Here is a 57,671-nt window from a genome sequence, read left to right on the forward strand (position 1 = left end):
CTTCCGGCAAACCTGACCTGGCACTGGTGTTCAACGAAGGACCGGACTACGCGGCCGCCGCAGTGTTCACCAGCAACCAGGTCAAGGCCGCGCCGGTGCTGTGGAGCAGCCAGGTGCTCAAGGGCGGCCGCCTGCGGGCAGTGATCCTGAACTCCGGCGGCGCCAACGCGTGCACCGGCCCGGGCGGGTTTCAAGACGCCCACACCACCGCTGAGGCGGTCGCCGCGGCCTTGTCGGAGTGGGGCACCGAGACCGGGGCCGCTGAGGTGGCGGTCTGCTCCACCGGGCTGATCGGTGACCGCCTGCCGATGGACAAGCTGCTGGCCGGAGTCACCGAGGTGGTGCAGGCCATGGCCGGTGGTCTGGTCGGCGGAGACGAAGCCGCGCGCGCCATCATGACCACCGACACCGTCCCCAAACAGGTTGCGTTGCATCACAACGGGGATTGGACCGTAGGCGGCATGGCCAAGGGCGCGGGCATGCTGGCGCCGTCGCTGGCCACCATGCTGGTGGTGCTGACCACCGACGCCAAGGTCGATGCTGACGCCCTGGACACTGCCCTGCGGCGGGCCACCGCGGTGACGTTCGACCGGCTCGACATCGACGGCAGCTGTTCGACCAACGACACCGTGCTGCTGCTGGCGTCGGGTGCCAGTGAGATCGCCCCCAGCCAGGAAGACCTGGACGCCGCAGTGCGCGCCGTCTGCGACGACCTGTGCGCCCAACTGCAGGCCGACGCCGAGGGCGTCACCAAGCGGGTGAGCATCACCGTCAGCGGCGCCGACAGCGACGCCGACGCGCTGACCGCCGCCCGGATCGTGGCCCGCGACAGCCTGGTCAAGACCGCGCTGTTCGGCTCGGACCCCAACTGGGGACGGGTGCTGGCCGCCGTCGGAATGGTGCCGTTCACCATCGACCCGGACCGGATCACCGTGTCGTTCAACGGCTTCCCGGTGTTCAGCGAAGGCATGCCGATGCCGGGAGCGCGGGAGGTTGACCTGTCCGGTGCCGACATCAACGTGACGGTGGAACTCAACCTCGGCAGCGGGCAGGCCAGTGTGCGCACCACGGACCTGTCGCACGCCTACGTCGAAGAGAATTCCGCGTATTCGTCATGAGTGAACCGACCACCGCCGTCAAGGCCCAAGTCCTGGCCGAAGCCCTGCCGTGGCTCAAGCAGCTCTACGGCAAGATCGTCGTCGTCAAATACGGCGGCAACGCCATGACCGACGACACTCTCAAGCACGCCTTCGCCGCCGACATGGCGTTTCTGCGTAACTGCGGCATCCAGCCAGTGGTGGTACACGGCGGGGGCCCGCAGATCAGCGCCATGCTCAAGAAGCTCGGCATCGAAGGCGACTTCAAGGGCGGATTCCGGGTCACCACACCCGAAGTGCTCGACGTGGCGCGCATGGTGCTGTTCGGCCAGGTCGGCCGCGAACTCGTCGGGTTGATCAACGCGCACGGGCCCTACGCGGTCGGCATCACCGGAGAGGACGCCGCACTGTTCACCGCGATCCGGCGCAGTGTCAGCGTCGACGGTGTCGACACCGACATCGGCCTGGTGGGCGACGTCGACCAGGTGAACACCGCCGCGGTGCTGGACCTCATTGCCGCAGGACGGATTCCGGTGGTCTCCACCCTGGCACCCGACCCCGAAGGCGTGGTGCACAACATCAACGCCGACACCGCCGCCGCTGCCTTGGCCGAAGCGCTACAGGCGGAGAAGCTGCTGATGCTCACCGACGTCGACGGCCTCTACACCGACTGGCCCAACACCGATTCGCTGGTCAGCGAGATCGACACCGACACATTGGCGCAACTTCTGCCGAAACTGGAATCCGGCATGATCCCCAAGGTCGAAGCCTGCCTGCGCGCGGTCCGCGGTGGAGTGCCCAGCGCCCACATCATCGACGGTCGCGTCCAACACTGTGTGCTCGTCGAGCTGTTCACCAACGCCGGCACCGGAACCAAGGTGGTAAGCCCATGAAAAGCCTGCAGGACCGCTGGTCCGCGGTGATGATGAACAACTACGGCACCCCGCCACTGGCTCTGGTCAGCGGCGACGGCGCGGTGGTGATCGACGAGTCGGGCAAGAGCTACGTCGACCTGCTGGGCGGCATCGCGGTCAACGTGCTGGGGCATCGGCATCCGGCGGTGATCGAGGCCGTCACCACCCAGCTGAACACGTTGGGCCACACCTCCAACCTGTATGCCACCGAACCGGGCATCGCCCTGGCCGAGGGACTGGTCGATCACCTGGGCGTCCCGGCGCGGGTCTTCTTCTGCAACTCGGGAACCGAGGCCAACGAAGTCGCCTTCAAGATGACCCGCCTCACCGGTAAGACGAAGATCGTTGCCGCCCAAGGGGCATTCCATGGCCGGACCATGGGTTCGCTGGCACTGACCGGGCAACCCGACAAGCAGGCCCCGTTCGAGCCGCTGCCCGGCGAGGTCGTGCACGTGCCCTACGGCGACACCAAGGCACTGGCCGCCGAGGTCGATGCGACCACTGCGGCAGTGTTCCTGGAGCCCATCATGGGCGAGGGCGGCGTGGTCACCCCGCCGGCCGGCTACCTGGCCGAGGCCCGCGGCATCACCGCGGCCCACGGCGCGCTGCTGGTGCTCGACGAAGTCCAGACCGGGATCGGGCGCACCGGGGCGTTCTACGCCCACCAGCACGACGGCATCGTCCCCGACATCGTCACGCTGGCCAAGGGCCTGGGCGGGGGACTGCCGATCGGCGCCTGTGTGGCCGTCGGCGCGGCCGGAGACCTGTTGACCCCGGGCCTGCACGGCAGCACCTTCGGCGGCAACCCGGTGTGCACGGCAGCCGCACTGGCGGTGCTGCGGACACTGGCCGACGGCGACCTGATCACTCGGGCCGGCACGCTGGGCAAGACGCTCAGCCACGGCATCGAGGAGTTGGGACACCCACTGGTCGACCACGTCCGCGGCAAGGGCCTGCTGGCCGGCGTGGTGCTGACCGCGCCCAAGGCCAAGGCCGTCGAACTCGCCGCACGCGAGGCGGGCTTCCTGGTCAACGCCGCTGCAGCGGGTGTGGTGCGACTGGCACCGCCGCTGATCGTCAGCGATGAACAGATCGGCAGCTTCATCACCGCCCTGCCGGGCATCCTCGACACCGCCCAGGAGGCTGCACAGTGATCCGCCACTTCCTTCGCGACGACGACGTCACGCCGGCTGAGCAGGCTGAGATCCTCGCCCTGGCAGCCGAACTCAAAGCCGCGCCGTTCAGTCGGCGGCCACTGGAAGGCCCCCGCGGGGTGGCGGTGATCTTCGACAAGAACTCCACCCGCACCCGGTTCTCCTTCGAGATCGGCATCGCCCAACTCGGTGGACACGCCGTCGTGGTCGACGGCCGGTCCACCCAGCTGGGCCGCGACGAAACCTTGGAGGACACCGGACAGGTGCTCTCGCGCTATGTCGACGCGATCGTGTGGCGGACTTTTGCCCAGGACCGGTTGACCGCCATGGCCTCCACCGCCACGGTGCCGATCGTCAACGCGCTCTCCGATGAGTTCCACCCCTGCCAGGTGCTGGCCGACCTGCAGACCATCGCCGAACGCAAAGGTGCGCTGGCAGGCCTGAAGCTGGCGTACCTCGGCGACGGCGCCAACAACATGGCGCATTCGCTGATGCTCGGCGGCGTCACCGCCGGCGTGCACGTCACCGTGGCCGCACCCGAGGGCTTCACCCCCGACGCGGGCGTCGTCGCCGCCGCGCAGGCGCGTGCCGCCCAGACCGGGGCCTCGGTCACCCTCACCACCGACGCGGCCACGGCCGCCGCCGGTGCGGACGTCCTGGTGACCGACACTTGGACCTCGATGGGCCAGGAAGACGACGGCCTGGACCGGGTGGCACCGTTTCGGCCCTTCCAGATCAATGACGAACTCCTCGCACTGGCCGACTCCGATGTCACGGTGCTGCACTGCCTTCCGGCGCACCGAGGGGACGAAATCACCGACGCGGTGATCGACGGGCCACGCAGCGCGGTGTGGGACGAGGCCGAGAACCGCTTGCACGCACAGAAGGCGCTGCTGGTGTGGCTGTTGGAACGATCACGATGAGCCGAGCCGACAGCACCGTCACGCGGGTGGGCCGTCAGGCCCGCATCGTCGACGTGCTGTCCGCCGCCGCGGTGCGCAGCCAGACCGAACTGGCGGCGATCCTAGCCGCCGAGGGCATCGAGGTCACCCAGGCCACCCTGTCGCGGGACCTCGAAGAGCTGGGGGCCGTCAAACTGCGTGGTGTCGATGGCGGCGCCGGGGTGTACGTGGTACCCGAAGACGGCAGCCCGGTGCGCGCGGTGTCCGGCGGCACCGACCGGCTGTGCCGCCTGTTGGGGGAGCTGCTGGTGTCCACCGACGCCACCGGAAACCTGGCCGTGTTGCGCACCCCGCCCGGCGCCGCGGACTACCTGGCCAGTGCCATAGATCGGGCCGCGCTACCGTACGTCGTCGGCACCATCGCCGGGGATGACACCATCTTCGTGGCGGCCCGGGAGCCGATGACCGGCGCCGAGCTAGCCGCCACCCTCAACGACCTGCAATAAGACCAGTAGCACTCAGCAAGACACAGCAACACAGAGCAAGGAGAACTCGATGTCCGAACGCGTCATCCTGGCGTATTCCGGCGGCCTGGACACTTCGGTGGCGATCAGCTGGATCGGCAAGGAGACCGGCCGTGAAGTGGTCGCCGTCGCCATCGACCTCGGCCAGGGTGGCGAGGACATGGAGGTGGTACGCCAGCGGGCCCTGGACTGCGGAGCGGTGGAAGCCGTCGTGGTCGACGCCCGCAACGAGTTCGCCGACGAGTACTGCCTGCCGACCATCAAGGCCAACGCGCTCTACATGGACCGCTACCCGCTGGTCTCGGCCATCAGCCGCCCGCTGATCGTCAAGCACCTGGTGGACGCCGCGCGCAGCCATGGCGGCACCATCGTCGCCCACGGTTGCACCGGCAAGGGCAACGACCAGGTGCGGTTCGAGGTGGGCTTCGCCTCGCTGGCTCCCGAACTGAACGTCATCGCCCCGGTCCGCGACTACGCCTGGACCCGGGAGAAGGCCATCGCGTTCGCCGAGCAGAACGACATCCCGATCAACGTCACCAAGCGCTCGCCGTTCTCCGTCGACCAGAACGTCTGGGGCCGTGCGGTGGAGACCGGTTTCCTCGAAGACCTGTGGAACGCCCCGACCAAGGACGTCTACGACTACACCGAGGACCCGACGGTCAACTTCAACGCCCCCGACGAGCTGATCATCAGCTTCGACAAGGGCCGCCCGGTGGCGATCGACGGTCGCCCGCTGAGCGTGCTGGAGATCATCCAGGAGCTCAACACTCGTGCCGGCGCGCAGGGCGTGGGCCGCCTGGACGTGGTCGAGGACCGGCTGGTGGGTATCAAGAGCCGCGAGATCTACGAGGCGCCCGGCGCGATGGTGCTGATCACCGCGCACACCGAGCTGGAGCACGTCACCCTGGAGCGCGAACTTGGCCGCTACAAGCGCGGCGTCGACCGCAAGTGGGGCGAACTCACCTACGACGGCCTGTGGTTCAGCCCGCTCAAGCGGTCGCTGGAGGTGTTCGTCGAGGACACCCAGCAGCACGTGTCCGGTGACATTCGCCTGGTCCTGCACGGTGGCAGCATCATCATCAACGGCCGGCGCAGCGCGGAGTCGCTCTATGACTTCAACCTGGCCACCTACGACGAGGGCGACACCTTCGACCAGAGCGCGGCGCGGGGCTTTGTGCAGATCCACGGGCTCAGCTCGAAGATCTCCGCCCGCCGGGATCTGGGGTGAGCACCAACGAGGGATCACTGTGGGGCGGACGGTTCGCCGAAGGACCATCCGACGCGCTGGCGGCGCTGAGCAAGTCCACCCACTTCGACTGGGTGCTGGCCCCTTACGACGTCGCGGCATCCAAGGCCCACGCCAAGGTGCTCTATGGCGCGGGGCTGCTGACCGTCGAGCAACGTGATGGCCTCCTGGCCGGGCTGGACAGTCTGGGCGAGGATGTGGCCGACGGCAGCTTCGGACCGCTGGTCACCGATGAGGACGTGCACGGCGCGCTGGAACGCGGCCTGATCGACCGGGTGGGCGCGGAACTGGGTGGCCGGCTGCGTGCCGGTCGGTCGCGAAACGACCAGGTGGCCACGCTGTTTCGGCTGTGGCTGCGCGACGCGGTACGCCGTGTCGCCGCCGGGGCACTCGACGTGGTGGACGCGCTGGCCCACCAGGCCGCGGCCCACCCGAGCGCGATCATGCCGGGCAAGACGCACCTGCAGTCGGCCCAGCCGGTGCTGCTGGCTCACCATCTGCTGGCTCACGCCCACCCACTGCTGCGCGACGTGGACCGGATTGTCGACTTCGACAGGCGCGCCGCGATCTCGCCGTACGGCTCGGGGGCGCTGGCCGGCTCGTCGCTGGGCCTGAATCCGGACGCGATCGCGGCCGAACTCGGCTTCACTGCGGCCGCGGACAACTCGATCGACGCCACCGCCGCACGCGACTTTGCGGCCGAGGCTGCATTCGTGTTCGCGATGATCGCCGTCGACCTGTCCCGGCTTGCCGAGGACATCATCTTGTGGAGTTCAACGGAGTTCGGCTATGCCGTGCTGCACGACTCCTGGTCTACCGGCAGCTCGATCATGCCGCAGAAGAAGAACCCCGACATCGCCGAGTTGGCTCGCGGCAAGTCCGGTCGGCTGATCGGCAATCTGGCCGGTCTGCTGGCGACGCTGAAGGCGCAGCCGTTGGCCTACAACCGCGACCTGCAGGAGGACAAGGAGCCGGTCTTCGACTCCGCGACGCAGCTCGAGCTGCTGCTGCCGGCGATGGCCGGACTGGTGGGCACGCTGCGGTTCGACACCGAGCGGATGGCGGAACTGGCACCGGCAGGCTATACCCTGGCCACCGACATTGCCGAATGGCTTGTACGCCAAGGTGTTCCGTTCCGCGTGGCGCATGAGGCGGCCGGGGCCGCGGTGCGGACTGCCGAACAGCGCGGCGTGGGCCTCGACGAACTGGACGACGCCGAACTGGCCGCCATCAGCCCTGAGTTGACTCCGCAGGTTCGCGAAGTGCTGACCGTCGAAGGCTCGGTGGCCTCGCGTGATGCCCGGGGCGGAACCGCGCCGCAGCGCGTCGCCGATCAGCTGGCCGGCCTGCGCGAGCGTGCCGCCGATCAGCGCCGCTGGCTCAACGGCTGACGTATCAGCGCCGGTACGAGGCCAGATTCAGGGCCAGCTCGTCGAAGAGCTCCTGGTTGAGCCGGAAGGCGACCTTGACCTCGTCGACCACGTGCTCGACCTGGTCAGGGTCTAGGCCGAGTCCGTCCAGGCGGGCGCGGTAGGCGTCCTTGTACGGCTTGGGCCGCATCGGGAACTCGTAGAACGACAAGCCGCGGCCCTCAAGCTCGAAGGTGCGGTCAAGGACCCGCCCGATAGCCTGGCCGCCGGACAGATCCCCCAGGTAGCGGGTGTAATGGTGGGCCAGCAGGGCGCCGTCTGAGGCGATGGCGATCCGGTCGCAGTAGGCCTGCGCGGCGGGCGAATCGACGGCCCGGGAGGCCCCGTTGGTCCAGAAATCGAGGTCGCTGTCGAGGGCCGATACCCGCTCCAGCTCGGGGTCGTAGACCGACGCCACCAACTCACTGTCGCGGCGCTGTCGCATCGCTTCCTCCAGTGCGGCATAGACCATCCGCAGCCGTGCCAGGTAGTCGGCGTAGCCGTCTTCGTTGACGTTGCCGCCCATCAATTCCGACACAAAGGTGGAGCCCTCCGCGGCGTCGTGCGCGGCTTGCGAGCCGTCGCGCATGGCGGTGGACAACGATCGGGCGGTCTCGGGGTCAACCGGGGCCTTCAGCGACATTCTTAAATCCGTTCCCTGGAAAGTTCGGTCAGTGGACATTCGGTGGTCACGTGGTCTCGCGTTCGTCGTTGCGAGGGTTCTCTTCGGTCCAGCCTCCCGGCATCATCGGGGTGGCGGCGCCGTTGCCGAATGCATCAGCGGCCAGCGTGGCAAGGCCGGCCGGTTCAGTGAGTCCCGACCTTACCGTTGTACCGGCCGAACCGAGCGGTGCGCTACCGCTGCGCGAAACTCCCGCGTGTGCCGGCTGTTCCACGGCAGGCGCAGCGGCCGTGCCCTCGGAGGTCATGAATTCGTAGCGATAGCCGCGTGCTTTGATGTCGGCGCCGCGACGCCTGCGCGTCCTCGACTTTCGCGCAGCGGCCGCTACCGCAGCCGCTTCGGCCGTCTCGCTGATGCTGCGCGGGCGCCGCGCGGATTCCGGCGCACGCTGTTGCATGGGTGGACCGAAGCCCACGCCTGGGCCGCCTCCGGACACCGCGTAGTACAGCGGTGGGACGCCGGCGGCCGGTGGTGGACTCGGCACCGGCGGTGCGGGTGCTGCGGCCACGCTCGCCGGCGCCGGTGCCGGCGCGGGCGGCGTGGTGACCGCGCCGGCCGGGGGAGTCGGCACCATGACGGCGGACGGCAGAATCTGCGGTGTGGCCGGGGGTGATACTTCCACCGGTACCTGGGCCATGTAGGCGAGCCCCGACAGGCCCAACGCGATGGGGATGGCCGACGATGCGGCTGCCGGCCCCATGACCGCCGCGTAGAGGGGGGTGCCCAGCACCGCGAAGGTCGCCGCGTAGGCGAACAGGTAGAACAACGGCATCCAGGTGGTGACCGCCGCCGCCGGGTTGGCGGCAAAATCCATGATGACCTGGATCAGGGTGCCGAGCGGATTGGCCAGCACCTGCTTGAGCATGCGGTACATGCTGCTGAAGTGCTCGGACCACGACAGCCACTCTTCGATCGGATCGGTGAACTCCGCCGAACCTGCCACGGAGAGAATGCTCGGGGCCGGCGCGGTGTGCGGTGTCGTGGCCAGGGCCGTCGTAGAAACCGCCTGGTAGACGCTCATGGTCGTGGCCGCCTGCAGCCACATGCGTGCATAGTCCGCCTCGGTGACCGCGATCGGAATTGCGTTGATACCAAAGAAATTGGTCGCGACGAGCACGCTCAGCGTGGTGCGGTTGGCGGCCAGTTCGGCAAGTGTCGGCATCGCGGCCAAGGCCGCGGTGTAGGAGCCGGCCGCCGTTTCCAGCTGGGCGGCCGCACCGGCGCTGTTGACGCCGGCCAGGTTCAGCCAGGTCAGGTACGGGGTGTGGGCGGCGACGTAGCGTGTGGCGGCTTGTCCCTCCCAGGATCCAGCTTGGACCGCAGTGAGTAGTGAGGTGAGTTCGGCTGCGGTAGTGGCATATTCGTTGCTCAGTGCAGTCCATGCCTGGGCTGCCGACAGCAAGGTGCCGGCGCCGGCTCCGCTGCTGAGCAGCGTGGAATGCACTTCGGGGGGCGAGGCCATCCAGATGGGGGTCGTCATGGCCGTGCTGCGGTGCGGGGGTGAACGGTCATCGGTGGTTGTCCGGGGGAGGGATACGGCGCCCCACCCGCTCCTTTCTGTTGGGTAGCCTTGCCTAAGTCAAGTTACCCTAACCTAAACCAAGTGGCGGGGTGGGGGCCACGCGGCTACTCCATCCCGGTGCGGCCGGGGGTCCAGAACGGCTTGGTGCAGATCCGCCGGCGATCCCAGCCCCGTTCGCTGATCAGGATTTTGCGCAGGGTTTGGATGGTGCGGGCTTCGCCGGCGAGGTAGGCGATGCCGGGATGGTCGGGCAGTGGCAGTGCGCGCAGAGCGTCGGCCAGGGCCGCAGAATCGGCCGCGGGGGCCTGGCCGCGCTCCACCTGTGTCAACGACCGCGCGAGGGGAAGGTGGTCGGCTTCGGCGGCCGCTTCGATCGCGCCGTAGACCGCCGTCTCCGGGTGCAGGACGCGCAACATTGCCGCAAACGCCACCGACGCCGTCTCGTCACCGGCGAACAGCTGATAGGACGCCTCCGGGCGGATCACGAAATTGCCCTGCGGTCGCGTGAAGGCAACGTCATCGCCCGGTGCTATCGCCGCGGCCCAGCGCCTGGCGGGAGTCACTACGGTCCGGTCGTAGTCGTGGTTGCACATGACGATGTCGAGGGTTCCGGCGGCGGGGTCGGCGTCGTAGATCGAGTACGTGCGCAGCGCGTCGTGCGGGTGTAGGCGCAGAACGGAGTCGAGCAGGCCCGCGACCTGCAGGCGGACATGCTGACCCGGCCTCCAGGTCAGGCCCTGCAGTCTCGGGCCGGTGAACCGGTATCGGCGCATCGTCGGCGTGAGTTGTTCGATGTCGCCCACGGTGGCGGACAGAAAGACCGCGTCGCGTAGGGCGCCGACGAGCGGTAGTGAATCGAGGAGCGGTGCCACGGCGTCTCCCAAGGATTGTACGAAATTAGGTATGCCTTACCTAATGTGCAGACGGTAGCAGATTCAGCGCTGCGCTAGCGTGAACGCATCAACGGCAGCCCACACGTCTCGACCACGCGGCGCCTCATGGCGGCGATCGCGGCCTGCGGGCTGCTGACGCAGTGCAGTGCCGGGCCCGAGTCGTCCCCGCAGGCACACCCGACGCCGCGCGCCGTTGCACCCGAGGCCGCCACCGTCGACAACGTCACCGCCACCGAACTCGGATCCACCTGGCACCCAGGCTGCCCCGTCGCGCCCTCGCAGCTGCGGCGGGTGACGCTGACCCACCTCGGGTTCGACGACCTGCCGCACCGCGGCGAACTGATCGTGCACCAGGAACTGGTCGCGCAGGTGATCGCCGCATTCGACCGGCTCTATCGTCTGGAATTCCCGATCGAGAAGATGCGGTCGGTCGCGAACTATCGCGGTGACGACGAGCTGTCCATGGAGGACAACAACACCTCGGCGTTCAACTGCCGACGCATCCCCGGCTCGGGCAACTGGGCGCTGCACGCCTACGGTCGGGCCATCGACGTCAACCCGCTGCTGAACCCGATGGTCGATCACGGCAGATTCGAGCCGCGTAATGCCGGGGTCTACCTCGACCGGCACCGGATCGAACCAGGCCTGTTGCACGCCGGCGACGCGGCTGTGCGCGTCTTCACCGACGCTGGCTGGCGCTGGGGCGGCTATTGGAAGTCCCCGGTGGATTACCAGCACTTCGAGCGTCGCTGACGGGCTCCTATTCCACCAGCTCCGACAACTCCAACCACCGGGCCTCCTGCTCGGAAACCTCGGCCTCCAGCGCCCGCAGTTCGCGGGTGAATTCGGCCAGGCCCACATGGTCGGACTGGTCGTGGTCGGCCAGCTGGTGGTGCTTGGCTTCGATCTGCTCGGCCAGCCGCGCCAGCCGTCGATCGACCGCGGCAAGGTCCTTTTGCGCAGCACGCAGCTCCGCACCCGACAACGGTCCCGGCCCGTCGGCGGCGGCCGCGGCAACGCTGCGCGACACCGGTGCTCGCCGGGCCTCGGCGGCCAACTGCAGGTATTCGTCGACACCGCCCGGCAGGTGGCGAAGCCGCCCATCCAGGATCGCGTACTGGTTGTCGGTCACCCGCTCCAGCAGATACCGGTCATGAGAGACCACGATCAAGGTGCCGGGCCAGGAGTCCAGCAGATCCTCGGTGGCCGTGAGCATGTCGGTGTCGACGTCGTTGGTGGGCTCGTCGAGCACCAGCACGTTCGGTTCGGCGAGCAGCGTGAGCATCAACTGCAGCCGCCGGTGCTGACCGCCGGAGAGCTCACCGACTCGGGCTGACAGCTGTGCACTGCCGAATCCGAGGCGCTCCAGCAGCTGCGTGGGCGTCATCTCCTTGCCGTCGACCTGGTAGTCGTTGCGCAGCCGGCCCACGACGTCGGCCACCCGATCCTCGGCGAGCGCGGCCAACTCCGTCGACTGCTGGTCCAAGATGCCCAGCCGCACCGTCTTGCCGCGCTTGACCCGCCCGCTGTCGGGCACCACGGTGCCGGCGATCAGCCCGAGCAGGGTGGACTTGCCCGCGCCGTTGGCGCCGACGATTCCGGTGCGCTCACCCGGGCCGATGCGCCATTCGACGTCACACAACACCGGCTTGCCGTCGAAGCTGACCGACACATCGAGCAGGTCGATCACGTCCTTGCCCAGCCGTGCCGTCGCCAGCTTCATCAGCTCGACGTCGTTGCGCAGCGGCGGGACGTCGGCGATCAGCGCATTGGCCGCCTCGATGCGGAACTTCGGCTTGGACGTGCGGGCCGGCGCCCCGCGCCGAAGCCAGGCCAGCTCCTTGCGTAAGACGTTCTGCCGCTTGGCCTCACTGGCCGCAGACATCCGGTCGCGCTCCACCCGCTGCAGCACGTATGCCGCGTAGCCGCCCTGGAACGGCTCGACGATGCGGTCGTGTACCTCCCAGGTGGTGGTGGCGACCTCGTCGAGAAACCAGCGGTCGTGGGTGACCACCATCAGTCCGCCAGTGTTGCGGGCCCAGCGCTGCTGAAGGTGGCGCGCCAGCCAGGTGATCCCTTCCACATCGAGGTGGTTGGTCGGCTCGTCGAGGCAGATCACATCCCATTCGCCGATCAGCAGCGCCGCCAGCTGCACGCGCCGTCTCTGCCCCCCAGACAGCTCGGAGATGGTTGCGTCCCAGGCGATGTCGGAGACCAGGCCTTCGACCACGTCCCGGATCCGCGGGCTGGACGCCCACTCGTGGTCGGCTTGCTCGCCGACCAGCGCGGCCCCCAGCGTGCTGTCGGGGTCGAGGGTGTCGGACTGGTCCAGCAACCCCACCCGCAGACCGCTGCGCTGGGTGACGCGCCCGGAGTCCGGTGTCGCCACGCCGGCCAGCAGTCGCAGCAACGACGACTTGCCGTCTCCGTTGCGTCCGACGATCCCGATCCGGGCGCCGTCGTTCACCCCCAGCGTGACTGAGTCCAACACCACACCGGTGGCGTATCGCAGGTGAAGGGACTCAGCTCCGAGCAGGTGTGCCACCGCTGGAACGGTACTGCCTGTCCATAGCCGAATGCTGAACCAGCAGGACTCACGGTGCTGATGTGCCAGAATGTGCACGTTATTCCGGGATCGGGCGCAACGTAGGGGAGCAGCGGTGGATCTGAACTTGTCGGCCATCACCCGGCCGGTCGAGTGGCTGATGGCCACCGCACAGAACGGCCTGGAGGTGCTGCGCTGGGGCGGCCTGGAGACCGGGACCGTGCCGTCGCCGTTCCAGATCGTCGAGAGCACCCCGATGTACAAGCTGCGGCGGTACTTTCCGCCGGACAGCCGTCCCGGACAGCCCCAGCCCGGACCGCCGGTGCTGCTGGTGCACCCGATGATGATGTCGGCGAACATGTGGGACGTCACTCACGACGAGGGCGCGGTCGGCATTCTGCATGACGCCGGGGTGGACCCTTGGGTGATCGACTTCGGCTCACCCGACGAGATCGAAGGCGGCATGCGCCGCAATCTGGCCGACCACATCGTCGGCCTCAGTCAAGCCATCGACACGGTGGCTGAGACCACGGGTCGCGACGTCCATGTGGCCGGTTACTCGCAGGGCGGCATGTTCGCCTATCAGACCGGGGCATACCGGCATTCGAAGAGCATCGCCAGCATCATCGCGTTCGGCTCGCCGGTGGACACCCTGGCCGCGCTGCCGATGGGCCTGCCGCCCAACCTTGCTTCCGGGGTGGCCGGCTTTATGGCCGACCACGTTTTCAACCGGCTGGACATCTCGGGATGGCAGGCGCGGCTGGGTTTCCAGATGATGGACCCGCTCAAGACGGCCAAGGCCCGGATGGACTTCCTGCGTCAGCTGCACGACCGGGAGGCCCTGCTGCCGCGTGAGGCGCAGCGTCGGTTCCTGGAGTCCGAGGGCTGGATCGCCTGGTCGGGGCCGGCCATCTCGGAACTGCTCAAGCAGTTCATCGCGCACAACCGGATGATGACCGGTGGTTTCGCCATCAACGGCCAGTTGGTGACCCTCACCGACATCACCTGTCCGGTGCTGGCATTCGTGGGTGAGGTCGACGACATCGGGCAGCCGGTGGCCGTCCGCGGTATCCGCCGTGCCGCGCCCAACGCCAAGGTCTTCGAATATCTGCTGCGGGCAGGCCACTTCGGCCTGGTGGTGGGTTCCAAGGCTGCTGAACAGACGTGGCCGACCGTGGCTCGCTGGGTGCTCTGGCAGTCCGGGATGGGTCCGCAGCCGTCGGGGGTGGCGCTGATGTCCGAGCAGCCGTCCGAAGGGGCCAACCGCGGCGTTGCGATGACGTCGCGGATCGCTCACGGGCTGGGCGAGGCCTCCGAGGTGGCGCTGACGTTGGCGCGCGGCGCCGCGGATGCCATGCTGGCGGCGCAGAAGTCGATGCGCACCATGGCGGTGGAGACCGCGCGCACGCTGCCCCGGTTGGCCCGGCTGGGCCAGATCAACGACCACACCCGAATCTCGTTGGGCCGCATTATTGATGAGCAGGCCGCAGACTCGCCCGACGGCGAGTTTCTGCTCTTCGACGGCCGGGTGCACACCTACGAGGCGGTCAACAAGCGCATCGACAACGTGGTCCGCGGTCTGATCGATGTCGGGGTGCGGCAAGGCGTCCACGTCGGCGTGCTGATGGCCACCCGGCCCAGTGCGCTGGTCGCTATCGCGGCACTGTCGCGGCTCGGCGCGGTGGCCGTGCTGATGCCGACCGACGGGGACCTGATTCCGGCGGCCCACCTCGGCGGTATCTCCGACATCATCGTGGACCCGGGCAGCCTCAAGTTGGCCGGCCAGGCCGCCCGCGAGCTGGACTGCCAGGTCCTGGTGCTCGGCGGTGGTGAGGGCCGTGACCTCGACCTGCCCACCGACATCGATGTGGTCGACATGGAACAGATCGACCCGGACGCGGTCGAACTGCCCGGCTGGTACCGGCCGAACCCGGGCTTCGCCCGTGACCTGGCCTTCGTGGCCTTCGGCAACGCGGCCGGCGAGCTGGTGGCCAAGCAGATCACCAACTTCCGCTGGGCGCTGTCGGCGTTCGGCACCGCGTCGACCGCGGCCCTGGGGCCCAACGACACGGTGTACTGCCTGACGCCGCTGCACCACGAGTCCGGGCTGTTGGTCAGTCTGGGCGGCGCGGTGGTCGGCGGGGCGCGGATCGCACTGTCGCGCGGCCTGAACCCGGAACGGTTCGTCTCCGAGGTCCGCCAGTATGGGGTGAGCGTGGTGTCTTACACCTGGGCGATGCTGCGTGAGGTCATCGACGACCCGAACTTCGTTCTGCAGGGCAACCACCCGGTCCGGTTGTTCATCGGCTCCGGCATGCCCACCGGACTGTGGAACCGGGTCACCGAGGTGTTCGCCCCGGCCCACGTCGTCGAGTTCTTCGCCACCAAGGACGGTCAGGCCGTGCTGGCCAACGTCTCCGGCGCCAAGGTCGGCAGCAAGGGCCGTCCACTGCCCGGCGCGGTGGACGTGCAGCTGGCCGCCTACGACTCCGATCACGACCTGATCCTGGAGGACGACCGGGGTTTCGTGCGGGTCGCCGAGACCGATGAAGTCGGGGTGATGCTGGCTAAGCCCCGCGGACCCATCGATCCGTCGGCCTCGGTCAAGCGAGGCGTTTTCGCGCCGGCCGACACCTGGATCTCCACGGAGTTCCTGTTCCGCCGCGACGCCGACGGTGACTATTGGCTGGTGGGTGGGCGAGCCTCCAGCATCCGCACCGACCGGGGTATCGCGTTCCCGGTGGTCATCACCGATGCGCTCGGTGCTGTCACCGGCGTCGAGTTGGCGGTGACCTACCGGGTGGCCACCGAAGGCGCCGACTTGGTGGTGTCGGCGGTGACCGCGCAGCCGGGCGCCACGATCACCGCCGCCGACCTCAGCGAGGCGGTGGCCGCGATCCCCTCCGGCACCGGGCCCGACATCATCCATGTGGTGCCGGACCTGACGCTGAGCACCGTCTACCGGCCGGTAGTGGGCAAGCTGCGCGACGCTGGGCTGCCCAAGGCCGGGCGCAACGCGTGGTACCTCGATACCAGCAGCCGGCAGTACAAACGGCTGACGGCCGCGGTGCGTGCCGAACTGGCCGGTGGTCGGTCGTGATCGACCAGGAATTGCTGGACATCCTGGTCTGCCCGGCTGATCGCGGGCCGTTATTGCTGGTGCAGCGCTCCGGCGGTTCCGGCAGTCAGGCGCTCTACAACCCGCGTCTGCATCGGGCCTACCGGATCGACGACGACATCCCCGTGCTGTTGATCGACGAGTCCGACACCGTCGGCGACGACGAGCACGCTCTGCTTATGGCCCAAGCGGGTCCGGCAGATCCCCGGTGAGATAACGCTGCAGGGTCGGGGCGATCATCGCCACCACCTCCTGCGTCGGCAGTGAGGCCAGCGGTTCAAGGCCCACGATGTAGCGGGCGACCACCACGCCCATCAACTGGCTGGCGGCGAACTCCGCCCGCAGGACGCCGGTTCCGGGCGGACTGTCGACCCGCTGGGCGAGTTCGGCGACCACGATGTCGCGGAAGAAGGACCGGGCCAGCGGGACATCGGTACCGGTGAGCATGGACCGCATCGCCGCGATCAGGCCGGTTCCGGCCTGCGAGTCCCACAGGGGGACCAGCAGCTCGGGCAGGGTGCGCCCCAGGTGCTCGATCGGGGTCTCCCGCAGCGGCACCAGCACCCGCATCGGATCAACGGGCAATTCCACCGCGGCGGCGAACAGTTGTTGTTTGGTGCCGTAGTAGTGGTGCACCAGGGCCGCGTCAACCCCGGCCTCTGCGGCCACCGCCCGAATAGAGGTGGTGGCAAACCCCTTGCGGGCGAACAGTTCACGAGCAGCGGCCAAGATCCTGTCGCGGGTGTCCGAAGTGCCCGATGGTCGGCCGGGTCGGCGGCCGGGCGGCTGGGCGGCCATCATGGGGTCCGCCGGCGCAGGGTCACCGCGGCCAGTCCCAGAGCTGCCACTGCGAAGGCCAGCACGATGACGATGTCGCGCACTGTGAGGCCGGTCAGATCGGAGTGGCTGCCCACCTGCTGCAGCGCTTCGAGCGCGTAACTGGCCGGCATCGCGTTGCTCACCCACTGCAGCCATTCCGGCATCGCGGCGCGCGGCACGATGATGCCGGCCAGCAGCAGCTGGGGAACCATCACCAGGGGGATGAACTGCACCGCCTGAAATTCAGTGCGGGCGAACGCACTGCACAGCAGGCCGAGTCCGACACCGAGCACCGCGTTGATGATCGCGATGCCGAACACCCACGCCGGGCTGCCCATGGTGTGGAAATCCAGCAGCCAGAACGCGACGATGCAGGCCAGGGTTGCTTGCGCGGCTGCCGCGATCGAGAAAGCGGTCCCATAGGCGGCCAGCAGGTCACCGCGGCGCAGCGGGGTGGTCAGGATGCGCTCCAACGTCCCCGAGGCGCGTTCGCGCTGCATGGTGATCGCGGTGATGACGAACATCAGAAACAGCGGGAACAAGCCCAGCAGGACCAGACACGCGGCGTTGAAGGGCGACGGCGTGCCCGGCGGGTGCGCGGTGCCGGAGAACATGAAATACATCAGCGTGATGACCAGGCTGGGCACAGCCAAGATCATCGCGACGCTGCGGTGATCGCCGGCGAGCTGGCGCAGGATCCGCAGGGTGGTGGCCGCAAAGGGGCGTAGCCCCAGGAACCCGGTCAGCCGGCTTGGCGCTCGGTGGTGCGCTGGATGATGGACAGGAACGCTTCCTCCATCGACGAACATCCGGTCTCCTCTCGCAGTCGCTTCGGGGTGGTGCGTGCCAACAGCCGGCCCTCGCGCATCAGCAGCAGGTCACCGCAGTGGTCGGCCTCGTCCATGACATGGCTGGACACCAGGAGCGTCGTGCCGCGCCGGGCCAGGGCGGTGAACTGCTGCCAGAGCTCGGCGCGCAGCACCGGGTCTAGGCCGATCGTCGGCTCATCGAGTACCAGCAGGTCGGGCTGCCCGACCAGTGCGCAGGCCAGCGACACCCGGGCGCGCTGCCCGCCGGACAGGTTGGCGCAATAGCTGCCGCGGTGACTGTGCAGGTCGACGGCCTCCACGGCGTCGTCCGCCTCACGGGCGTCGGCGCCGGCCAGGGCAGCGAAGTACCGCACGTTGTCGATCACCCGCAGGTCGTCATAGATGGTCGCCTGCTGGGGCATGTAGCCGACGCGGCGTCGCAACTCACGCGAGCCCGCCGGGCTGCCCAGCACGTCCACCCGGCCGCCGGTCAGGACTTGGGTACCCACGATGCAGCGCAGCAGAGTCGTCTTTCCGCAGCCCGAGGGACCGAGCAGGCCGGTGATGGTGCCGCGGGCGATCCGGACCGAGAGGTCCTGTATGGCGGGGTGTTTGCCGCGTACCACCCGCAGATGCTCGATCTCGACCGCCGGATCGGAACCCCAGAATTCATCGCGCGATGAAATCATCATGCGATGAATAGTCTGCTCGACACGACGGCTTGTCAAGGGGGTCCGCCGTCAGGGCAGAATCGCGGACGTGAGTGCCGGCCGGCTTGCCATCGAGCCGGTCGCGGCTGCCCGGCTCCTGCTGGGAGCCACCCTGAGATGTCGCGGTGTTGCGGCGACGATCGTCGAAGTGGAGGCCTACGGCGGGGTGCCCGACGGGCCCTGGCCGGATCCGGCCGCGCATTCCTACCGCGGTCCAACCCCGCGCAACGCCGTCATGTTCGGCCCGCCGGGTCGGCTCTACACCTACCGCAGCTATGGCATGCACGTGTGCGCCAATGTGGTCTGCGGCCCGGACGGAACAGCCGCGGCCGTGCTGTTGCGAGCGGCAGTGGTGGACGCGGGGGAGTCGCTGGTTCGCGTTCGCCGCGGCGATGCCGTCCCACGCGCGGCGTTGGCCCGCGGCCCGGGCAACCTCTGCGCTGCGTTGGGAATTGCCATGGCCGACAACGGGATTGATTTACTCGACCCGAGCGGCCCGGTTCGGCTGGAGCTCGGCGGGAAGTTGCCGGATCAGTCCGGGCCGCGGGTGGGCGTCAGCCGGGCGGCCGACCGGCCGTGGCGGCTGTGGGTGCCCGCACGGCCCGAGGTTTCGGCTTACCGGCGCAGCCCACGGGCACCGGCGCCCGGCGCCTCGGACTGATCCGGGAAAATCAACCCATGCCGACGACGATTCTCGACGAGTTGAACTGGCGCGGCCTTATCGCCCAGTCCACCGACCTGGATGCCCTGACCGCCGAAGTGACGGGTGGGCCCCTCACGGTCTATGCCGGATTCGACCCGACCGCGCCCAGCCTGCACGCCGGAAACCTGGTCCCGCTGCTGGCGTTGCGGCGATTCCAGCGGGCCGGGCACCGACCCATCGTGTTGGCCGGTGGTGCCACCGGACTCATCGGCGACCCTCGTGACAGCGGTGAACGCACCCTCAACACCGCCGACACCGTGGCCGAATGGTCCGAACGGATCCGCGGCCAACTCGAACGATTCGTCGACTTCGACACCAGTCCGACCGGCGCGGTGGTGGTAAACAACCTGGACTGGACGGCGCCGATGTCGGCCGTGGAATTCCTGCGTGACGTGGGCAAACACTTCTCGGTCAACGTCATGCTCGATCGCGACACCATCCGGCGCCGCCTCGACGAGGGCATCTCCTACACCGAATTCAGCTACATGCTCCTTCAGGCCAACGACTATGTGCAGCTCCATCAGCGCTACGGATGTTCGCTGCAGATCGGTGGCTCCGACCAGTGGGGCAACATCATCGCCGGGGTGCGGCTGGTGCGACAGAAGCTGGGCGCGACCGTGCACGCGCTGACCGTGCCCCTGGTGACCGCCGCCGACGGGACCAAGTTCGGCAAGTCCACCGGCGGCGGCAGCTTGTGGCTGGATCCCGAGATGACCAGTCCCTACGCCTGGTACCAGTACTTCTTCAACACCGCCGACGCCGACGTGATCCGGTATCTGCGTTGGTTCACGTTCCTGTCGGCCGAAGAGCTGGCCGCCCTCGAGGAGGCGACCGCGCAGCGCCCGCACGAGCGCGCCGCTCAGCGGGCCCTGGCCCGGGAGTTCACCACGCTGGTGCACGGCCAGGCAGCCACCGACGCGGTGGAATTAGCCAGCCAGGCGCTGTTCGGTCGTGGCGAGCTCACCCGATTGGACGAATCCACCCTGACCGCGGCGCTGCAGGAGACCTCTGTTGCGCAGTTGGACGCTGCAGCGCCGAACACCATCGTCGACCTGTTGGTCGCCACCGGTCTGTCGGCAAGTAGGGGCGCGGCTCGGCGCACGATCGGTGAGGGTGGCGTGTCGGTGAATAACGTGCGCGTCGACAGCGAGGAATGGACGCCTGAGGCCGAGAATTTCCTGCATGGGCGCTGGCTGGTGTTGCGCCGCGGCAAGCGCAACGTCGCCGGGGTGGAGAGGGCCTCGGAGAAGGCCTAGATCAGGGGCCGGCTGGCCCTGCAGCGACCACCGGAGTTGATCTTGAAACGAACAAAAAAAGCCTCTGACCAGCAGATTTGACTCCCTGTTTCACCTCGCGTAACTTTATCCACGTCGCAGAGACCCGGCCAAGCCGGGGGGAGCGACAAGCCCGCGGAATCAAGCAAGATTCAAAGTGCGATTCCGGGGGTTTTCATCTGCCCGCACTGACATTTAGCGGCTTTTAGCCGCGGGATGACTGCGCGTTCAGATGGGCGTGTTGTTTGAGAACTCAATAGTGTGTTTGGTGAAATTTTTTGTTGTTGTTTTTGCCATGCCTTTGGCGCCCCGTGTTGGGGGTGTGGCTTTTTTGATGTCAGTTTTTGACTGATGTTTTGGGATTGTTTCCAAATAGTTTTTGTTTGGAGAGTTTGATCCTGGCTCAGGACGAACGCTGGCGGCGTGCTTAACACATGCAAGTCGAACGGAAAGGCCCCTTCGGGGGTACTCGAGTGGCGAACGGGTGAGTAACACGTGGGTGATCTGCCCTGCACTTTGGGATAAGCCTGGGAAACTGGGTCTAATACCGAATAGGACCGCATGCTTCATGGTGTGTGGTGGAAAGCTTTTGCGGTGTGGGATGGGCCCGCGGCCTATCAGCTTGTTGGTGGGGTAATGGCCTACCAAGGCGACGACGGGTAGCCGGCCTGAGAGGGTGTCCGGCCACACTGGGACTGAGATACGGCCCAGACTCCTACGGGAGGCAGCAGTGGGGAATATTGCACAATGGGCGCAAGCCTGATGCAGCGACGCCGCGTGGGGGATGACGGCCTTCGGGTTGTAAACCTCTTTCAGTATCGGCGAAGCTCCAGGATTTTTCTTGGGGTGACGGTAGGTACAGAAGAAGCACCGGCCAACTACGTGCCAGCAGCCGCGGTAATACGTAGGGTGCGAGCGTTGTCCGGAATTACTGGGCGTAAAGAGCTCGTAGGTGGTTTGTCACGTTGTCCGTGAAAACTCACAGCTTAACTGTGGGCGTGCGGGCGATACGGGCAGACTAGAGTACTGTAGGGGAGACTGGAATTCCTGGTGTAGCGGTGGAATGCGCAGATATCAGGAGGAACACCGGTGGCGAAGGCGGGTCTCTGGGCAGTAACTGACGCTGAGGAGCGAAAGCGTGGGGAGCGAACAGGATTAGATACCCTGGTAGTCCACGCCGTAAACGGTGGGTACTAGGTGTGGGTTTCCTTCCTTTAGGGATCCGTGCCGTAGCTAACGCATTAAGTACCCCGCCTGGGGAGTACGGCCGCAAGGCTAAAACTCAAAGGAATTGACGGGGGCCCGCACAAGCGGCGGAGCATGTGGATTAATTCGATGCAACGCGAAGAACCTTACCTGGGTTTGACATGCACAGGACGCCGGTAGAGATATCGGTTCCCTTGTGGCCTGTGTGCAGGTGGTGCATGGCTGTCGTCAGCTCGTGTCGTGAGATGTTGGGTTAAGTCCCGCAACGAGCGCAACCCTTGTCTCATGTTGCCAGCACGTAATGGTGGGGACTCGTGAGAGACTGCCGGGGTCAACTCGGAGGAAGGTGGGGATGACGTCAAGTCATCATGCCCCTTATGTCCAGGGCTTCACACATGCTACAATGGCCGGTACAAAGGGCTGCGATCCCGTGAGGGTTAGCGAATCCTTTAAAGCCGGTCTCAGTTCGGATTGGGGTCTGCAACTCGACCCCATGAAGTCGGAGTCGCTAGTAATCGCAGATCAGCAACGCTGCGGTGAATACGTTCCCGGGCCTTGTACACACCGCCCGTCACGTCATGAAAGTCGGTAACACCCGAAGCCGGTGGCCTAACCCTTGTGGAGGGAGCCGTCGAAGGTGGGATCGGCGATTGGGACGAAGTCGTAACAAGGTAGCCGTACCGGAAGGTGCGGCTGGATCACCTCCTTTCTAAGGAGCACCATTTTCCCCCGTCCCCGCAACAGTGCGGGATGTGATGGTTGGGATATTTTTCGCTGGTGGCCTGTAGTGGGTTGCTGGTGGTGCAGATTGTTTTTAGAAGCAACAACTTTTTTGATCACCAACTGGCGGGTTTTCCTGTCGGCCGGCTTTCGGGTTGGGCACACTGTTGGGTCCTGAGGCAACAGGCCTGTTTTTGCCCCCGTTGTGGGGTGGGTGTGTTGTCGCTCCATCTTGGTGGTGGGGTGTGGTCTTTGTTTTGTGAATAGTGGTTGCGAGCATCTAACAAGCAAGATTTTTGTCTTGTTTGTTTTGCAATTTTTGTTCTTGGTTTTTGTGTTTGTAAGTGTTTAAGGGCGCATGGTGGATGCCTTGGCATCGAGAGCCGATGAAGGACGTAGGAGGCTGCGATATGCCTCGGGGAGCTGCCAACCGAGCGTGGATCCGAGGATGTCCGAATGGGGAAACCCGGCACGAGTGATGTCGTGTCACCAACTGGTGAATGTATAGCCAGTGGGGAGGTAACGCGGGGAAGTGAAACATCTCAGTACCCGTAGGAAGAGAAAACAAAATGTGATTCCGTGAGTAGTGGCGAGCGAAAGCGGAGGATGGCTAAACCGTATGCATGTGATACCGGGTAGGGGTTGTGTGTGCGGGGTTGTGGGAGCGTCATGTCTGGGTCTACTCGCCTGGAGGACAGTGAAAAAGTGTTGTGGTTAGCGGAAGTGGCTTGGGATGGCCTGCCGTAGACGGTGAGAGCCCGGTACGTGAAAACCCGATACCTGTCTTGTGACGATTTCCCGAGTAGCAGCGGGCCCGTGGAATCTGCTGTGAATCTGCCGGGACCACCCGGTAAGCCTGAATACTACTCGATGACCGATAGCGGATTAGTACCGTGAGGGAATGGTGAAAAGTACCCCGGGAGGGGAGTGAAATAGTACCTGAAACCATGTGCCTACAATCCGTCAGAGCCCTCTCTTAGTAGTGGGGTGATGGCGTGCCTTTTGAAGAATGAGCCTGCGAGTCACCGGCACGTCGCGAGGTTAACCCGTGTGGGGTAGCCGTAGCGAAAGCGAGTCTGAATAGGGCGTATCCAGTCCAGAGGGGCTGGTGTAGTGGCGTGTTGTGGACCCGAAGCGGAGTGATCTACCCATGGCCAGGGTGAAGCGCGGGTAAGACCGCGTGGAGGCCCGAACCCACTTAGGTTGAAGACTGAGGGGATGAGTTGTGGGTAGGGGTGAAAGGCCAATCAAACTCCGTGATAGCTGGTTCTCCCCGAAATGCATTTAGGTGCAGCGTTGCGTGTTTCTCACCGGAGGTAGAGCTACTGGATGGCCGATGGGCCCTACTAGGTTACTGACGTCAGCCAAACTCCGAATGCCGGTGAGTGTAAGCGTGGCAGTGAGACGGCGGGGGATAAGCTCCGTGCGTCGAGAGGGAAACAGCCCAGATCGCCGGCTAAGGCCCCAAAGCGTGTGCTAAGTGGAAAAGGATGTGCAGTCGCATAGACAACCAGGAGGTTGGCTTAGAAGCAGCCACCCTTGAAAGAGTGCGTAATAGCTCACTGGTCAAGTGATTGTGCGCCGATAATGTAGCGGGGCTCAAGCACACCGCCGAAGCCGCGGCAATACGTAAGTATTGGGTAGGGGAGCGTCCTGCATCCGGTGAAGCCACAGAGTGATCTAGTGGTGGAGGGTGTGGGAGTGAGAATGCAGGCATGAGTAGCGATGAGGCAAGTGAGAACCTTGCCCGCCGAAAGACCAAGGGTTCCTGGGCCAGGCCAGTCCTCCCAGGGTGAGTCGGGACCTAAGGCGAGGCCGACAGGCGTAGTCGATGGACAACGGGTTGATATTCCCGTACCCGTGTGTGAGCGTCCCTGATGAATCCATTCTGCTAACCACCCAAATGGTGGACGACTTTATCCTTCGGGATGAGGCGTTTATCGGCTGCGTGGGACCCGGGTGGGTAGTAGTCAAGCGATGGGGTGACGCAGGAAGGTAGCCGTACCAGTCAGTGGTAATACTGGGGTAAGCCCGTAGGACGTCAGATAGGTAAATCCGTCTGGCATATAGTCCGAGAGGTGATGCATAGCCGATTGCGGCGAATTCGGTGATCCTATGCTGCCAAGAAAAGCCTCTAGCGAGCACGCACACGGCCCGTACCCCAAACCAACACAGGTGGTCAGGTAGAGAATACCAAGGCGTACGAGTTAACTATGGTTAAGGAACTCGGCAAAATACCCCGTAACTTCGGGAGAAGGGGGACCCCCATACCGTCAACACCCTTGCGGTGGGCAGCGGGAGAGGGTCGCAGAAACCAGTGAGAAGCGACTGTTTACTAAAAACACAGGTCCGTGCGAAGTCGCAAGACGATGTATACGGACTGACGCCTGCCCGGTGCTGGAAGGTTAAGAGGACCGGTTAACCCTTCGGGGTGAAGCTGAGAATTTAAGCCCCAGTAAACGGCGGTGGTAACTATAACCATCCTAAGGTAGCGAAATTCCTTGTCGGGTAAGTTCCGACCTGCACGAATGGCGTAACGACTTCTCAACTGTCTCAACCATAGACTCGGCGAAATTGCATTACGAGTAAAGATGCTCGTTACGCGCGGCAGGACGAAAAGACCCCGGGACCTTCACTATAGCTTGGTATTGATGTTCGATGCGGTTTGTGTAGGATAGGTGGGAGACTGTGAAACCCGCACGCCAGTGTGGGTGGAGTCGTTGTTGAAATACCACTCTGATCGTATTGGACCTCTAACTTCGAACCATGAAACTGGTTCAGGGACAGTGCCTGGTGGGTAGTTTAACTGGGGCGGTTGCCTCCTAAAATGTAACGGAGGCGCCCAAAGGTTCCCTCAACCTGGACGGCAATCAGGTGTTGAGTGTAAGTGCACAAGGGAGCTTGACTGTAAGACTGACACGTCAAACAGGGACGAAAGTCGGGACTAGTGATCCGGCACCCCCGAGTGGAAGGGGTGTCGCTCAACGGATAAAAGGTACCCCGGGGATAACAGGCTGATCTTCCCCAAGAGTCCATATCGACGGGATGGTTTGGCACCTCGATGTCGGCTCGTCGCATCCTGGGGCTGGAGCAGGTCCCAAGGGTTGGGCTGTTCGCCCATTAAAGCGGCACGCGAGCTGGGTTTAGAACGTCGTGAGACAGTTCGGTCTCTATCCGCCGCGCGCGTCAGAATCTTGAGGAAACCTGTCCCTAGTACGAGAGGACCGGGACGGACGAACCTCTGGTATACCAGTTGTTCCACCAGGAGCACGGCTGGATAGCTACGTTCGGACAGGATAACCGCTGAAAGCATCTAAGCGGGAAACCTACTCCAAGACCAGGATTCTCACCCTTTTAGAGGGATAAGGCCCCCCGCAGACTACGGGATTGATAGACCAGACCTGGAAGCACCGTAAGGTGTGCAGGGAACTGGCACTAACCGGCCGAAAACTTACAACACACAAGAAACAACAATTGTGTTGCCCGCAACCACAAACCACAATTCATAACCACACCCCACCACCAAACTACAAAGCTTTGGTGACACGGTGGAAACAGCCCACCCCCAAAACCGGGGGCCGGCCCACCCAACAAAAAAATAGAGTTACGGCGGAAATAGCGACAGGGAAACGCCCGGTCCCATCCCGAACCCGGAAGCTAAGCCTGTCAGCGCCGATGATACTGCCCTATCGGGTGGAAAAGTAGGACACCGCCGAACACAATTTAAAGTCCTGTGCCCCCCAAGAAATTGGGGGGCACAGGCATTTCCCCTATATTTCCTATGTGGCGCGAGTGGATCGCGCATATTGCGGCCGTGTCAAGAGGCCGGCGTTCCCCGCCGTATCCTTTTCGGTAGCACTGTTACAACCGGAGGGCGCGAAGTGGCCGAACACGGCAAGGGCGGCGACGGGCCGCGGGGCGGCAGAGGCGCCGGAGATGCCGGACGACGAGGCCGGCCAGGGCAGTCCAGTGGTGGTTCGTTCCGGGGATCGAGCGATCAGCGCCGGTCACCGCGGAGCTCCGGCCCGGACCGCGACCGTCGGCCCCAGCCGCGGCGCGACCACGATGGCAGCCCCCGGCCTGCACGCGACCACGATGGCAGCCCCCGACCACCACGCGACCGCGAGGGTGGCTCGCGACCAGTACGCGACCGCGAGGGTGGCTCGCGACCACTACGCGACCGCGATGGTGGCTCTCGTCCAGCCCGGGACTTCGACCGCTCGTCGCGCCCGACCCGGCCCGCCGGTGAGGAATCCGCAGCACGCTACGACGACCCGCCGCTGCCCGAAGGCGTCGAGCCCAAGCAGTTGGCACCGGAGGTTCGCCGGGAGCTGAGCACACTCAACCGGGCCACCGCGGATGCCGTGGCCTGCCACCTGGTGGCAGCCGGCATGCTGCTCGACGACGACCCCGCAGCCGCACTGCGCCACGCCAAGGCGGCCCGCGCCCGTTCGACGCGGATCACCGCGGTACGCGAGGCCGTGGGGATCGCGGCGTATCAGTGCGGGGATTGGGCTCAGGCCGCCGGTGAGCTGCGGGCGGCACGGCGGATGGGCAGCAAGTCTGCACTGCTGCCGCTGATCGCCGACTGCGAACGCGGTCTGGGCCGGCCCCAGCGGGCGATCGAGCTGGCCACCGGCCCGGAGGCCGAACAGCTTGAGGGCGACGAGGCCGACGAGATGAGGATCGTCGCGGCCGGCGCCCGCGCGGACCTCGGCCAGGTGGAGCAGGCCCTGACGGTGTTGTCTGCGGGGGCGGCCGATCCCGGCCGGACTGGTTCGACGGTGGCGCGGCTGCACTACGCCCACGCCGAGACCCTGGTGGCCCTCGGTCGGGAGTCCGAGGCATTGGAGTGGTTTCTGCGGGCGGCTGCCGCCGACACCGAGGGCGTCACCGACGTCGAAGAGCGGATCGCCGAACTCGGCGGGGCCGCGACACTGGCCGAGGAATACGACTGTCTGCTGCTGGATCTCGATGGCACGGTGTTCCGTGGTGGCGAGCCCACCGTCGGCGCTGTCGAGACCCTGGCTGAGATGGCCAGCCGCGCGCTCTACATCACCAACAATTCGTCACGTGGCGCCGACGAGGTCGCGGCGCACCTGAATCAGCTGGGCTTCACCGCCACGGCGCACGACGTCGCCACCAGCGGGCAGATCGCGGCGGGGCTGCTGGCCGGCCAGCTGCCCGCCGGAGCACGGGTGCTGGTGCTGGGCTCGGATTCGCTGGCCGCCGAGATCAGTGCGGTCGGTCTGGCCGCGGTACGGCTGGCCACCGATGAGCCGGCGGCAGTCATCCAGGGCTTGTCCACCGAACTCGGTTGGGCTGACCTGGCCGAGGCGGCCCTGGCGATCCGTGCCGGGGCGGTGTGGATGACCACCAACGTCGACAAGACACTGCCGTCGGAGCGTGGCCTGTTGCCCGGCAACGGGTCCATGGTGGCCGCGCTGCGGGCCGCTACCGACGCCGAACCCCAGGTGGCCGGCAAGCCGGGCCCGGCGCTGCTCACCGCGGCCTTGGCCCGCGGCGAGTTCTATGCCCCGCTGGTGGTGGGTGACCGGCTCGACACCGACATTGCCGCGGCCAACGCGGCCGCGCTGCCCAGCCTGATGGTGCTCACCGGTGTGAGCTCCGCGCGTGACGCCGTGGCGGCGGTCGCTGACCAGCGCCCGACCTACCTCGGCCACGACCTGCGGTCTCTGAACGTGGGCGCCGGGGTGCTGGCGATCGGACCGCAGCCGCACTGGGATGTCCAGGTGGACGGCACCACCGTCACCGTCTCCGCGGCACCATCCGCGGGCGAGCGCGTCGACGACGGCCTGTCGGTGGCGCGGGCGCTCGCGTCCGCGGTGTGGGAAGCGGATCTGACCGGGCGACCGTTCACCGTGACCGCCGCGGATGCCACCGCGGAGGCAGCGCTGCAGCAGTGCGCCCTGCTCGGCACATGGCCGTGAACGTCATCGGCTAGCGTGAGTGGCACCCATGAACAGTGAGATTGAGGACGTCCGGACACGCGTCGCGGCCGTGTTGGCCGAGTTGCCCGCGGAGGCTGACCTGGCGGAGTTGCCGGCCCACAGCGATCTCAACGCCTTGGCGCAACGGCTCGAAGAGGCCCACCAGCTGTTGGTGCGGGCGCTGGAGTCGGTAGAGAAGGGCTGAGTCGGTCATGTCGCGGCGTGCTCGCGTCGATGCCGAACTGGTCCGGCGCGGATTGGCGCGGTCTCGTCAGCAGGCCGCCGAACTGATCGAGGCCGGCAAGGTCACCATTGACGGCATCCGGGCGGTCAAACCGGCAACCGCGGTGGCCGTCACCGCTGCCCTGGCCGTGCTCGACGACGGTGAACGCACCTGGGTGTCGCGCGGGGCGCACAAGTTGATCGGCGCACTGGACACCTTCGGGATCGACGTGGACGGCCGGCGCTGCCTGGACGCCGGGGCCTCGACGGGCGGATTCACCGAGGTGCTGCTGGACCGCGGCGCGGGGCAGGTGGTGGCCGTCGACGTCGGCTACGGACAGCTGGCCTGGGCACTGCGCACCGATCCGCGGGTGGTGGTGATCGAACGCACCAATGTGCGCAGTCTGACCCCGGAGGCCATCGAGGGGCCGGCGGAGCTGATCGTCGCCGACCTCTCGTTCATCTCGCTGGGCACGGTGTTGCCTGCGCTGGCTGGCTGCGCGTCACCCGACGCCGATATCGTTCCGATGGTGAAGCCGCAGTTCGAGGTGGGACGACAGCAGGTGGGGGCCGGCGGCGTGGTGTCCGATCCGGCGCTGCGGGCTGCTGCGGTGCTGTCGGTGGCCCGCCGCTCCGAAGAACTGGGGTGGGGCACCGTCGCCGTCACCGCAAGTCCACTGCCGGGACCTTCCGGCAACGTCGAATATTTCTTGCATCTGAGCGCAGCCCTCGCGCCGCTGGCCGGTGACGCGTTGCAGGCCGCCGTGCAGGATGCCGTGGCGAAGGGCCCCCAATGACCAGCCAAGAGCGACAACGCACCGTGCTCCTGGTGGTGCACAGTGGTCGAGAAGAGGCCACCGACACCGCCCGGCGCGTCGAGAAGGTGCTCGACGAACACGGCATCGCCCTGCGGGTGTTGACCGCCGAAGCCGTCGACCAGGGCTCACTGAACTTTGAGGATGAGGACGGACGCGGTCCCGGTGTGCAGACCGCTCCGGTGGATCCCGACACCGGGGCTGCCGAGGGCTGCGAACTGGTGCTGGTGCTCGGCGGTGACGGAACCTTCCTGCGGGCCGCGGAGTTGGCGCGTAGCGCCGACATTCCGGTACTGGGTGTCAACCTGGGCCGGATCGGCTTCCTGGCCGAGGCGGAGGCCGACACCATCGATCAGGTTCTGGACAAGATCATCGCCCGCGATTACCGGGTGGAGGACCGGATGACGCTCGACGTCGTGGTGCGCGCCGACGGCGAGGTGATCGACAGTGGTTGGGCCCTCAATGAGGCCAGCATGGAGAAGGGGCAGCGGTTGGGTGTGCTGGGTGTGGTCGTCGAGGTGGACGGCCGCCCGGTGTCGACATTCGGCTGCGACGGGGTGCTGGTGTCCACCCCGACGGGATCGACCGCCTACGCATTCTCGGCCGGTGGGCCGGTGCTCTGGCCGGACCTCGACGCGATCCTGGTGGTGCCCAATAACGCACACGCGCTGTTCGCCCGGCCCATGGTCACCAGCCCCGCCTCCACGATCGCGATCGAGGTGGAGTCCAGCGACGGCCATCCTGCGCTGGTGTTCTGCGACGGCCGCCGCAAGATGCTGGTGCCTGCCGGAGGACGCCTGGAGGTACAACGTGGCGTCACCCCGGTGAAGTGGGCGCGGTTAGGCCGCTCGCCGTTCACCGACCGGCTGGTGCGCAAGTTCCGGCTGCCCGTCACCGGCTGGCGCGGACAATGACGATGGTGCCCGCCGTTGCTCACTGAAATCCGCATCGAATCCCTGGGCGCCATCAGCGCGGCCACCGCTGAGTTCGACCGCGGTCTGACCGTGCTGACCGGGGAGACCGGCACCGGCAAGACCATGGTCGTCACCGGTCTGCACCTGTTGGGGGGCGCCCGCGCCGACGCCAACCGGGTGCGTTCCGGTGCTGCCCGCGCGGTGGTCGAAGGCCGGTTCTGCACCGCAGATCTGGCGCAGTCCGCGGCTCGGCAGATCGATGAGCTCTTGGAGGCCGCCGGGGCGGAGCGCGACGAGGACGGCAGCGTGATCGCGGCCCGCTCCGTCAGCCGCGACGGCCCTTCCCGGGCTTACCTGGGCGGTCGAGGGGTGCCCGCCAAATCGCTGACCGGTTTCACCGGCAGCCTGCTCACCCTGCACGGCCAGAACGACCAGCTGCGTCTGATGCGCCCGGAGGAACAGCGCGCCGCCCTGGACCGCTACGCCGCGGTCGGCGCCCGGCTGGAGCGTTACCGCAGCGCACGCGAGGCCTGGCAGTCGGCGCGGCGTGAGCTGGTCGAACGCCGCGACCGCGCCCGAGAACTGGCCCAGGAAGCCGACCGGCTGACTTTCGCCCTGCGCGAGATCGATGCCGTCGACCCTCGGACCGGGGAAGACGACGCGCTGACCGCCGAGATCCGGCGACTGTCCGAACTCGACGCGCTGCGCGCCGCGGCTACCGGGGCGCGGGCGGCCCTGGCCGGCGGTTCTGATGACGCTCCCGATGACGACGGGCCGACCTCGGCCACCGACCGGCTGGGGCAGGCCAAGACGGCACTGGTTGCCACCGACGACGCGGCGCTGCAGACCCTCGGTGAACAACTCGGTGAGGCGCTCACCGTGGTCGGCGACGTGGCCCGCGAACTGGGTGCCTACCTCGAGGACCTGCCCACCGGCACCGAGGCCCTTGACGCCAAACTCGCCCGGCAGGCCGAGCTGCGCAGCCTGACCCGCAAGTACGCCGCCGACATCGACGGAGTGCTGGCCTGGGCCGCGCAGTCGCGGGAGCGTCTCAACCAGCTCGACGTCTCCGAGGAAGCGCTCGCCGGGCTGGCCCGACGCGTCGATGAGCTGGGTGAACAGGTGGCCAAGGCCGCCACCGACCTCAGTGCGGTGCGCACCAAGGCGGCCGGTGGGCTGGCCAAAGCGGTCAGCGCCGAGCTGTCCGGACTGGCGATGGCCGACGCCGAGTTCAGCATTGCGGTCAGCGCCAGCCCGGCCGCCGCCGAGGATCCGGCCGCGTTGCGGTTGGCCTCGGGACAGACCGTGCACGCCGGAGCCGACGGCATCGATGACGTCGAGTTCGGGCTCGCGCCGCATCGCGGGATGACGGTGCTGCCGCTGGCCAAGAGTGCCTCCGGCGGGGAACTGTCGCGGGTGATGCTGGCGCTGGAGGTGGTGCTGGCCACCTCGTCGAAGCAGTCGGCCGGTACCACGATGGTGTTCGACGAGATCGACGCCGGGGTGGGCGGACGGGCCGCGGTGCAGATCGGGCGGCGCCTGGCGCGCTTGGCCCGCACCCACCAGGTGATCGTCGTGACGCACTTGCCGCAGGTCGCGGCCTACGCCGACGTGCACCTGATGGTGGAGCCCACCGGGCGGGCGGGCGCCAGTGGCGTGCGGCGCTTGGCCGATGACGACCGGGTCGGTGAGCTGGCTCGGATGCTGGCCGGGCTGGGGGAGACCGAGACCGCGCGGGCCCACGCGCGGGAGCTGCTCGATGCCGCTCGGGAGGATCGGGGCACCGATTAGGCCCCTGGCACGGCGCACCCTATGTTGTGACTGATGTGACGTGATGGAACTTCTGGGGCTGGTGTTACGGCGCGCCTCCGCGGATAACCGCGCATTCCCGGCCAGAATCGCGCCATGAAGATGTCTGCGCTGCTGTCTCGTAACACCGCCCGGCCCGGCCTCGTCGGTACGGCCCGCGTCGACCACGACATCGATCGCCTGCTGCGCAGGGTCGGGCCCGGCGACATCGTCGTCCTCGACATTCTCGACCTGGACCGGATCACCGCCGACGCCCTGGTGGAAGCCCAGATCGCCGGGGTCGTCAACGCCTCGGCCTCGATCTCCGGCCGCTACCCCAACCTCGGCCCGGAGGTGCTCGTCGCCAACGGCGTCGCACTGATCGACGAAGCCGGACCCACGGTGTTCAAGAAGATCCGCGACGGCGCCAAGGTCCGCCTGTACAACGGTGCCGTCTACTCCGGCGACCGACGGCTGGCCCGCGGCGTCGAGCGCAGCGACGTCGAGATCGCCGACCTGATGATCGAGGCCAAGAGCGGCCTGGTGGCTCACCTGGAGTCCTTCGCCGGCAACACCATTGAATTCATTCGCAGCGAGAGCCCGTTGCTGATCGACGGGATCGGAATCCCCGAGATCGACGTGGACCTGCGGCGCCGCCACGTGGTGCTGGTCGGCGATGAAGCCACCGCCACCGAAGACCTCAAGTGCCTCAAGCCGTTCATCAAGGAGTACCAGCCGGTGCTGATCGGCGTCGGCGCCGGAGCCGACGTACTGCGCAAGGCCGGGTATCGCCCGCAGCTGATTGTCGGCGACCCCGACCAGATGAGCGCCGAGGTGCTGCGCTGCGGATCCCAGGTGGTGCTGCCCGCCGACGCCGACGGCCACGCACCCGGCCTGGAGCGCATCCAGGACCTCGGTGTCGGCGCCATGACCTTCCCCGCCGCCGGCTCCGCGATGGACCTGGCGCTGCTGCTGGCCGACCACCACGGTGCGGCCCTGCTGGTGACGGCCGGCCACACGGCCAACATCGAAACGTTCTTCGACCGCACCCGCCAGCTGAGCAACCCGTCGATGTTCATGACGCGACTCAAGGTCGGCCAGAAACTGGTGGACGCCCGCGCCGTGGCGACGCTCTACCGCAACCGGATCTCGGCCGGCGCCATCGCACTGTTGGTGCTGACCATGCTGATGGCGATCATCGTGGCGCTGTGGGTCTCGCGGACCGACGCCGTGGTGCTCGAGTGGCTGGGCAACTACTGGCACCACCTGACGCAGTGGCTGCGGCACTGGGTGACCTAACCGGGATCGACAGAAGAGAATCGGGGTCGGCACCGCAATGATCACCCCTCGCTACCACGCGATGTCGCTGACGGCCGTACTGCTGGCACTGGTGTTCGGAGTCGTCCTGGGATCCGGGCTGCTGTCGGGTCCGTTGATGGCCGGACTGCAGTCCGACAAGGAAGATCTGCGTGAGCAGATCGACGCACTGCATGACCAGCACAATGCGCTGAGCGAACGGCTGCGCAACGCCAACGAATTCGACGCCCAGATGGCGCCCCGGATGGTGCACGACGCGCTGAACGGAAAGTCCACGGTGATCTTCCGGACTCCCGATGCCGCCGACAGTGACGTCGAAGGCGTCACCCGGATCATCGGACTGGCCGGCGGAACCGTCACCGGAACAGTCACCCTGACGGCCCAGTTCGTCGACGGCAGCGCGGAGGAGAAGCTGCGCGCCGTGCTGGAATCCGGGATCGTGCCGGCCGGGGCGCAGTTGAGCACCGACCTCGTCGACCAGGACGCCCAGGCCGGTGACCTGCTCGGGATCGCCCTGCTGATCAACGCACCCCATCCGCCTGAGCCCGCCGCTGCGGCGACCCCACCCGTCGACGATGCCCAGCGTGGCACAGTGCTGGCTGCACTGCGCGACACCGGTTTCATCACCTACTCCCAGGAGCGCTTCGCACCGGCCAACGCGGCCGTGGTGATCGCCGGCGGCGCCGTGCCCGAGGACGCCGGCACTAGCGGCCTGAGCGTGGCACGGTTCTCCGCGGCGCTGGCCCCGCATGGGTCGGCGACGGTGCTGGCCGGACGGGACGGGTCGGCCTCGGGCACCGCAGCGGTGGCGATGGCCCGCACCGATCCGGCCGTGGCCGGAACCATCAGCACGGTCGACGATGTGGACATCGAGTCGGGCCGAATCACCACCGTCATGGCGGTGAGCAGCCTCATCGGCGGAGGCAAGCCCGGGCAGTACGGCATCGGCCATGGCGCCGGATCGGTCACCCTGGCGCAATAGCGCCACTTGTATCACGAGCGCTATCCGAAGACTGCCGGGCGTGTCTGGAGTCGAGACGCCGGGTCGGTGTTAGGGTGAGATTCCGTGGGTCGGCAGGCCCTCAAGTTCCTGCGCCGTCGTCACGGAGGTTGGTGTTGCCACCACTGCGAAAGCATCCGCAAACCGAGCCGAAGCATCTCTTCGTCACGGGTGGAGTTGCGTCCTCGCTGGGTAAGGGTTTGACCGCAAGTAGCTTGGGCCAGTTGTTGATCGCCCGGGGTATTCAGGTCACCATGCAGAAGCTGGACCCTTATCTCAACGTCGATCCTGGGACGATGAACCCGTTCCAGCACGGCGAGGTGTTCGTCACCGAGGACGGTGCCGAGACCGACCTCGACGTCGGCCACTATGAGCGATTCCTGGACCGCGACCTGTCCGGTTCGGCGAATGTGACCACGGGCCAGGTGTATTCGACGGTCATCGCCAAGGAACGCCGCGGTGAATACCTCGGCGACACCGTGCAGGTGATTCCGCACATCACCGACGAGATCAAGCGGCGCATCCTGGCGATGTCTGAACCCGACGCCAGCGGCAATCGCCCCGACGTGGTGATCACCGAGATCGGCGGCACCGTCGGCGACATCGAGTCGCAGCCCTTCCTGGAGGCCGCCCGCCAGATCCGCCACGACGTGGGCCGCGACAACGTCTTCTTCCTGCACGTGTCGCTGGTGCCCTACCTGGCGCCGTCCGGTGAGCTCAAGACCAAGCCCACCCAGCACTCGGTGGCCGCATTGCGCAGCATCGGCATCACCCCCGACGCGTTGATCCTGCGGTGTGATCGTGACGTCCCGGAGGCGCTGAAGAACAAGATCGCGCTGATGTGTGACGTCGACATCGACGGCGTCATCTCCACCCCCGACGCGCCGTCGATCTATGACATTCCCAAGGTGCTGCACCGCGAGGAACTCGACGCCTACGTGGTGCGTCGCCTGAACCTGCCCTTCAAAGACGTCGACTGGACCGAATGGGACGAGCTGTTGCGGCGCGTCCACGAACCCCACGAGACCGTACGAATCGCTTTGGTGGGCAAGTACATCGACTTGTCGGACGCGTACCTGTCGGTGACCGAGGCGCTGCGGGCCGGTGGCTTCACCCACTTCGCGAAGGTGGAGATCCACTGGGTGGCCTCCGACGCGTGCGAGACACCGGCCGGCGCTGCCGCCGCGCTGGGGGAGATGCACGGTGTGCTGATCCCCGGCGGGTTCGGCATTCGGGGCATCGAAGGCAAGATCGGTGCCATCGCCTACGCCCGCACCCACGCGCTGCCGGTGCTGGGACTATGCCTGGGTCTGCAGTGCATCGTGATCGACGCCGCCCGCGTTGCCGGGATCACCGATGCCAGCTCGGCGGAGTTCGACCCGGAGACCCCCGACCCGGTGATCGCGACCATGGCCGACCAGCAGGATGCCGTCGCCGGGACCGCCGACCTGGGCGGCACCATGCGCCTGGGCGCCTACCCGGCGGTGCTGGAAGCGGATTCGATTGTGGCCGAGGCGTATCAGGCCACCGAGGTCTCCGAGCGTCACCGGCATCGTTTCGAGGTCAACAACGCCTACCGCGACCGGATCGCCGAGAGTGGGCTGCGATTCTCCGGAACGTCCCCGGACGGCAAGCTGGTGGAGTTCGTCGAGTACCCCCGCGATGTGCACCCGTTCCTGGTGGGCACCCAAGCCCACCCGGAGCTCAAGAGCCGGCCCACCCGGGCGCATCCGCTGTTCGCCGCGTTCATCGGTGCGGCCATGGACTACAAGGCGGCCGAGCGGTTGCCGGTGGAGATCCCTGAGCACGCCCACGAGCCCCATGGCGCCGACCACGACGCGCCCGACCCCGACCAAGAGACGCTGTCGGAACACGTCACCCGTGGCTGACCACGTCTTCACGACCACGTCGTCGCAGCTGCTGCACAGCGGCAAGATCTTTGCGCTGCGCCGCGACGAGGTGGTGATGCCGGGAGGCGCCACGGCCACCCGCGAGGTGGTGGAGCATTTCGGGGCGGTCGCGGTGGTCGCCATGGATGACCAGGGCCGGATTCCGCTGATCTATCAGTACCGGCATGCGCTGGGCCGCCGGTTGTGGGAGCTTCCCGCGGGCCTGCTCGACGTCGATGGCGAGCCGGCGCACCAGACTGCCGGCCGCGAACTGGTCGAGGAGGCGGGCCTGACGGCCACCAGCTGGAAGGTGTTGGTGGATCTGGCCTCCACACCGGGCTTCTGTGACGAGTCGGTCCGGGTCTATCTGGCCACCGGCCTGACCAAGGTGGATCGCCCCGAGGCCCACGACGAAGAAGCCGACCTCAAACTGGAGTGGTATTCGCTGGCCGAGGCAGCCCGGATGGTGTTCCGCGGTGAGATCGTCAATGCCATTGCGGTGGCGGGGATTCTGGCCGCCTACACGCACAGTCAGGGATTCGCCGAGCTGCGTGACCGCGATGCCGAGTGGGTCGACCAACCTCGAGCGTTCGCCGCAAGGCAGCAACGGCCATGACCGCGGCGACCCAGCCGGTGTGCCCGTTGAACGGGCAGATGCAGGGGTATCTGGACCACCTGACCATCGAGCGCGGGGTTGCAGCGAACACGTTGAGTTCGTATCGGCGCGACCTGCGCCGCTACCGCGAGCATCTGCTGTCGCGCGGTGTCGAAGACCTGGCCGGTGTCACCGAAGGCGATGTCACCGAATTCCTGGTCGCGCTGCGCCGCGGTGACCCCGACAACGGCGTACCCGAACTGTCGGCGGTCTCGGCGGGCCGCGCCCTGATCGCGGTACGCGGCCTGCATCGGTTCGCCGCCGCGGAGGGCCTGGTGGCGGCGGACGTGGCGCGTTCGGTCAAACCGCCCACCCCGGGGCGTCGTCTGCCCAAGAGCCTGACCGTCGACGAGGTGGCCGCGCTGTTGGCCGGCGCCGGCGGCGACAGCGCCTCGGACGGGCCGCTGACGCTGCGCAATCGTGCGCTGCTGGAGATGCTGTACTCCACCGGATCTCGTATCTCAGAGGCCGTGGGACTGGACCTCGACGACATCGATGTCGCCGACCGGTCGGTGCTGTTGCGCGGCAAGGGCGGCAAGCAGCGCCTGGTGCCGGTGGGCCGTCCGGCGGTGGCGGCACTGGATGCCTACCTGGTGCGAGGACGCCCAGACCTGGCCGGCCGCGGCCGTGGCACCCCGGCGGTGTTCCTCAATGCCCGAGGTGGGCGGCTGTCGCGCCAAAGCGCCTGGCAGGTGTTGCAGGACACCGCCGAGCGGGCCGGGATCACCGCGCAGGTGTCACCGCACACCCTGCGCCATTCGTTTGCCACTCACCTGCTTGACGGTGGTGCCGACGTGCGCGTGGTGCAGGAACTGCTCGGGCACGCCTCGGTGACCACCACCCAGATCTACACCCTGGTGACCGTCAATGCCCTGCGTGAGGTGTGGGCCGGCGCGCACCCGCGAGCCCGCTAACTACCGCCCAGCCTGTTTGGGCGGTCCAGCTTCGGCTCTCCTTCGTCGAGCCTCGCTAACCGCCCAGGTAGGTCGACTCCAGCACCAGATCGTGCAGCAGGCTCTGATACTCCACATGGGTGCGGTGTTCGACGGTGTCCCAGTGCGAACCCTGCTGGGCCTGCATGTACTCGCGGTACCGCGGCGCCCCGGGAATCTTGACGTTGTCGGCCACCACCACAGCGCCCGGATGCAACCAGCCCCGGTCCAGGATGGCCTGCAGGTCAGGCAGGTAGGCGTCCTTGTCGTGGTCGATGAACAGGAAGTCCAGCCCGCCGGCGGCGAAGCCGTGTTTGGCGGTCAGGGTGTCCAGCGTGCGTCCGCCGTCACCGAGGGTGCCCACCACGCAGGTCACCCGGTCGGCCACCCCGGCGTGCGCCCAGATCCGTCGCGCGTTGGCGGCATTGGCTTCGGCCAGCTCGATCGAGTAGATCCGTGCCGCCGGCGCGGCCCGCGCGATTCGCAGGGCGCTGTAGCCGCAGTAGGTGCCCAGTTCCAGGGCCAGCCCCGGATTGGCCCGCACCACGGCGGAGTCGAGCAGCAGGCCCTTCTCGTCACCGATGTTGATCAGCAAAGACTTCTCGTAGGCGAATTCGTCGATGCGGGCGATCACGTCATCGAGGTCACCGGGCCGGGCGTTGGCCAGTACGAAATCGACCGCCGCGGCCTCGCGGCCGTCGCCGATCTGGCCGGTGGTGACGATGTTGCGTGCGCCGGTCGCCATCCGCAGGAACGACCACCGCAGGAAGGGGAGACGTCGTTTCAGGCTCATAGAGGCGATCTTATGGCCGCCGGCGCCCACAATCACTGGTCATGTGGCTAATACAGCTGCCGGTCACCTATTAGACTTCTGCGGATGTCCGCCACCACAGCGCCGGTCCGGCCATGAGCGACGACGACAGCCCCGGCGTCGGCTTGACGGGACGTCCGCCGCGGAATATCCCCGAGCCGCAGCCCCGTTCGACGCACGGCCCGGCCAAGGTCATTGCGATGTGCAATCAGAAGGGTGGCGTCGGTAAGACGACCTCCACCATCAATCTCGGTGCTGCGCTGGCCGAATACGGCCGCCGCGTGCTGCTGGTCGACCTGGACCCCCAAGGCGCTCTGTCGGCCGGGCTCGGTGTGCCGCACTACGACCTGGCGCATACCGTCCACAATCTGCTGGTCGAGCCGCGCGTGGGTATCGATGACGTGGTGGTGCACACCGGGGTGGAGAACCTGGACCTGGTGCCGTCCAACATCGACCTGTCGGCGGCCGAGATTCAGCTGGTCAACGAGGTGGGGCGCGAGCATTCCCTGGCCCGGGCGCTGACTCCGGTGCTGGACCGCTATGACTACCTGCTGATCGACTGCCAGCCGTCGCTGGGCTTGCTCACCGTCAACGGGCTGGCCTGCGCCGACGGCGTGGTGATCCCGACCGAATGCGAGTATTTCTCGCTGCGCGGCCTGGCGCTGCTGACCGACACCGTCGACAAGGTCCGTGACCGGCTCAACCCGAAGCTGGAGATCAGCGGAATCCTGTTGACCCGGTATGACCCGCGCACGGTCAACTCCCGTGAGGTCATGTCGCGGGTGGTCGAGCGTTTCGGCGACCTGGTGTTCGACACGGTGATCACCCGTACCGTGCGGTTCCCCGAGACCACGGTGGCGGGCGAGCCCATCACCACCTGGGCGCCGAAATCGGGCGGCGCGCAGGCCTATCGCGCGTTGGCCCGCGAAGTCATCGACCGATTCGGCGCGTGAACGCCGACGCCGAGACGCCCGACGCCCCCGCCGACCCCAGCGGCTTCCAGGTCCGGCTGACCAACTTCGAGGGTCCGTTCGACCTGCTGCTGCAACTGATCTTCGCGCACCGCCTCGACGTCACCGAAGTGGCGCTGCACCAGGTCACCGATGACTTCATCGCCTACACCCGCGACGTCGGCGCGCAGCTGGAGCTCGAAGAGACCACGGCATTTCTGGTTATTGCTGCGACACTGCTCGACCTCAAAGCGGCCCGGCTGCTGCCGGCCGGCCAGGTCGACGACGAAGAGGACCTGGCGCTGCTGGAGGTCCGCGACCTACTGTTCGCGCGGCTTTTGCAGTACCGGGCGTTCAAGCACGTCGCGCAGATGTTCGCCGAATTGGAGGCCGCCGCCCTGCGCAGCTACCCGCGCGCAGTGGCACTGGAAGACAGCTTCGCCAACCTGTTGCCCGAAGTGATGCTCGGTGTGGACGCCGAGTCGTTCGCCCAGATCGCTGCGGCGGCGTTCACGCCGCGTCCGGTGCCGGTGGTGGGCCTAGAACACCTGCACCAGGTGATGGTGTCGGTTCCCGAGCAGGCCGGTGTGGTGTTGCGGCTGCTGGAGGCTCGCGGTACCGGCCAGTGGGCGTCGTTCTCCGAATTGGTCGCCGACTGCTCGATGCCGATCCAGATCGTCGGCCGCTTCCTGGCGCTGCTCGAACTGTATCGGGCCAGGGCGGTAGCATTTGAGCAGTCAGAACCACTTGGTGTGCTCCAGGTGTCGTGGACGGGAGAGCGTCCCACCAATGAAGACCTGGTGAAAGCAGAATCGGCCGAGTAGTGCGAGACGAATTAATGACTGACCCTATGCCCGACTCCGACCTGTCGGAGGCTCCCGAGACCTCCGAGGCTGCCGAGTCGGTGGCCGACCACGAGGCTGCGGCGCCCTCGGTCGTTCCGTCGGGCTCGGATCTGGGGATCGACGTCGCCCTGGCCCCCGAACTCGAGGATGCCGAGCTCGGGTCGGTGCTCGAAGCCCTGCTGCTGGTGGTCGACACCCCGGTGCCGGTCGAGGCGCTGGCAACCGCGACCGATCAGCCGGTCTACCGGATCACCGCCAAGCTGCGGACCATGGCCGAGGAGTTCACCGAACGCGACAGCGGCATCGACCTGCGTGAGGCCGGCGGTGGCTGGCGGCTCTACACCCGCTCCCGGTTCGCGCCGTATGTGGAGCGGCTGTTGCTCGACGGTGCCCGCTCCAAGCTGACCCGCGCCGCGCTGGAGACCCTGGCGGTGGTCGCCTACCGTCAGCCCGTGACGCGGGCGCGCGTCAGCGCGGTGCGCGGTGTCAACGTCGACGCAGTGATCCGGACCCTGGTGGCGCGCGGCCTGATCACCGAGGCCGGCGCCGACCCCGATACCGGTGCGGTGACGTTCTCGACCACCGAGCTGTTCCTGGAGCGGCTCGGTCTGTCGTCCCTGACTGACCTGCCCGACATCGCGCCGCTGTTGCCCGATGTGGACGTGATTGATGAAATGAGCGAAACCCTGGACAGCGAACCGCGTTTCATGAAACTCGGCGGTGCCCCCGCGGCCAATCAGCCGCTGGCCTTCGATGTGGACCACCTCTGATGGCGTGGCCGGACGAAGATCAAGAGGGCGTGCGCCTGCAGAAGGTGCTGTCGCAGGCCGGTGTGGCCTCGCGTCGGGTGGCCGAGCGGATGATCCGCGATGGCCGGGTCGAGGTGGACGGCCGAGTGGTCACCGAACTGGGCACCCGGGTGGACCCGTCGGCATCGGTGATCCGGGTCGACGGGGCGCGGGTGACGGTGGATGACACCCGGGTCTATCTCGCGCTGAACAAGCCGCGCGGAGTGCACTCGACCATGTCGGACGAACGCGGACGGCCCTGCATCGGCGACTACGTCGAGCACCGGGTTCGCGGTGACGCCAAGCTGTTTCACGTGGGGCGTCTGGACGCCGACACCGAGGGTCTGATGCTGCTGACCAACGATGGGGAGCTGGCGCACCGGTTGATGCACCCGTCGTATCGGGTGCCCAAGACCTATGTGGCCACCGTGCTGGGCGCCGTTCCCCGCGGGTTCGGCAAGAAGCTGCGCGAGGGCGTCGAACTCGACGACGGCCCGGCGAAGGTCGACGACTTCGCCGTGGTCGACGCGGTCCCTGGTAAGTCGATGGTGCGGGTGACGCTGCACGAGGGTCGCAAGCGGATCGTGCGGCGGCTGCTGGCCGCGGTCGGATTCCCGGTACAGGAGCTGGTGCGCACCGACATCGGTTCGGTGACGCTGGGGGAGCAGCGTGCCGGCAGCATCCGGGCGTTGACCAGCAAGGAGATCGGGGAACTCTACAAGGCGGTCGGCCTATGAGCACCCGTGCGTCCGTCGTCGCCATCGACGGGCCGGCCGGCACCGGAAAGTCCACAGTGGCAAGGGGATTGGCGCAGGCCCTGGGGTCACGCTATCTGGACACCGGTGCCATGTACCGGGTGGTCACCCTGGCGGTGCTGCGTGCCGGGATCGCTCTGGAGGACACCGAGGCGATCGGCGCACTCGCCGAGCGTGTCGAGGTCGCCGTCGACTCCCAGCCTGAGGGCGACCGCGCTTTTCTGGGCGACGAAGACGTGTCGCGGGAGATCCGCGGTGACGCGGTGACCCGCGCGGTGTCGGCGGTGTCGGCGGTTGCGGCCGTGCGCACCCGGCTGGTGGCCGTCCAGCAGCAGCTGGCCGCTGGTGGCGGCGTGGTGGTGGAAGGCCGCGACATCGGCACCGTGGTGCTGCCCGACGCCGACGTGAAGATCTTCCTGACCGCCTCGGCCGAGACCCGCGCCCGACGGCGCAATGACCAGAACATCGCGGCCGGACTGGGCGACGACTACGCCGGGGTGCTCGCTGATGTGCTTCGCCGCGACGAGTTGGATTCCACGAGGGCGGTGTCGCCGTTGCGGCCCGCCGACGACGCGGTGATCGTGGACACCGGAGACATGACCCAGGCACAGGTGATCGATCATCTGCGGGACCTGGTTGAGCAGCATTGCGGGGCGATCCGATGAGTGACGGACCGATGAGTGACGGACCCATGAGTGACGGAACCTGGGTCGACGAAAGCGACTGGGAGATCGGCGAAGAGGGCGGTTTCGACGACCTCGTCGAAGACTCCGGCCCGCCCCCGGTGGTGGCCGTGGTGGGCCGGCCCAACGTCGGCAAGTCGACGCTGGTCAACCGGATCCTGGGCCGCCGCGAAGCCGTGGTGCAGGACCTGCCCGGGGTGACCCGCGACCGGGTCTCCTACGACGCGTTGTGGACTGGTCGCCGCTTTGTGGTGCAGGACACCGGCGGCTGGGAGCCCGACGCCAAGGGTCTGCAGCAGCTGGTGGCTGAGCAGGCCGCGGTGGCGATGCGTACCGCCGACGCGGTGATCTTGGTGGTGGATGCGGTGGTGGGTGCCACCGCCGGCGATGAGGCTGCCGCGCGGATTCTGCGCCGGTCCGGCAAGCCGGTGTTCTTGGCGGCCAACAAGGTTGACAGTGAGCGCGCCGAATCCGACGCGGCCGCACTGTGGTCGCTGGGGATTGGTGAGCCGTTCACGGTCAGCGCTTTGCACGGGCGCGGGGTCGCCGATCTGCTCGACGAGGTGATCGCCAAGCTGCCTGAGGTGGCCGAGACCGCAGGCGGCGGGGGAGGGCCGCGCCGCGTAGCGCTGGTGGGCAAGCCCAACGTGGGCAAGAGCTCGCTGCTCAACCGGTTGGCCGGAGACGAGCGTTCGGTGGTGCACGACGTGGCCGGCACCACCGTGGACCCGGTGGACTCGCTGATCGAGATGGACGGCAAGATCTGGCGTTTCGTCGACACCGCCGGGCTGCGCCGTAAGGTCGGCCAGGCCAGCGGACACGAGTTCTACGCCTCGGTGCGCACCCACGGGGCGATCGACGCCGCCGAAGTGGTGATCGTGTTGGTCGATTCGTCCCAGCCGCTGACCGAGCAGGATCAGCGGGTGATCTCGATGGTGGTCGAGGCGGGCCGGGCGGTGGTGCTGGCCTACAACAAGTGGGACTTGGTCGACGAGGACCGGCGTTATCTGCTGGACAAGGAGATCGACCGGGATATGGCCCGACTGGCCTGGGCGCCTCGGGTGAACATCTCAGCGAAAACCGGTCGCGCCGTGCAGAAGTTGGTGCCGGCCTTGGAGACCTCGCTGGCCTCCTGGGACAAGCGGATCTCCACCGGTCAGCTCAACAACTGGCTCAAAGAGGTGGTCGCTGCGACACCGCCGCCGGCGCGTGGCGGTCGCGCACCGCGCATCCTGTTCGCCACCCAGGCGACCGCGCGTCCTCCGACGTTCGTGTTGTTCACCTCAGGCTTCCTAGAGGCCGGCTACCGCCGGTTCCTGGAGCGGCGGCTGCGTGAGCAGTTCGGGTTCGAGGGCAGCCCGATCCGGATCAATGTGCGGATGCGGGAAAAGCGCGGCGCGCCCAAGCGTTCTCGCTGACCTGCGGGCCTTAGCCGTTCTTGGTGAGCTGAAAATCCCACTGGCCCACTACACCGCCGGCGGGCCCGCGCCCGCACTGCGCCGCGGTGGCGGTGGTCCATTGACCGGCCAATGTCACCGCGTCGAAGCTGACGGTCTTGGTGACCGGCAACGGAGTGTGATCCACCGGGCAGTCCATGCTGCCGCCCCCGCTGTACTCCCAGCGGCCACCGTTGAGATGAAATTCCGCGTTCTGTAGCCAGCGCTCCCCGTCGACACTGGTGCAGGCCGGCCCGCACGGGGTGAAGGTCCACGTCGCCGCGCGCTGCGACGGGCCGTTCTGGGCGGTGAAGGCGTACGGGCCTGCGGGCACCTCCGGGTCGGCCTGGGCCGCCGGCGGTGCCCCGAGGGCGAACCACAATGCGCCGACAGCGGCGGCGGCCCGCTTTCCCGTAGTGCCGATCATCGCGTCACCCTCTCTGCTCGGCCGTTCAAGTCTGGTGCACGACCAGCGTAGGGTGCTGCAGATGCCGGTATCGCAGATGGTGCTGATCCTCCTGGCAGGGGTGGGTGCGGGCGCGATCAACGCCCTGGTCGGCTCGGGCACATTGATCACTTTTCCGACGCTGGTGACGCTCGGGTTCGCGCCGCTGACCGCGACCATCTCCAACGCGATCGGCCTGGTTGCCGGCGGCATCTCGAGCACCTGGGCCTATCGCCGCGAACTGCGCGGCCAGTGGGACCGGCTGCGCTGGCAGATACCGGGATCACTGCTGGGCGCCGTGTTGGGGGCCTACCTCTTGCTGCACCTGCCCGAAAGCGTTTTCAACCGGATTGTGCCGGCACTGCTGGTCGGTGCCCTGGCCCTGGTGGTGATCGGCCCGAAGATCCAGTCGCTGGCGCAGCAGCGCGCGGCGGCAGCGGGCCGCTCCCTCGACGAGCTCAGCGGGCACCGGCTGGCGGCCCTGGCGATCGGCACCTTCGTGGTCGGGGTGTATGGCGGTTACTTCGCTGCGGCTCAAGGCATTCTGCTGGTGGGCGTGATGGGGGTGCTGCTACCGGAGTCCATGCAGCGGATGAACGCTGCGAAGAACCTGCTGGTGCTGACCGTCAACGTGGTGGCCGCAGCCGCCTACATCGGTACGGCATTCGACCGGATCAGTTGGCCCGCAGCCGGATTGATCGCCGTGGGCTCACTGATCGGGGGCTTTCTGGGCGGTCACTACGGGCGCCGGCTGTCGCCGAACGCCCTGCGCGCGGTGATCCTGGTGGTCGGCCTGATCGGGCTCTACCGCCTGTTGACGGTGTAACCGTCTTAGGCGGGGTTCTGCCGACGCCAGCGTTCCCAGCGGCCGCGCGGCGCCTGGACCGAGGCCATCACCTCATCCATGGACGCGGCGTGCGGATGCTCGGGCTCTGTGGGCGCCGTCGGCGTCACCACCGCGGGCTGGGTGCCCTCCCACCAGACCGGTTGCAGCAGTGCCGAAACCACCGGAACGGCGTGCTCGACGCTCTTGCGTCCCCATTGGCAGGCCCGGTCGATGGTGGCCGCCGCCGGCGCCAGATTCACCGGGGACAGCGTGGGGGAGAACCGGACCAGATGATCGGCATAGGGGGCATTCCGCACCATCTGCAGCTGGATCGCCTGGGTGATCGGCACCAGCCACAGGTGCTTGGGGTCCCACTGCGGGTGGAAGCAGTCAAACGCCAGGTAGCAGGCGTTGCGGCTGCCCAACCGGCCGGCGCGGACGCGTTTCCAGGCCAGCTCCAACGGCACATTGCTGGCCGCGCCGCCGTCCACCAGGGCGCCCACGTCGTTGTCGGCCAACAGCGCGTCGAACATCGGCGCCATGGCCGGATCCTTCGGCTCGTGATGCAGCACCCCGGGGATGGCCGAGGAGAACGACGCCGCATCCACCACGTTGACATCACGGTCGGGGTTATCGCCGCCGATCACGATCGGGGTCACCACCCGCGGGTCGATGAAGGCGGCGGTCTGCCACATCCGCGTGGCCAACTGCGGGCCCAGACCGATCGACAGATACGGCAAAGAGCGCAGCTGCAGGGCGGCCAGGTTCTGGCCGCGATAACGCCCCGGCAGCGCGGCGAACGGCTGACGGCGCACCCCGGCGACCACCGCGTCGAACGGAATGGCCAGATCCGACATGCGCATCGGCTCGCCGTCCTCGCGGCGGAACATCGCGTCGGCGAACAGGTCGAAGTTCAGGGCGAACACACCGGTCAGGCCGTGGCGGCGCCGTGGCCGGTCAGGGCCCAGGATGGCGCGAAACGACACCGTCTTGGACCACTGGATGTACTCCTCGATGGGCACCGGCAGGGTCCGGCTGACCACCGAACCCAAGATGGAGCCGAACGACGAGCCGATCAGGTAGTCGGGCACCGCCCCGGACTCCAGCAGGGCCTCCATGCCGCCGATGTAGACGAAACCGGCGCCACCACCGCCGCCGAGGACGGTGACCAGCTTCTTGTATCCCACCTCGGCGTCGAGTTCGGTCAGCGAGAAGTCATTGCCGTGGCGCTCGGCCACCAGGCGGCGCTGCTCGTCTTGTTCGGCGGCTAGCACGCCGAGGGCGTCGCGGGCGGCGATCAGGGCCATCGCCGGGTCGCGCTCCTCGCGCAGCGGCCCGCGCATTCTGTCGGCGACCTTGGCCCGCCACCCGGCCAGCTCCGCGCCCACCGACACATCACCGCGGCCCCGGGTGCCCCCAGGCCCCGCCGCGCCGGGCTCGAAGTCATCGAGGCGGGCGAAGTTGAGCAGATATCGCAGCCGGCGCAGCTGCTCGGCGCTGAGCACGTCGGGGCGCCGCAGGGTGTGCCGGATGAGCCGGTTCTCCATCTTCTGCAGCAGCAAGACGGTGTCGCGGGTGTCGACGACGTCGACGACTTCGGCGGTACTGGCGGGATCTGCGCCCGTGTCGGGGCTACTCATCGGCTTAGGGGCCGGGTTGGGCAGGTGGCGGGGGATTGCGATGGGCGACGCTGCATACGTGGGGGTTCCTGGGGGGTTGGTGGCGCTGCCAAGGGGGGCAGTCTCGCCCACCGAGCCTACGTGGTCGAGGAGTCCTCACGCGGATTCGGGACACCGGCGGGCGTGCGGTAGCATTTCGACCTGCTGCCGGAGATGATCCGGCGGTGGCGGGCTGTGGCGCAGTTTGGTAGCGCACTTGACTGGGGGTCAAGTGGTCGCAGGTTCAAATCCTGTCAGCCCGACAGATGTGATGTCAGGTCAGAGGGTGTTTTCGAGCAATCGGAGACACCCTTTTTCCATTTTGAACACCACTTGTAGCCAACCCGGGCGTGATTTCGGGGCTAGACGGGCACGGCGAGAACAGCAGTGGAGACATGGGAAACGAGGCACTGGACGTAGCCGTCATTGAGTTCGTTGCAGCGGTGGAGGAGCGCAACCGTGTGAGCGAGTTACTCAGAAAAGAGCGACAGTCTGCGCCGGCTCCCATCACACGGGACACGGATGCGGTGAAGAGGTACATCGCTGCCCTCACTTCGGCGTACGAGAAAGTGCGCACCGAGCTTGAGGCGAGCTACGTCAACATCGCGTCGAGTGGCGCGACGGTGATCGGGCTGACGGACAATCCGAACATCGTGAACCCGGCGCAGGCGCTGATGGACGATGCCGTAGCGGAGCGCGGTGAGTTGAAGAAGATGCAGACCAGGTTGAAGAGGTTGGAAAGTGCAGGTGCTGGGCGGCTGGTCGTATTCTTCAGCCTCTTGCCGACGATTCTCCGCGCCTTGCCTCGTGAACAGCAGATACAAAAGCACCTGACCGACCTGACCTCCTACTACCTGTTAGAGATGATGGACGACACCGGCGGCGACGGCTCCTAGCTGAGTCTTCGGTGGCCATGAACTTGGAGCTGGTGAAAATCCCTCACCGCCAGGGCGTGCAGCCATTCGGCTCCGATCACACGGGGTACTCATTCACCTGGTTTAGCGGCATCAGTGACCCGGACAAATACACCAACTATCGGGTGATGCGCGACGGCGTAGAAGTCGCGCGCTTGGTGACCGATGAAACGGTCTACCTCGAAGCCTGCGGATTGGGCGCGCTGAGTCGGGACGACGATTCAGACCAGTTCTGGGGCAGCGGTGTGGGGTGGCAGCGTTTCGTGAATCGCGACGGAAAATGCCGCCCTGCCTGAACTTGTCAAGCCCAACTGCTGAGGTAGTGGCCCGTGACGGTGCGGGGGACACCGCCGTGGGGTGTCCAGGTGACGGTGGCGATGGGATCGGGGAATGTGTCAGGCAGGCGCAACGCTAGCCGTGCTCGTGCTTGAAGCAGTTTCGGCTTCGATGCCGACCTGGTACAAGCTTTTTCCGTGCCACCTCCACACCTCCGAACCGCTGATCGCGACGTTGCCGCGCCCGCCTGCTTCGGAAATGATGTGCTTCGTCAGTCCCGTGGGAGTGTAGGTTTCTTCGGTGTCCGAGGCGCACCAGCGTAGGGGGCGGGCTCGATCATTGACCCAGAATGCGCGTCCTCGCAGCGGGTTCTCCGCGATCCAAGCATCCACCAGGGCAACGGTCGCTGCGTCTCGGAAGCCTTGCAGGTCGAAGGTGAGTTCGCTGTCTTCGGGCATGGTCTTCAGGTCGTGTAGTAGATAGGTCGTTCGCATCCTCCGATTGCTCTCGGCAATCTTCGTCGCCACTGAGGTGGCGGTCGAGACGGCAACGCCAGGAGTCAGGACTCTGGTGGATGGGTCTACAGCGGGGAACAGTCGGCGGAACACAACGCACGGCATTCCTTCTTCGAGCATGAAGGCGTTGACGGTGTGCATTTCGATGACCAGGTTCGGGGTGAGGTTCGAGAGCCATGTGACGGTGGTGTAAGTCTGAGCGGTGAAATCCTCTGCAAGAAGGATGATCTTGGGGACGGTGAGCACGTCGTCGTCCCAGCTTCCATCGACGTGACTTTCGAGCAGCTCGGCGGCATCGGCGGGGGAATGGGGCTGTGCGGGTGTTCCACGGTTGAGGTAGTCGGCGTGGGCGTCAGCGAGTGTTTCCTTGCTGAACCCTGCGACCAACGCTGCGTAGGTGATCGCCTGCATGTGGACGTTGGAGTCAGTCCCGCGCTTCAGTTCCACGACCACAAGCTGGCCTGTGGCATCGAGTCCGAGGATGTCCAGACGTTCTCGTGCCAGGTCACCCGAGTCTGATGACCACTTGTTGTATTGGGTGGTGACGACGCGAACGTTCTCGCCCAGCACCTCGGGGTGATCGACCACCCAACGTTCCAGGTGGGTGGCTTCCCAGACCCCCAGCTTGGCGAGCTGCTTAGAAGGCATCGGTGCGCAAGTCATACGGTCTTCCGCCACGGCAAACATCAGCATCTCTGACGACATGCCACGAAGTGTTGCACGCACGGCGGACAGGCTGACTAAGCAGCACATGGGCGGAGCTGGACAACCGTACGACGGCGAAGGCTCAACGATGAGCAGTTCCGGTTGAGTGCCCCCACCGTTGCCCTGATTGAGCTGAACGGCGCAGGAGTGTCGCAGACTGCTGTTAGGTTCGTGCCGTTCGCAGTGGCACGTACGCGAAAGGCATGAAAATGCAAGTGGAGTTCGATGAATCGCGGCGCGTTTTCAAGATTCGGCAGGAGGCGTATGGAGGAGTAACGATAGTCAACTACCCGGAAACGTTCGACTCGTTCGAGGTAGTGGGAGATGAACTCGTGGTATCGCGCAATGGCTCGGTAGCGGCTCGCTTCGGCAGCGATGGGCGGTTCCGGCTTTGAGTGCTGCTGAGCCTGATGTCGAGTCGCACGAGGTTGCCGTTCTAGGGACTGCTTGCGCGCGTGACCTCGGAGACCCCATGCGGTGGTTTGCTCCAGATGGATATCCAAATTCTTTGGCGCTGAGCATTGTTGATTCCATTTATTCGACGGGGGCTCGCTATTCCTCCGTGGAGAATGTCGTTGCGCGGTATCGCAGCTTCCGACGGGATGTGGGAGCTGACCCGAATGCCGATGGTGCGGATGAACTTGCCGCGACATTTGCGCAACTCGGCGTGGACGGTTGGGCTGATTGCATCGGCAATCGTCGTCCGACATCCTCAGCCAAGGGCGCACCGCTGAAAGCCGAAGCCATATTGCTTGCCGTTGAGGCGCTTTCGGGTCAAGGTGTGCGGAGTGCGGCGGACTTGCGTGCGTTGTCTTCGGACCGTGAACGTGCGCAACAGGTGGAGTCCGCGTGGAGTGCTGTACCAGGGCAGAGCTCTGGCATTACGTGGGCGTACCTGCTGATGCTCGCGCACGTGCCTGGTGTCAAGGCGGATCGGATGGTCGTGCGATATGTAGCTCGTGCGTTGGGAGCAGGGGAGCGAGGCGTGAGCGCGTCCAAAGCGGCGGACCTGGTAACGGGCGTCGCTGGGGAACGTGGCTGGGATGTCCTGAAACTTGACCACGCTATATGGAGGTTCGAATCCGGGCGACCTTTTCAGACCTGACACCTGGGTGCTATCCGAGCATCCGTTCGTCAATCAGCGCCCGATTTTGCCGTCGATGGTGGGCGGCGATGCCGATATTCTGATCGGAAATAGAGCCTGGCAGAGCTAGTTTCGGTTGTTGCCGAGTGTGCGTGACAGCAGAACTTGTTTCCAGTAGGTCTCGCGGTCGATGACGCGTTGATCTTCGGTGCGCTTGGTCATGTGTTCAAGCAGTGCGAAGCGCAGGTTGTCCAAGACGTACGCTTCGCCTTTGGCTCCGACCAACGCCTTAAGCCCGACGTTATTGCCGTGGAGGGTCTCGGCGTAGGTGCACATGCGGTGCCAAATCCCTTCGTCGGCGTACGCCGCTCCGACGTAGGGCTCGCCGGTGAGTTGATCGTGGATGACGTACACGCCTTTCATAGATTCCAGTGCGATGCGCCAGTCGGGTCGGCGTTGGCGGACAATGGTGCGAAGGTCTCGAAAGGTGTGGTTGATGAGGTCGTGTCCGGGAAAGGCGTCACCTTCGTAGGGCTTGTCGTGGATCGCTGCCACCGTCATCTGGTCCAGGTCGGTTTCGAAGTTCCGCCGCGTGACCCGCCCTGTCGGTCGGAAGTCGATGACGAGGCGTTTGATGTATTCGCCCATGATGTCGTCGCGCAGTTCGAGGTCGTAGGAGCGTGTGTTGGCGATGGGGGAGCGACCCGTCACCTCGAAGACTCCGCCGAACAACCACTGGCTCGGGGTCTTCGGCACCCTCGCCATGGTGAAGATGAAGTCGCGGTTGAAGTGGTCGCGTGCGCCGCGCCAGCGACTCCAACCGACCCACTCGTCCCAGTCTGTTGCCAGCTCGTTAATGGGTTCAACCTTGCCGTCTGTGACGGCGCAGTGCAGTTTGCAGGTCTTCGGTTCCAGTTCGCCAAGCAAGTTGCGCAGCGGTATCGGACGCGGGACAGGTCGCGGGTGATGTGGTTCCTTCGTCACGGCTTCCTCCAAAGCGGTGGTGCTCAGTCAGTGTGCCGTGCCTCGACTAGATACGACTGGTTTCGGTGAGCGGGGCGGCGAGCGCTCGCGTTGCACGTCTCCTCAACTCGGGGATCGCCGCGTGGTGGTCAGAATCATTGACCACCATGAGGGGGACCCGTTTGATGGTCCAGTCGCTATGCGGCTTGGGGTTGGTGGGTCGTGGTCCACTGTAGGGCGAACTCGGTTGGGGTGAGTCCGCGGTGGGCTGAATGCGGTCTGTTGGCGCTGGAGTCGATCCTCCAGTCCTCGCTGATGACGCGGGCTTCGCGCAGGGAGTCGAAGCGCCACGAGTTGAGCAGCTCGTCGCGCAGGCGGCCGTTGAACGATTCGATCCAGACGTTCTGCCAAGGTGATCGGGGGTCGATGAACAGCGAGCCGGTGCCGTTGAACCGGCACCAGTCGTTGACCGCGTGGGCGATGAACTCGGGCCCGTTGTCGAACCGCACGTAGTTCGGTGCTCCGTGCACCAGGGCCAAGCGGTCGAGGACCTCGACAACGCCGTCGGCGTTGATGGCCCGGCCAACGTGGATCGCCAAGGCTTCGCGGGTGAACTCGTCGATCACGTTGAGCATCTTCAGAGTGTGCCCGTCGGCGGTGGTGTCGAACTGAAAGCCCATCGCCCAGATCACGTTCGGCCTGATCGGGCACATCGCCCCAACCGCGGTCCCGATGCCGGTCAGCCGCTTCTTCCTGCGGCGCTGCGGAACCCGCAGGCCCTCGTCGCGCCACAGGCGGCGGATGCGCTTGTTGTTGGTCAGCCAGCCGGCCTTGCGGGCTGCGATCGCCGCTCGTCGCCAGCCCCAGCGGGGTCGGTCGGTGGAGAACGTCCGCAGCCAGGCCCTAAGCTCGTCTTCGGCATCGCTGATCGAGGCTGGCTGCAACCGCAACGTGGACCGGTGCAGGCCGACCACCGTGCAGGCTCGTCGCTCGGAGACCCCGAACCGCTCACGCAGCATCACCACGGCGCTGCGCTTGCGGTTCGGGCCTATAAGTTTCCCGACGAAATCTCCTTGAGCATGTCGATGTCGAGGGGCTGGTTGGCCACCAGCTTCTTAAGCCGGGCGTTCTCGGCCTCGAGTTCCTTGAGGCGCTTGGCATCACTGGCCTTCATCCCGCCGTACTGGGCAACCCAGCGATGCCAGGTCGATTCGGTGATCTGCAGGTGCCGGCACACCTCAGAGAGCTCCTGGCCGGTCCCGAGCACCGCAGCAGTCGGCGCGGGATGATCCGATGCCTGGAGCCCAGCAGTTGCTCGAAAGCGTGCATGACAAGGTGCCGTTCGCCAACAGGACCACTGCCGCCGCGGCGCGGCTAGGGGCTATTGGTGCCCCCGGTACCTCCGGTACCTCCGCGGCCTCCGGTGCCGCCGCTGCTGCCTCTGCCCGGATTCCCTTGGCTTCCTAGCGCGCCGGTGCCGCCGGCCACTCCGTCGGAACTCGCACCACCGGTGCCGCCATTGCCACCGGCGCCACCGGCGCCACCGTCGCCATCGGGGCGATAAGCGGAAGTGCCGTTACCGCCGGTGCCCCCGGCACCCCCGGCGCCCCCGGCACTGCCGCGGCCTCCGTTGACACCGGCCAGGCCGTTGAAGCCTGCACCACCGTTGCCGCCCTTGCCGCCAGTGCCGCCACTGCTTAGGTGGCCAGTCAACCCATTTCCGCCATTTCCGCCGGTGCCGCCGCGGCCACCGGCGCCGCCGTCAACGCCCGGAAAGGTGCTGTCCCAGCCGTCCTTGCCGTCCCCACCGTTACCGCCGCGGCCGGGCATGCCCTTCGCGGCACCCCCGCCGCCGACATTAGCGCCACCGGTACCGGGCCGGCCACCGTTGCCACCGTTACCGCCGGAGGTTCCCGCAGCCGCGTCGGCGTCAGTGGCCGCGTTATACCCGGCGCCGCCGTTCCCGCCATTGCCGCCCCTGCCGGCCTCACCGTGTGCACCCCGTGCCGCCTGTGTCCCGCGACCTGCGCCCGCGTAACCACCAACACCACCGACGCCAGCGCGGCCGCCGTGGCCACCGTCACCGCCGTCACCACCCTGGGGGTTGGTCGCGGTACCAGTCGAGCCGTCCGCACCATCCGGACCGGCGGCACCTGCGCCGCCAGTGCCACCAACCCCGCCGATGGCGTGCGACCCACCCCATCCGCCGGCCCCACCGTTTCCGCCGTCCTGGCCGTAGTTGGTTTCACCGATGACGCCGAAACCGTCGCCGCCCTTGCCTCCCCGGCCACCATTGCTGTCTGTTCCGGCGGTGCCCGCCAAGCCGTGTTGGCCCGCTGCGAATCTGCCGGCACCGACCAAGCCTGCCGCGCCGCCGACACCCCCGTTGGCGCCGTTGCCGCCGTTGCCGCCATCACTGGCAACGCTGAAGCCGCCGCCGCCGGAACCGTCGCCGCCCTCACCTGCGGTTCCGGCGTTGCCGCCGTTGCCACCGCTGCCGGCGTTGCCTCCAGTCCCGTTGAGGCTGGTACCGCCGTCACCACCGGCGCCACCGATGCCGCCGCGACCGGCGTTGCCTCCATTGCCACCGATGCCACGGATGCCGACCATCGCGTCGAAGCCCCGCCCGCCGTCGCCACCCTGACCGCCGCTACCGCCGGCGCCGCCAGCACCACCGACCGTGCCACTACCGCCGTGGCCACCGCGGCCGCCGGCACCGCCCGCGCTACCGAAGCGGCCGTTGATGTCGCTCCCTGCACCGGCTACGCCAGCAGCACCGTTGTAGCCTGCGCCGCCATTTCCGCCGTTTCCGCCGTTTCCCCCGTTGCCGAGCGCTCCGTTGGTCTCGGAACCACCGGCACCACCGTTGCCACCGGTACCACCAGCGAAGCCGTCAACGCCCGCAAAGGTACTAGCTGCGCCGTCTTTGCCGTCCCCACCGCTGCCGCCGACACCTGCCGTGCCGTCGGCCGCGGAGGGCCCGCCGCCGGCCTGCTGGCCACCGTGACCGGCGTTACCGCCGACGCCACCGTTGCCACCGGACGTGCCTGCCGCGGCACTGACATCTGAAGCGGCGTCATAGCCGTCGCCACCGGCACCGCCGTTGCCGCCGAGACCACCGACGCCGTTGGTGCCGGCCGCGCCCTCAGCGGCGATGCCCGCGAACCAGCCGCCCGCGCCACCGGCACCGGCCGCACCGGCCGCGCCACCGTTGCCGCCTAGACCACCGTTGCCACCACCAATCCCGTCAATGTCGGAGCTGATCCCGTCGCCGCCATCGGCACCCGCGCCGCCGGCACCACCCTTGCCGCCGACACCGGCAGCGCCGCCCGTGCCGCCCACGCCGAACAGGTACGAACCCCGGCCGCCGGCACCGCCGTTGCCGCCGTTGCCGCCGTTGCCGCCGTTACCTCCGTTGCCATCGCCACCGTTGGCGAAGCTGCCTGTCAGTCCGGCGGCACCGGCCAAGCCGTCGCCGCCTTGGCCGCCGATACCGGCCGTGCTGAACATGCCCCACAGTGCGGCGTCGCCGCCGGTACCGCCCGCGCCACTGACACCACCGGTGGAGGCCGTGTCACCGCCGTTGCCACCGGCGCCGCCGTGGCTGAACCAGGCGAACAGGCCGGCGGCACCGCCGGATCCGCCGTTGCCGCCCAGGTAGCCGTCGCCGCCGTCGCCGCCGTCACCACCGAATAGGCCGCCCTGGCCGCCTGCGCCACCGTCGATGGTGGCGCTGGTGCCGTCGGCGTCCCAGCCTGCGCCGCCGTTGCCAAAGAGCCACCCGCCCGCGTACCCGTCGGGATGCAGGGGAGTGCCGTCGGCGCCGTTACCGAACGGCATCAACCAGTTGATCTCGCTCCAATTGAATGACGCATCGGACGTGCCGGGTGCATCCATCGAAGCTGCCCCGATGCCGGCCAGGTTGCGATCCGACAAGATCGCATCCCAGGTTGCCGGGCTACCCAGACCGTCGAAGAACAGCGACCAACTGTCCGGATCCAGTACCACCGCCCAGGCAGCCTGATCATCCCAGGTGGCGCCCAGGTCGGTGACTGCCGCGCCTAAATCCTCGCCAAACAGGTTTACCAGTGCATCGCCGAGGTCGGCCCGCGCGGGCGGTACGACGGTTAACGAAGCCACGTTGAAGGCCAGCAAGACGCTGAACGCGCTTCCAGCCCCGAGGGCGTGGCACCGCATCCTGTATCGCAGTGTCGAACGACGTTGTCCGGCGTTGAAGCGACTGGTCATGCAGCAGTTCCTTACTAACTTGTGGGGGATGACGCGGGGTCACTGGCGTGCGACGGGCTGGAATTAACGCCGACGGGGTTCAGCTTCGGCTCACAGTTTCGTTAAAACTACCTGAAGTTTTAATAATTGGCACTTTGGCCGGTGTTCCGGACAGGAGTTCGCATGACGATGGCAATGGCCGGCGTCTCCTGTACTAGAGGCTGTCCGAAGGCGGCAGGGCGGAACGGGACGCCAGGGAAGACGCCCGAAACTCCAACAGCAAGGCTGGGCCCCAAGTGGTCGCAGGCACATTGGCGGTCACTCCGCCAGGGAGGCCTTTCTGGTCGGTGCCGGAAGGTGCGATTGCTTTTCTGGCGGCCAGGCTGGCGCCCGCAATGCTGCCGGGTCGACACGCCACCGTTACCGAGCGTCGAATCGGTCGTCGCTCATCGCGGTCGGCGGGGACGGCGCGGTCGGCTGCGACCACGTCCATCGCGAGGCCGGCCTAAGGAGCAGTGCACGAGCAGAACCCACGTCAGTCTGTTCTCCCCGATGCTAGGTTCACCCCCACTGCCTAGTGGGCGCGGAGGCCGTTGATGGAGTCATTTGACGTTGTCGTTGTCGGGGCGCGCTGTGCAGGCTCTGCGCTCGCCACTTACCTGGCGCGGGCAGGCCTGCGGGTGTGTCTGGTCGACAAGGCCACGTTTCCGAGTGAGACGCCATCGACTCACGTGATTCAACCTCGGGGCGTGGCGATTCTCGCTGAACTGGGCGCGTTGAATCCGGTGCTGGCGCGAGGCGCGACCCAACTGGACAGCTTCAGTTTGGTGATCGACGACGTGCGTCTCGACGGTGCGCTCGGCGATACGTTTCCCCATCTTGGTCTGAATGTGCGGCGCACAGTTCTTGACCACGAGTTGGTGAATGTGGCTGTGAAATCGGGGGTTGATGTGCGGACCGGCCTCCGGGCTACCGGGGTCCGCAATGCAGAGTCACGCGTTGCCGGCATCGAGACCGCCGATGGACCCATCGATGCGGCATTGGTGGTGGGCGCTGACGGCCGGGGTTCGATGGTGGCGAAGTCCGTTGGCGCTCGCAAGTATCTGGAGGAGCCCGGCGGGCGTGTACCGGTGTGGGGGTACTTCGCGACGGGGCCACAGGAGCCACGGCTACGTATCGGGCGCAGGGGCAACTTCTCGTTCCTGGCCAGTCCGACGGACTCGGGCCTCTACATGGCAGCCGTCGGCGTCGACCACCGTGAGATCGAGTACTTCAACCGTGACCGTGAGACCAATTTCCGCGACGCACTTCGTCAGTGGCCCGAGCTCGATGCCATCGTCGGCGACGCTGATCGTGACGGGCCGCTACGCGTCATGACCAACTGGCACAGCTACTTTCGAGAATCAGCTGGGCCGGGATGGGCGCTGGTCGGGGACGCCGGGCATTTCAAGGACTTCTCTCCCGGCCAGGGAATCTCCGACGCCCTCTGCCAAGCCAAGTCGCTGGCGACGGCTATCAGTGCCGCCGCCGGTTCTGCTGAGGCACTAGATTCCGCACTGAAGCGGTGGTGGAAGCAGCGGGACCGCGATGCTCTTGACATGTACTGGTTCGCGATGCAAATGGCACCGCCTGGGGCGGCCTCGCCGCTGGTCGCCGAAGTCATCCGGCGCGTATCGGCTGACCCGAAAGGCGCTACGACGCTGCTGAAGGTGATGAACCGCGACCTGCCTTCCGCCAAACTGTTCACCCCGCCACGGCTACTCGCCGCGTCCTACACGACGCTTCGCAACCACCCGGGCCAACGGCGCGCGACTCTCGCCGAGATCGGCGCACAGATGGGTGCTGAAATCGACAAGCTTCGGGCGCGACTTGGATCGCGATCGAACCGCCCATAGTTCTGGCGATTCAACCGGGCTATGGCCGCGGTCGCTCGGCGGGACTAACCCGTTCGGCTCGGGCCGCTTTCACCGCGATGGCTGAGGTGGCGCCATTTCTGAGTATGGTTCGAACGCGGGCTGTGGAGTGGTGAGGCAACCTGCCTTGAATCTTGTACTGATGTT

Annotated in this window: 45 protein-coding genes, 1 tRNA gene, 3 rRNA genes and 1 pseudogene (1 of these 50 only partly in view); 36 read left to right on the forward strand and 14 right to left on the reverse strand. The window is 66.8% G+C overall.

The genetic code is table 11. The annotated features are described in order from the left end of the window. The 7 genes in view from argJ to argH are tightly spaced (at most 49 nt apart) and all read left to right on the forward strand, a layout consistent with a single transcriptional unit that may run on beyond the window. Positions 1-1,118: the 3' portion of a bifunctional glutamate N-acetyltransferase/amino-acid acetyltransferase ArgJ gene (argJ, locus tag G6N09_RS17150; protein WP_083025016.1), read on the forward strand. The gene continues 85 nt to the left of window position 1, outside the view; 1,118 of the gene's 1,203 nt are visible here — the last part of the coding sequence; its start codon lies off the left edge, out of view; the stop codon is at positions 1,116-1,118. Then, on the forward strand, positions 1,115-1,990 hold the full coding sequence (gene argB, locus G6N09_RS17155) for an acetylglutamate kinase (protein WP_083025014.1): 876 nt from the start codon (positions 1,115-1,117) through the stop codon (positions 1,988-1,990). Before argJ ends, argB begins: the two co-directional genes overlap by 4 nt. Further along, positions 1,987-3,165, forward strand: coding sequence for an acetylornithine transaminase (locus G6N09_RS17160; RefSeq protein ID WP_083025011.1), 1,179 nt, complete (start codon positions 1,987-1,989; stop codon positions 3,163-3,165). Before argB ends, G6N09_RS17160 begins: the two co-directional genes overlap by 4 nt. Continuing rightward, complete coding sequence (argF, locus tag G6N09_RS17165; protein WP_083025009.1) at positions 3,162-4,088, forward strand: ornithine carbamoyltransferase; 927 nt, start codon at positions 3,162-3,164, stop codon at positions 4,086-4,088. Before G6N09_RS17160 ends, argF begins: the two co-directional genes overlap by 4 nt. Then, on the forward strand, positions 4,085-4,573 hold the full coding sequence (locus G6N09_RS17170; protein WP_083025007.1) for an arginine repressor: 489 nt from the start codon (positions 4,085-4,087) through the stop codon (positions 4,571-4,573). The genes argF and G6N09_RS17170 overlap by 4 nt, the downstream gene beginning before the upstream one ends. A 49-nt stretch (positions 4,574-4,622) precedes the next feature. Further along, on the forward strand, positions 4,623-5,819 hold the full coding sequence (locus tag G6N09_RS17175) for an argininosuccinate synthase (RefSeq protein ID WP_083025005.1): 1,197 nt from the start codon (positions 4,623-4,625) through the stop codon (positions 5,817-5,819). Next, the gene (gene argH / locus G6N09_RS17180) at positions 5,816-7,228 is read left to right on the forward strand and encodes an argininosuccinate lyase (protein WP_083025003.1); all 1,413 of its coding nucleotides are present in this window, start codon (positions 5,816-5,818) and stop codon (positions 7,226-7,228) included. Before G6N09_RS17175 ends, argH begins: the two co-directional genes overlap by 4 nt. Before the next feature lie 4 nt (positions 7,229-7,232). On the opposite strand, the gene G6N09_RS17185 is transcribed toward argH, so the two are convergent. From G6N09_RS17185 to G6N09_RS17195, 3 genes are all read right to left on the reverse strand, one after another. Then, positions 7,233-7,889, reverse strand: coding sequence for a biliverdin-producing heme oxygenase (locus G6N09_RS17185; protein WP_083025000.1), 657 nt, complete (start codon positions 7,887-7,889; stop codon positions 7,233-7,235). Positions 7,890-7,935: 46 nt separating this feature from the next. After that, complete coding sequence (locus G6N09_RS17190) at positions 7,936-9,408, reverse strand: PPE family protein (RefSeq protein WP_083024998.1); 1,473 nt, start codon at positions 9,406-9,408, stop codon at positions 7,936-7,938. A 146-nt stretch (positions 9,409-9,554) separates the two neighbouring features. Beyond that, positions 9,555-10,322 (reverse strand): siderophore-interacting protein, encoded by a 768-nt coding sequence (locus tag G6N09_RS17195; RefSeq protein WP_083024995.1) that lies wholly within the window; start codon positions 10,320-10,322, stop codon positions 9,555-9,557. A gap of 126 nt (positions 10,323-10,448) precedes the next feature. Here G6N09_RS17195 and G6N09_RS17200 point away from each other — a divergent pair, with 126 nt between their 5' ends. Continuing rightward, the gene (locus G6N09_RS17200) at positions 10,449-11,096 is read left to right on the forward strand and encodes a M15 family metallopeptidase (RefSeq protein WP_109558894.1); all 648 of its coding nucleotides are present in this window, start codon (positions 10,449-10,451) and stop codon (positions 11,094-11,096) included. Positions 11,097-11,103: 7 nt separating this feature from the next. Here the strand turns inward: G6N09_RS17200 and G6N09_RS17205 are convergent, their stop codons facing one another. Beyond that, entirely contained in the window at positions 11,104-12,888 is a 1,785-nt protein-coding gene (locus tag G6N09_RS17205; protein ID WP_083024993.1) for an ABC-F family ATP-binding cassette domain-containing protein, read from the reverse strand. Positions 12,889-13,048: 160 nt separating this feature from the next. Between G6N09_RS17205 and G6N09_RS17210 the strand changes: the two genes are divergently transcribed. Both G6N09_RS17210 and G6N09_RS17215 read left to right on the forward strand, forming a co-directional pair. Then, complete coding sequence (locus G6N09_RS17210) at positions 13,049-15,988, forward strand: acyl-CoA synthetase (protein ID WP_234806981.1); 2,940 nt, start codon at positions 13,049-13,051, stop codon at positions 15,986-15,988. Then, positions 15,985-16,218 (forward strand): Trm112 family protein, encoded by a 234-nt coding sequence (locus G6N09_RS17215; protein WP_083024989.1) that lies wholly within the window; start codon positions 15,985-15,987, stop codon positions 16,216-16,218. The genes G6N09_RS17210 and G6N09_RS17215 overlap by 4 nt, the downstream gene beginning before the upstream one ends. Here G6N09_RS17215 and G6N09_RS17220 read toward each other — a convergent pair. From G6N09_RS17220 to G6N09_RS17230, 3 genes are read right to left on the reverse strand one after another with little or no spacing between them, the layout of a single operon-like run. Beyond that, positions 16,184-16,804, reverse strand: a complete 621-nt coding sequence (locus G6N09_RS17220) for a TetR/AcrR family transcriptional regulator (protein ID WP_109558892.1) — start codon at positions 16,802-16,804, stop codon at positions 16,184-16,186. The genes G6N09_RS17215 and G6N09_RS17220 overlap by 35 nt on opposite strands. Continuing rightward, positions 16,804-17,634 (reverse strand): ABC transporter permease, encoded by an 831-nt coding sequence (locus G6N09_RS17225; RefSeq protein ID WP_083024986.1) that lies wholly within the window; start codon positions 17,632-17,634, stop codon positions 16,804-16,806. Before G6N09_RS17225 ends, G6N09_RS17220 begins: the two co-directional genes overlap by 1 nt. Continuing rightward, complete coding sequence (locus G6N09_RS17230; protein WP_083024984.1) at positions 17,568-18,326, reverse strand: ABC transporter ATP-binding protein; 759 nt, start codon at positions 18,324-18,326, stop codon at positions 17,568-17,570. The genes G6N09_RS17225 and G6N09_RS17230 overlap by 67 nt, the downstream gene beginning before the upstream one ends. Before the next feature lie 67 nt (positions 18,327-18,393). Between G6N09_RS17230 and G6N09_RS17235 the strand changes: the two genes are divergently transcribed. The 15 genes from G6N09_RS17235 (at position 18,394) to xerD (ending at position 37,712) form a co-directional block, all read left to right on the forward strand. Next, positions 18,394-19,005, forward strand: coding sequence for a DNA-3-methyladenine glycosylase (locus G6N09_RS17235; RefSeq protein ID WP_083024982.1), 612 nt, complete (start codon positions 18,394-18,396; stop codon positions 19,003-19,005). Between the two features lie 17 nt (positions 19,006-19,022). Then, the gene (gene tyrS / locus G6N09_RS17240) at positions 19,023-20,303 is read left to right on the forward strand and encodes a tyrosine--tRNA ligase (protein ID WP_083025257.1); all 1,281 of its coding nucleotides are present in this window, start codon (positions 19,023-19,025) and stop codon (positions 20,301-20,303) included. 398 nt (positions 20,304-20,701) lie between these two features. Then, positions 20,702-22,236: ribosomal RNA gene (locus tag G6N09_RS17245) — 16S ribosomal RNA — on the forward strand. A 349-nt stretch (positions 22,237-22,585) separates the two neighbouring features. Next, positions 22,586-25,706, forward strand: a 23S ribosomal RNA gene (locus G6N09_RS17250). A gap of 146 nt (positions 25,707-25,852) precedes the next feature. Continuing rightward, a 5S ribosomal RNA gene (gene rrf / locus G6N09_RS17255) occupies positions 25,853-25,965 on the forward strand. The 16S, 23S and 5S rRNA genes sit together here, the layout of an rRNA operon. Before the next feature lie 163 nt (positions 25,966-26,128). Then, positions 26,129-28,198, forward strand: coding sequence for an HAD hydrolase-like protein (locus tag G6N09_RS20145; RefSeq protein ID WP_234806907.1), 2,070 nt, complete (start codon positions 26,129-26,131; stop codon positions 28,196-28,198). Positions 28,199-28,226: 28 nt separating this feature from the next. Next, the gene (locus G6N09_RS19550) at positions 28,227-28,403 is read left to right on the forward strand and encodes a hypothetical protein (protein ID WP_165756563.1); all 177 of its coding nucleotides are present in this window, start codon (positions 28,227-28,229) and stop codon (positions 28,401-28,403) included. A 7-nt stretch (positions 28,404-28,410) separates the two neighbouring features. After that, positions 28,411-29,217 (forward strand): TlyA family RNA methyltransferase, encoded by an 807-nt coding sequence (locus G6N09_RS17265; protein WP_083022840.1) that lies wholly within the window; start codon positions 28,411-28,413, stop codon positions 29,215-29,217. After that, positions 29,214-30,149: an NAD kinase gene (locus tag G6N09_RS17270; RefSeq protein ID WP_083022841.1), complete on the forward strand. Its 936-nt coding sequence runs from the start codon at positions 29,214-29,216 to the stop codon at positions 30,147-30,149. Before G6N09_RS17265 ends, G6N09_RS17270 begins: the two co-directional genes overlap by 4 nt. Before the next feature lie 15 nt (positions 30,150-30,164). Then, positions 30,165-31,940, forward strand: coding sequence for a DNA repair protein RecN (gene recN / locus G6N09_RS17275; protein WP_083022842.1), 1,776 nt, complete (start codon positions 30,165-30,167; stop codon positions 31,938-31,940). Between the two features lie 114 nt (positions 31,941-32,054). Continuing rightward, positions 32,055-33,236 (forward strand): putative cytokinetic ring protein SteA, encoded by a 1,182-nt coding sequence (gene steA / locus G6N09_RS17280; RefSeq protein ID WP_083022843.1) that lies wholly within the window; start codon positions 32,055-32,057, stop codon positions 33,234-33,236. A 37-nt stretch (positions 33,237-33,273) separates the two neighbouring features. Next, the gene (locus G6N09_RS17285) at positions 33,274-34,236 is read left to right on the forward strand and encodes a copper transporter (protein ID WP_083022844.1); all 963 of its coding nucleotides are present in this window, start codon (positions 33,274-33,276) and stop codon (positions 34,234-34,236) included. Between the two features lie 143 nt (positions 34,237-34,379). Next, a complete protein-coding gene (locus tag G6N09_RS17290; protein ID WP_083023422.1) occupies positions 34,380-36,143 on the forward strand; it encodes a CTP synthase in 1,764 nt (587 codons plus the stop codon). Further along, complete coding sequence (locus tag G6N09_RS17295; protein ID WP_083022845.1) at positions 36,136-36,759, forward strand: NUDIX domain-containing protein; 624 nt, start codon at positions 36,136-36,138, stop codon at positions 36,757-36,759. Before G6N09_RS17290 ends, G6N09_RS17295 begins: the two co-directional genes overlap by 8 nt. Continuing rightward, positions 36,756-37,712, forward strand: a complete 957-nt coding sequence (gene xerD / locus G6N09_RS17300) for a site-specific tyrosine recombinase XerD (RefSeq protein ID WP_083022846.1) — start codon at positions 36,756-36,758, stop codon at positions 37,710-37,712. Before G6N09_RS17295 ends, xerD begins: the two co-directional genes overlap by 4 nt. 55 nt (positions 37,713-37,767) lie before the next feature. Here the strand turns inward: xerD and G6N09_RS17305 are convergent, their stop codons facing one another. Next, positions 37,768-38,523 carry a class I SAM-dependent methyltransferase gene (locus tag G6N09_RS17305; RefSeq protein ID WP_083022847.1) on the reverse strand — a complete coding sequence of 252 codons (756 nt, stop codon included), beginning with the start codon at positions 38,521-38,523 and terminating at the stop codon, positions 37,768-37,770. Positions 38,524-38,636: 113 nt separating this feature from the next. Here G6N09_RS17305 and G6N09_RS17310 point away from each other — a divergent pair, with 113 nt between their 5' ends. From G6N09_RS17310 to der, 6 genes are read left to right on the forward strand one after another with little or no spacing between them, the layout of a single operon-like run. Continuing rightward, positions 38,637-39,494: a ParA family protein gene (locus G6N09_RS17310; protein ID WP_083022848.1), complete on the forward strand. Its 858-nt coding sequence runs from the start codon at positions 38,637-38,639 to the stop codon at positions 39,492-39,494. Then, positions 39,491-40,315 (forward strand): segregation/condensation protein A, encoded by an 825-nt coding sequence (locus tag G6N09_RS17315; protein WP_083022849.1) that lies wholly within the window; start codon positions 39,491-39,493, stop codon positions 40,313-40,315. Before G6N09_RS17310 ends, G6N09_RS17315 begins: the two co-directional genes overlap by 4 nt. A 14-nt stretch (positions 40,316-40,329) precedes the next feature. Further along, the gene (gene scpB / locus G6N09_RS17320; RefSeq protein ID WP_083022850.1) at positions 40,330-41,106 is read left to right on the forward strand and encodes an SMC-Scp complex subunit ScpB; all 777 of its coding nucleotides are present in this window, start codon (positions 40,330-40,332) and stop codon (positions 41,104-41,106) included. Continuing rightward, positions 41,106-41,861 carry a pseudouridine synthase gene (locus G6N09_RS17325; RefSeq protein WP_083022851.1) on the forward strand — a complete coding sequence of 252 codons (756 nt, stop codon included), beginning with the start codon at positions 41,106-41,108 and terminating at the stop codon, positions 41,859-41,861. The genes scpB and G6N09_RS17325 overlap by 1 nt, the downstream gene beginning before the upstream one ends. Beyond that, positions 41,858-42,544, forward strand: coding sequence for a (d)CMP kinase (gene cmk / locus G6N09_RS17330; RefSeq protein WP_083022852.1), 687 nt, complete (start codon positions 41,858-41,860; stop codon positions 42,542-42,544). Before G6N09_RS17325 ends, cmk begins: the two co-directional genes overlap by 4 nt. Then, the gene (gene der / locus G6N09_RS17335) at positions 42,541-43,980 is read left to right on the forward strand and encodes a ribosome biogenesis GTPase Der (RefSeq protein ID WP_407662625.1); all 1,440 of its coding nucleotides are present in this window, start codon (positions 42,541-42,543) and stop codon (positions 43,978-43,980) included. Before cmk ends, der begins: the two co-directional genes overlap by 4 nt. A gap of 10 nt (positions 43,981-43,990) precedes the next feature. Here the strand turns inward: der and G6N09_RS17340 are convergent, their stop codons facing one another. Further along, positions 43,991-44,425 carry a hypothetical protein gene (locus tag G6N09_RS17340; RefSeq protein WP_083022853.1) on the reverse strand — a complete coding sequence of 145 codons (435 nt, stop codon included), beginning with the start codon at positions 44,423-44,425 and terminating at the stop codon, positions 43,991-43,993. Between the two features lie 61 nt (positions 44,426-44,486). Between G6N09_RS17340 and G6N09_RS17345 the strand changes: the two genes are divergently transcribed. Continuing rightward, the gene (locus G6N09_RS17345) at positions 44,487-45,269 is read left to right on the forward strand and encodes a sulfite exporter TauE/SafE family protein (RefSeq protein ID WP_083023427.1); all 783 of its coding nucleotides are present in this window, start codon (positions 44,487-44,489) and stop codon (positions 45,267-45,269) included. A gap of 5 nt (positions 45,270-45,274) precedes the next feature. Here the strand turns inward: G6N09_RS17345 and G6N09_RS17350 are convergent, their stop codons facing one another. Continuing rightward, positions 45,275-46,909: a patatin-like phospholipase family protein gene (locus G6N09_RS17350; RefSeq protein ID WP_083022854.1), complete on the reverse strand. Its 1,635-nt coding sequence runs from the start codon at positions 46,907-46,909 to the stop codon at positions 45,275-45,277. 207 nt (positions 46,910-47,116) lie between these two features. Here G6N09_RS17350 and G6N09_RS17355 point away from each other — a divergent pair. The 3 genes from G6N09_RS17355 to G6N09_RS17365 all read left to right on the forward strand — a co-directional run bounded on the left by G6N09_RS17355 (position 47,117) and on the right by G6N09_RS17365 (position 48,137). Beyond that, positions 47,117-47,190 (forward strand) — tRNA-Pro (locus tag G6N09_RS17355). Positions 47,191-47,322: 132 nt separating this feature from the next. After that, on the forward strand, positions 47,323-47,823 hold the full coding sequence (locus G6N09_RS17360; protein WP_133053067.1) for a hypothetical protein: 501 nt from the start codon (positions 47,323-47,325) through the stop codon (positions 47,821-47,823). A gap of 11 nt (positions 47,824-47,834) precedes the next feature. Next, positions 47,835-48,137: a hypothetical protein gene (locus tag G6N09_RS17365; protein ID WP_163752846.1), complete on the forward strand. Its 303-nt coding sequence runs from the start codon at positions 47,835-47,837 to the stop codon at positions 48,135-48,137. 99 nt (positions 48,138-48,236) lie between these two features. Here the strand turns inward: G6N09_RS17365 and G6N09_RS17370 are convergent, their stop codons facing one another. The 4 genes and pseudogenes from G6N09_RS17370 to G6N09_RS20375 form a co-directional block, all read right to left on the reverse strand. Then, entirely contained in the window at positions 48,237-49,337 is a 1,101-nt protein-coding gene (locus G6N09_RS17370; protein ID WP_234806909.1) for a PDDEXK family nuclease, read from the reverse strand. Between the two features lie 1,210 nt (positions 49,338-50,547). Continuing rightward, positions 50,548-51,405 carry a GIY-YIG nuclease family protein gene (locus tag G6N09_RS17375; RefSeq protein ID WP_133053068.1) on the reverse strand — a complete coding sequence of 286 codons (858 nt, stop codon included), beginning with the start codon at positions 51,403-51,405 and terminating at the stop codon, positions 50,548-50,550. A gap of 176 nt (positions 51,406-51,581) precedes the next feature. Next, a pseudogene (locus tag G6N09_RS17380) lies at positions 51,582-52,651 on the reverse strand (IS3 family transposase); the annotation flags it as partial. Between the two features lie 107 nt (positions 52,652-52,758). Continuing rightward, positions 52,759-55,632: a PGRS repeat-containing protein gene (locus tag G6N09_RS20375; protein ID WP_163752847.1), complete on the reverse strand. Its 2,874-nt coding sequence runs from the start codon at positions 55,630-55,632 to the stop codon at positions 52,759-52,761. Positions 55,633-56,207: 575 nt separating this feature from the next. Here G6N09_RS20375 and G6N09_RS17390 point away from each other — a divergent pair. Next, a complete protein-coding gene (locus tag G6N09_RS17390) occupies positions 56,208-57,506 on the forward strand; it encodes an NAD(P)/FAD-dependent oxidoreductase (RefSeq protein ID WP_083022860.1) in 1,299 nt (432 codons plus the stop codon). Positions 57,507-57,671 lie beyond the last annotated feature (165 nt).

It is taken from the genome of Mycolicibacter minnesotensis, assembly GCF_010731755.1.
Taxonomy (GTDB): Bacteria; Actinomycetota; Actinomycetes; order Mycobacteriales; family Mycobacteriaceae; genus Mycobacterium; species Mycobacterium minnesotense.

Excerpts from the sequence above, each read along its gene's own strand:
- G6N09_RS17220 (WP_109558892.1), bottom strand. The coding sequence starts at position 16,804 with ATGGCCGCCCAGCCGCCCGGCCGCCGACCCGGCCGACCATCGGGCACT.
- cmk (WP_083022852.1), top strand. The coding sequence starts at position 41,858 with ATGAGCACCCGTGCGTCCGTCGTCGCCATCGACGGGCCGGCCGGCACC.
- G6N09_RS17190 (WP_083024998.1), bottom strand. The coding sequence starts at position 9,408 with ATGACGACCCCCATCTGGATGGCCTCGCCCCCCGAAGTGCATTCCACG.
- xerD (WP_083022846.1), top strand. The coding sequence starts at position 36,756 with ATGACCGCGGCGACCCAGCCGGTGTGCCCGTTGAACGGGCAGATGCAG.
- argB (WP_083025014.1), top strand. The coding sequence starts at position 1,115 with ATGAGTGAACCGACCACCGCCGTCAAGGCCCAAGTCCTGGCCGAAGCC.
- G6N09_RS17270 (WP_083022841.1), top strand. The coding sequence starts at position 29,214 with ATGACCAGCCAAGAGCGACAACGCACCGTGCTCCTGGTGGTGCACAGT.
- G6N09_RS17200 (WP_109558894.1), top strand. The coding sequence starts at position 10,449 with ATGGCGGCGATCGCGGCCTGCGGGCTGCTGACGCAGTGCAGTGCCGGG.
- G6N09_RS17185 (WP_083025000.1), bottom strand. The coding sequence starts at position 7,889 with ATGTCGCTGAAGGCCCCGGTTGACCCCGAGACCGCCCGATCGTTGTCC.
- G6N09_RS17285 (WP_083022844.1), top strand. The coding sequence starts at position 33,274 with ATGATCACCCCTCGCTACCACGCGATGTCGCTGACGGCCGTACTGCTG.
- der (WP_407662625.1), top strand. The coding sequence starts at position 42,541 with ATGAGTGACGGACCGATGAGTGACGGACCCATGAGTGACGGAACCTGG.
- G6N09_RS17225 (WP_083024986.1), bottom strand. The coding sequence starts at position 17,634 with ATGTTCGTCGATGGAGGAAGCGTTCCTGTCCATCATCCAGCGCACCAC.
- tyrS (WP_083025257.1), top strand. The coding sequence starts at position 19,023 with ATGCCGACGACGATTCTCGACGAGTTGAACTGGCGCGGCCTTATCGCC.
- G6N09_RS17350 (WP_083022854.1), bottom strand. The coding sequence starts at position 46,909 with ATGAGTAGCCCCGACACGGGCGCAGATCCCGCCAGTACCGCCGAAGTC.
- G6N09_RS17360 (WP_133053067.1), top strand. The coding sequence starts at position 47,323 with ATGGGAAACGAGGCACTGGACGTAGCCGTCATTGAGTTCGTTGCAGCG.
- G6N09_RS17175 (WP_083025005.1), top strand. The coding sequence starts at position 4,623 with ATGTCCGAACGCGTCATCCTGGCGTATTCCGGCGGCCTGGACACTTCG.
- G6N09_RS17340 (WP_083022853.1), bottom strand. The coding sequence starts at position 44,425 with ATGATCGGCACTACGGGAAAGCGGGCCGCCGCCGCTGTCGGCGCATTG.
- G6N09_RS17325 (WP_083022851.1), top strand. The coding sequence starts at position 41,106 with ATGGCGTGGCCGGACGAAGATCAAGAGGGCGTGCGCCTGCAGAAGGTG.
- G6N09_RS17230 (WP_083024984.1), bottom strand. The coding sequence starts at position 18,326 with ATGATGATTTCATCGCGCGATGAATTCTGGGGTTCCGATCCGGCGGTC.
- scpB (WP_083022850.1), top strand. The coding sequence starts at position 40,330 with ATGACTGACCCTATGCCCGACTCCGACCTGTCGGAGGCTCCCGAGACC.
- G6N09_RS17390 (WP_083022860.1), top strand. The coding sequence starts at position 56,208 with ATGGAGTCATTTGACGTTGTCGTTGTCGGGGCGCGCTGTGCAGGCTCT.
- G6N09_RS17210 (WP_234806981.1), top strand. The coding sequence starts at position 13,049 with ATGGCCACCGCACAGAACGGCCTGGAGGTGCTGCGCTGGGGCGGCCTG.
- G6N09_RS17265 (WP_083022840.1), top strand. The coding sequence starts at position 28,411 with ATGTCGCGGCGTGCTCGCGTCGATGCCGAACTGGTCCGGCGCGGATTG.
- G6N09_RS17310 (WP_083022848.1), top strand. The coding sequence starts at position 38,637 with ATGAGCGACGACGACAGCCCCGGCGTCGGCTTGACGGGACGTCCGCCG.
- G6N09_RS20375 (WP_163752847.1), bottom strand. The coding sequence starts at position 55,632 with ATGACCAGTCGCTTCAACGCCGGACAACGTCGTTCGACACTGCGATAC.
- G6N09_RS17370 (WP_234806909.1), bottom strand. The coding sequence starts at position 49,337 with ATGTCGTCAGAGATGCTGATGTTTGCCGTGGCGGAAGACCGTATGACT.
- G6N09_RS17170 (WP_083025007.1), top strand. The coding sequence starts at position 4,085 with ATGAGCCGAGCCGACAGCACCGTCACGCGGGTGGGCCGTCAGGCCCGC.
- G6N09_RS19550 (WP_165756563.1), top strand. The coding sequence starts at position 28,227 with ATGAACAGTGAGATTGAGGACGTCCGGACACGCGTCGCGGCCGTGTTG.
- steA (WP_083022843.1), top strand. The coding sequence starts at position 32,055 with ATGAAGATGTCTGCGCTGCTGTCTCGTAACACCGCCCGGCCCGGCCTC.
- G6N09_RS17345 (WP_083023427.1), top strand. The coding sequence starts at position 44,487 with ATGCCGGTATCGCAGATGGTGCTGATCCTCCTGGCAGGGGTGGGTGCG.
- G6N09_RS17160 (WP_083025011.1), top strand. The coding sequence starts at position 1,987 with ATGAAAAGCCTGCAGGACCGCTGGTCCGCGGTGATGATGAACAACTAC.
- G6N09_RS17305 (WP_083022847.1), bottom strand. The coding sequence starts at position 38,523 with ATGAGCCTGAAACGACGTCTCCCCTTCCTGCGGTGGTCGTTCCTGCGG.